Consider the following 43,253-nt stretch of genomic DNA (forward strand, 5'->3'; position numbering starts at 1 on the left):
GTGGTAAAGCGGGTTCTAACCCGCTTTACCACTCACGACCGGGTCAGGCCACGCCGAGGTGGCGCGAGATCAGCATCTTCTGGACCTCGCTCGTGCCCTCGCCGATCTCCAGGATCTTCGCGTCGCGGTAGAAGCGGCTCACCGGGAACTCGTTCATGAACCCGTACCCGCCGAAGATCTGGGTCGCTTCGCGGGCGTTGTCCATCGCCGCGTTGGAGGCCACCAGCTTGGCGATCGACGCCTCCTTCTTGAACGGCTCGCCGCGCAGCATCTTCGACGCCGCCTGGTAGTACGCCAGGCGGGCGGTGTGGGTGCGGACCTCCATGTCGGCGATCTTGAACTGGATCGCCTGGTACTCACCGATCCGCTTGCCGAACGCGACCCGGTCCTTCACGTACTTGAGGCACTCGTCCACGCAACCCTGCGCCAACCCCACCGACAACGCGGCGATCGCGACGCGACCCTCGTCCAAAATGGACAGGAACTGCGCGTATCCCCGACCGCGGACACCGACCAGGTTCTCCACCGGGACGCGGACGTCCGAAAAGGACAGTTCGTGGGTGTCCGAGCAGTTCCAGCCGACCTTGGAGTACTTCGGCGCCACCGCGAAACCCGGCGTGCCGGACGGGATGAGGATCGCCGAGATCTCCTTGCGGCCGTTCTCCATCACGTCGGTGACCGCGGTGGCGGTGACGAACCGGGTGATGTCCGTGCCCGAGTTCGTGATGAACGCCTTACTGCCGTTGACGACCCACTCGTCGCCGTCCTGACGCGCGCGCGTGCGCGTGGCGCCGGCGTCCGAGCCGCCGCCCGGTTCGGTCAGGCCGAAGCCGCCCAGCGCCGTGCCCGCGCACAGGTCCGGGAGCCACTTCTCCTTCTGCTCCTGCGTTCCGAAGCGGTAGATCGGCATCGCGCCGAGGGAGACGCCGGCCTCCAGGGTGATCGCGACCGACGAGTCGACCCGCGCCAGCTCCTCCAACGCCAGGCACAGCGCGAAGTAGTCGCCGCCCATGCCGCCGAACTCCTCGGGGAACGGCAGGCCGAACAGGCCCATCTCGCCCATCTTCGCGACGATCGCGTAGGGGAACTCTTCCTTCTCGTACAGCTCGCCGATCACCGGCGCGACCTCGCCGCGCGCGAAGTCCTCGACGGTCTTGCGGAGGGACTCGTACTCCTCGTCCAGGCGGAAGTCGATCACGGCTGCTCCTCGTGGGGCGTGACTACGGCAAGGGTTTCGTCCAGCGCGACCTGTTGGCCGGCCCGGACGGGGAGTTCGCTGACCACGCCGTCGATCGGCGCGGTGACCGTGTGCTCCATCTTCATCGCTTCGACGACCAGCAACGGCGTCCCGGCCTTGACGACGTCACCCGCGGCGACCTTCACCACGAGCACCGTGCCCGGCATCGGGCTGGTGACCGGGCCCGCCCCGGCCGCCTCGCCGCGCGACGCCAGCACGAACTCCTGCTCCCCGAAGGGGAAACTCAGGCCGTCGCGCGCCAGCCAGACCGTCCGATCCGGACCGCAGGCCTGGCGGTAGCGGTGAAACCCACCCGCGTGCCGGACCTCCAGGACGTCGCCGTCGCGCCGGGCCGACACGTGGACCGGCGCAGCGTCGTCGACGAACACCGTGGCGGCGGCCGGCGTGCCCTGCACCCGGACCACCGCGCGGGCGGTGCCGGACTTCAGCCGGAACGTCACCCCGCCGGAGCCGCCCATCCGCCAGCCGTCCGGCACGTCCCACGGGTCGACCACCGGCCCGGACGGCTGCAGCTCGAGGAACCGGTCGAGCGCGGCCGCGACGAAGAACTCCGCGGGCACCTCGGAGGAGACGAGTTCCGACAGCCGCCGGTCGACGAGTTCGGTGTCGAGCTTGCCCGCGCGGACGTCGGCGTCGGCCAGCAGCCCGCGCAGGAACGCGGTGTTCGTGCCGACGCCCAGCAACGCCGTGTCGGCCAGCGCCAGGTCGAGCCGGTGCAGCGCGGCCGCGCGGTCCGGGCCCCAGGCGATCACCTTGGCCAGCATCGGGTCGTAGTTCGAACCGACCACCGCGCCCGGCGTCATCCACGAGTCGACGCGGACGCCGTCGCCGGCCGGCTCGTGCACGGCCAGCACCGTCCCACCGGTCGGGATGAACCCGCGCGCCGGGTCTTCGGCGTACACCCGCGCTTCGACGGCGTGTCCCTCGAGGACGACGTCGTCCTGCTGCACGGTCAGGTGTTCCCCGGCCGCCACCCGGACCTGCCACTCGACGAGGTCGAGGCCGGTGACCAGCTCGGTGACCGGGTGCTCGACCTGCAGCCGGGTGTTCATCTCCATGAAGAAGAACTCGTCCGGGTCGTGCGCCGACATGATGAACTCGACGGTGCCGGCGCCGACGTACCCGACCGAGCGCGCGGCCTCGGCCGCCGCCGAGCCCATCTTCTCGCGGGTGACGTCGTCCAGCAGCACCGACGGCGCCTCTTCGATGATCTTCTGGTGCCGCCGCTGCAGGCTGCACTCGCGCTCGCCGAGGTGGATGACGTGGCCGTGCGTGTCGGCCAGCACTTGGATCTCGATGTGCCGCGGGGTCGTGACGAACCGCTCCATCAACAGCGTGTCGTCGCCGAAGGAACCCTTGGCCTCGCGCCGCGCCGACTCGATCGCGGCGTCCAGTTCTTCGGGAGCGTGCACCAGCCGCATCCCCTTGCCGCCACCACCGGCGGACGGCTTGAGCAGCAGCGGGTAGCCGACTTTCGCGGCCGCCGAAGCGAAGTCACCGTCCGGGATGTCCACATCGGACGCCCCGGGCACGACGGGCACGCCGGCCTTCGACACCGTCGCCTTGGCGCGAATCTTGTCGCCCATGGCGTCGATCGCCGCGACCGGCGGGCCGATGAACACCAGCCCGGCTTCTGCACAGGCCCGCGCGAACTCGGCGTTCTCGGCCAGGAAGCCGTAACCGGGGTGCACGGCCTGCGCGCCGGACGACACCGCGGCGTCCACAATGGCCGGAATGTTCAGATAACTGCGGGCGGCTTCCGCCGGGCCGATGCGCACCGCCGTGTGCGCCTCGCGGACGTGCCGCGCGTCGGCGTCCGCGTCGCTGTACACCGCGACCGCGCGGATCCCGAGGGCCCGCAGCGTGCGGATGACCCGGACCGCGATCTCGCCCCGGTTCGCGACCAACACTGAGTCGAACATGCCCCTCACATCCGGAAGACGCCGTAGTTGACCTCGGCCAGCGGTGCGTTGGCCGCGGCCGAGAGGGCGAGGCCGAGCACCGTGCGGGTGTCCGCCGGGTCGATGACGCCGTCGTCCCACAGCCGCGCGGTGGAGTAGTACGGGCTGCCCTGCGCCTCGTACTGCTCGCGGATCGGGTCCTTGAACGCCTCTTCGTCCTCTGTGGACCATTCGCCGCCACGGCCCTCGATGGCGTCGCGGCGGACCGTCGACAGCACCGACGCCGCCTGCTCGCCGCCCATCACCGAGATCCGCGCGTTCGGCCACATCCACAGGAACCGCGGCGAGTACGCCCGGCCGCACATCGAGTAGTTGCCGGCCCCGAACGAGCCACCGATCACGACGGTCAGCTTCGGCACCCGCGCGCACGCCACCGCCGTGACCATCTTGGCGCCGTGCTTCGCGATGCCGCCCGCCTCGTACGCGCGCCCGACCATGAAGCCGGTGATGTTCTGCAGGAACACCAGCGGGATCGAGCGCTTGTCGCACAGCTCGATGAAGTGCGCGCCCTTCATCGCCGACTCGGCGAACAGGACGCCGTTGTTCGCGATGATGCCGACCGGGTGGCCGTGGATCCGGGCGAACCCGGTGACCAGGGTGGCGCCGTACTCCTTCTTGAACTCGGCGAACCGGCTGCCGTCAACGATCCGGGCGATCACCTCGCGCACGTCGTAGGGCACGCGCGGGTCGGTCGGCACGACGCCGTACAGCTCAGCCGGGTCGACGGCGGGCGCTTCGGTCGGCAAGACGTCCCACGGACGCGGGGTGCGCGGCCCGAGCGTCGAGACGATCGACCGGACGATCCGCAGCGCGTGGGCGTCGTCGTCGGCCAGGTGGTCGGTGACGCCGGACTGCCGGGCGTGGACGTCGCCGCCGCCGAGTTCCTCGGCCGTGACGACCTCGCCGGTCGCCGCCTTCACCAGCGGCGGGCCGCCGAGGAAGATGGTGCCCTGGTTCCGGACGATCACGGCCTCGTCGCTCATCGCCGGGACGTACGCGCCGCCCGCGGTGCACGAGCCGAGCACGGCGGCGATCTGCGGGATCCCGCGCGCGGACATCGTCGCCTGGTTGTAGAAGATCCGGCCGAAGTGTTCACGATCCGGGAAGACCTCGTCCTGCCGGGGCAGGAACGCGCCGCCGGAGTCCACCAGGTAGACGCACGGCAGGTTGTTGTGGAGGGCGACCTCCTGGGCGCGCAGGTGCTTCTTCACCGTCATCGGGTAGTAGGTGCCACCCTTGACGGTGGCGTCGTTGGCGACGACCACGCACTCCCGGCCCGAGACCCGCCCGACGCCGGTGATGATGCCCGCCGACGGCGCTTCGTCGTCGTACAACCCATTGGCCGCCAGCGGGGACAGCTCGAGGAACGGCGAACCCGGATCGAGCAGCGTGTCGACGCGGTCGCGGGGCAGCAGCTTGCCGCGCTCGACGTGCCGCGTGCGGGCCTTCTCCGGCCCGCCCAGCCGGGCGGCCGCCAAGCGTTTGCGGAGGTCTTCGACCAGCTCCGCGTGTGAGGTGGCGTTGCGGGCGTAGGCCTCGCTGTCCGGGGCAGCCGTAGTCCCCAGTGCCGGCGTGTCCATGGGCTCCCTCGAAGTTAGCGGGCGTTAACCTCCGCTCCGATGTTAGCGACCGCTAACGTGGGTGTCCAGTCGCCGGACGTCACGAACGGCCACCCCGGCGGACCGGGGTGGCCGTCTCGGGCTCCGCTCAGCCGATCGCCGCCCGCAGCGGGGCGTAGTAGCCGCCCGACTGCCCGGCCGCGGTCGGGTGGTAGGACTCGATCACCGGCCAGGTCAGGCTGTGCAGGTAATCGTCGGCCGACGAGCAGATGTTGTGCCCGGCGAACGACGGCCGCACGTCGACGAAGGTCGCGCCCGCCGAGCCCGCCCGCGACTGGATCACCGACGCGAGCGCGTCGGCACCCGAATTGATCGCGGACCGCTTGGTGTCGCTCAACCCCACCCAGCAGGAGCCGGGCACGGTGTAGAAGCGCGGGTAGGACAGGACGACGAGCCGAGCGCCCGGCGCCTTGGCCTTGATCGCGTTGTAGGTGTTGGTCAGCAGGGCCGGCAGCGTGTTGTTGACGTACGTCTTGGCCGTGTTGACGCGGTTCACGCAGTCGGAGTCACTGCCCAGGGTGCAGGTGGTGATGACGTCGGTGAACCCGGCGTCGTTCCCGCCGACGGTCACCGTGACGAGCGTGGCCGACGAGGGGATCGAGTTCGCCTGGTTGATCACGTCCCCGGTTTTCGCGCCCGAGCAGGCGAGGAACGTGAACGAGGTGCCGCTGTGGGCGTTGGCCCACAGCTGGGAGTAGGCCTTGGAGCTGCGGTAACAGCTCCCGGAACTGCCGTAGCTGCCGGCCCCGACCCCGGAGGAGTAGGAGTCGCCGAGCGCGGCGTAGACGGTCCCGGCGGCCTGGGCGAGGCCCGTGACGCCGAGAGAGGCAAGGACGACGGCCCCCAGGGCCGTGCTCAACCGTAGAAGGGATCGCCTGAAATTACGGGTGGGAACAGCCATGGGTCACTCCTTTGTGACAGGGCCGACCCAAATAGGACAGCAGGTGAAGGGCTGGCGAGGAACCCCTAGTTACCGGTAGGTACCCACTTAGCCCACACCGGAAGTGTGAAACGTCAGCGATCCGTCAGCCGCGCAAGATCGGCAGGTCGCCCCGGGTGGGTTACCCCCGGCCGGACGACGAGCGGGGTTCGCGCTGTGCCCTTGACACCGGGACCGCGTTCGCTAACCTCGTCTGGGAGCGCTCCCAGGATGACGTATTGCTCAAAGGAGAGCAGATGACGCAGTGGAGAAAAGCGTTCGGCGTGCTGGCCGCGGCCGTGGTGGCCGCGAGCGGGCTGGTGGCCTTCGGCGCGACCGGCCAGGTCGCGGCGGCGGCCGGCGGTACGGGCGCCGGGTACCTGCACACCAGCGGCAACAAGATCCTGGACAGCACGGGCGCGACGGTTCGGCTGACCGGCATCAACTGGTTCGGGATGGAGACCGACAACAAGACCTTCCACGGCCTGTGGTCCAGCCGGACCTGGCGCCAGCAGCTCGACCAGATGGCCCAGCTGGGCTACAACACCCTGCGCGTGCCGTTCTCCGACGACGCGCTGAAGCCCGGTGCCACGGCCACCGGCATCAACGACTACACCAACCCCGACCTGATCGGGCTGTCCCCGCTGCAGATCCTCGACAAGGTGATCGGCTACGCGGGGACGAAGGGGATGCGCGTCATCCTCGACCGGCACCGGCCGACCAGCGCGGGGCAGACCGCGCTCTGGTACACCGCCGGTGTCCCGGAAAGCACCTGGATCAACGACTGGAAGACGCTCGCCCAGCACTACGCGGGCAACACCACGGTCATCGGCGCGGACCTGCACAACGAGCCGCACGCCGAGGGCACCAACCCGGCCGCGACCGGCGCGTGCTGGGGCTGCGGTGACACCGCCCGCGACTGGCGGCTGGCCGCCGAACGCGCCGGCAACGCGATCCTGGCCGTGCAGCCGAACTGGCTGATCTTCGTCGAGGGCGTGAGCTGCCCGAGCGGCGGGCTGTCGAACGTGTGGGACGGCGACCCGTCCAACGACGAGGACTGCGGCTGGTGGGGCGGGAACCTGTCGAAGGCGGGCGAGTTCCCGGTACGCCTGTCGGTGGCCAACCGGGTGGTGTACTCCCCGCACGAGTACGCCACGTCGGTCTACAACCAGCCGTGGTTCAGCGCTCCCGACTACCCGGCGAACCTGACGGCGATCTGGGACCACTACTGGGGCTACCTGTACAAGCAGAACATCGCGCCGCTGATGATGGGCGAGTTCGGCACCACGCTGGCGAACCCGGTCGACAAGGTGTGGCTGGAAAAGCTGATGGCCTACACCGGCACCGGCGTCAACGGCATCTCGTTCACCTACTGGTCGTGGAACCCCAACTCCGGGGACACCGGGGGCATCCTCAACGACGACTGGACCACGGTCAACCAGGCGAAGCAGAGCATCCTCCAGCCGTACCTGATCCCGCCCACCGGCGGCGGCCCGGACCCGACGACGACCACCCCGACCACCCCCACCACGACGACCGGCGGCGGCACCGGCGGGTGCAAGACGGCGTGGAAGCTGGACAACTCCTGGCAAGGCGGCTTCCAGGGCACGTTGACCGTCACCAACACCGCGACGAGCGCCGCCAACCCGTGGACGGTCGTGTTCACCCTGCCCGCCGGGGCGACCGTCGTCAGCGGCTGGAACGGCACCTTCACCCAGGCCGGCGCCACGGTCACGGTGAGCGCGCCGACCTACAGCCCGTCCCTGGGCGCGGGAGCGGCGGTGGCGCTCGGTTTCACCGCCAACGGCCCGTCGGGCACCCCTTCGGCCGTCAAGCTCGGCGCGGCGGCCTGCACCACCTGACCGGCCCCCGGCTGCGGTGCTCGCCGGGCACCGCAGCCGGGGTCTCCCCTCCACCCGAGCCGGGTGAGCAGGCTCACAAGCGATCGGGAAGGCGGCCTGGAACCGTGACGTTAGCGCTCGCTAACCTGCCGCTCTAAACTGACCGGATGCCGGCCAACCCCACCCCTCTCGTGAACGGCGAGAAGGCGAGCAGGCGCGAACAGATCCTGTCCGCGGCCGCCGAGCTGTTCGCCCACCACGGCTTCCACGGCGTCGGCATCGACGACATCGGTGCCGCCGTCGGGATCTCCGGCCCCGCGCTGTACCGGCACTTCCGCAGCAAGGACGCGATCCTCGGCGAGATGCTGAACTCGATCAGCCGCTACCTGCTCGACGGCGGTACGGCCCGAGCCGCCCACCCGGGTGAACCCGACGACACGCTGACCGGCCTCGTGCGGTTCCACGTCGATTTCGCGCTCGCGCACCCCGCCTTGATCACCGTTCAGGAGCGCAACCTCGCCAACCTCACCGACGCCGACCGCAAGCAGGTGCGCGCGCTCCAGCGCCAGTACGTCGAGGTGTGGGTGCGCGTCATCCGCGAAGCCGTCCCGGAGCTGGGGGAACGGCAGGCGCGATCGGCGGCACACGCCGTGTTCGGACTGATCAACTCGACGCCGTACAACCGCCATCTCGGTGACGATGAACTCGCCGAACTGCTCTGCCGGCTCGCGCTGGGTGCCCTTCGCGCGGCCTGAAGGTCATCGGCGGATCAAGGTGTGCCGCCGAGCGCCGTCGTGGTGTTTGATGGGGCACGTGGACCCGGATTGGAGCGAGCAGGAGCGCCGGCTCGTCGAGAAGGCTCAGCGCGCGTTGACCGCGCTGAGCCTCGGCGACGACGCCGAAGCGCTGGGCGAGGTCGCCCCGTCGGCCGCCGAGCCGCAGGCCCGCGCGGACGAGACGAAGGCCCTCATGCTGCTGCTCTTCGGCGAGTGCAGCGCAATGGTCTCCACCCTGGGCGACGGCGGCAGCGCCCCGGTGAAGGTCCAGGTGTTCGACGAGGACGGCGAAGAGGTCTCGATCGACCAGGCCGACCCACCGGTGCGGACCGCGGTCCGGACGCTGCTCGCCGAAGTCCACGGCAACACCGAAGCCGCGCAGGAGCAGGTCGAGATCGCCCTCGCCAACGCGGCCCCGGACGAGGTCGACAGCCTCGTCCTGCAAGCGCTGCGCTGGACCATCCGCCTTTCGGTCGAATGCCTGGACCGCGACCTGCCGGTGGCGCCCTGGATCTCCGAGGCCGTCTCCGACTGAAGCGCCCCAATGTGGCGTTCGGTGCATCCAACGCACCGAACGCCACATTGGGTGCGTTCAACGCACCCAACGCCACATTGGGGCGCTTGGGGCTCAGCCGAGCAGGTGCTTCACCAGGGCCGCGATCTGGCCGGTTTCGATGAGGAACGAGTCGTGCCCGTACGGCGACGACACCACCGACGGCTCCGGCGTACCCGGGATCCCGGCCGCGATCTCCGCCGACTGGTACAGCGGGTAGAGCCGGTCGCTGTCGACGCCGGCGATCACCGCCCGCGCCGTCACGCGGCCCAGTGCCGCCGCCACGCCGCCTCGGCCGCGGCCGACGTCGTGAGTGTTCATCGACTCCGTCAGCACCAGGTAGCTGTTGGCGTCGAAGCGGCGGGCCAGCTTGGCCGCGTGGTGGTCCAAATAGGACTCGACGGCGAACCGGCCGCCGCGCAGCGGATCTTCGCCGTCCTGCGGGAGCCGGCCGAACCGCTGGGCCAGCTCCGGCTCGCTGCGGTAGGTGACGTGCGCGATCCGCCGGGCGATGCCCAGACCGGCCACGGGTCCCGAAGCCGCCGAGTAGTAGTCGCCACCGCGGAAGAACGGGTCGCTGCGGATCGCGTGCAGCTGCGGGGCGGCCCAGGCGATCTGCTCGGCCGACGCCCGCGCGGTCGACGCCAGCACGAGCACCGAAGCCACCCGCGAGGGCAGCGAGACCGCCCACTCCAGCGCGCGCATCCCGCCCATCGAGCCGCCGATGACGGCGGCCCAGCGCGAAACGCCCAGCGCGTCCGCCAGTGCCGCTTCGGCCGCGACCTGGTCCCACACCGTCACCACCGGGAACCGGCTGCCCCACGGCGTCCCGTCCGGATCCGGCGACGACGGCCCGGTCGAGCCCTGGCAGCCGCCCAGCACGTTCGGGACGACGACGAAGAACTCGTTCGTGTCCAGCGCCTTGCCCGGCCCGATCAGCCCGTCCCACCAGCCCGCGCTCGGGTGCCCCGGTTCGGCGGGGCCGACCGCGTGGCTGTCGCCGGTCAGCGCGTGCTCGACGAGGACCGCGTTGGACGCGTCGGAGTTCAGCGTCCCCCACGTCTCGTACGCGAGCGTGAACGAAGGCAGCACGCCACCGGCCTCGAGCGCCAGCGCGCCCGGGCCGGTGACGAACTTCCGGCGGCCCGGCGGATCGCCGATCCGCCAGGCGCCGGACACGGTCACAGTTCCGCCTTGGCCGCCCGGAATCCGGCTTCGAGGTCGGCCTTGAGGTCCTCGATCCCCTCCAGCCCGACGGCGAGCCGGACCAGTCCGGGCGTCACACCGCTGGAGAGCTGTTCCTCGGGCGTCAGCTGGCTGTGCGTGGTCGACGCCGGGTGCACGATCAGGCTGCGGACGTCGCCGATGTTCACCAGCTGGCTGTGCAGCTCGGTGCCGTCGACGAACTTCCGGCCCGCCTCCACGCCGCCGCGCAGGTCGAACGACAGGACCGCGCCCGCGCCGCGCGGCAGGTACTTTTGCGCGTTGGCGAAGTGCGGGCTCGACGGCAGGCCGGCGTAGTAGACCTTCTCGACCTCGTCGCGCTGCTCCAGCCATTCGGCCAGCGCCTGCGCGTTCGAGACGTGCCGCTCGAGGCGCAGCGAAAGCGTCTCGATGCCCTGCAGGATCAGGAAGCTGTTCAACGGCGAGATCGCTGCGCCGGTGTCGCGCAGGATCTGGACGCGCGCCTTGGCCGCGTACGAGCCGGGGCCGAGCGCCTCCCAGTACTTCAGGCCGTGGTAGCTCGGGTCGGGCTCGTTGAAGCCGGGGAACTTCTCCGGGTTCTTGCCGAAGTCGAACGTGCCGCCGTCGACCAGCACGCCGGCCACCGTCGTCCCGTGGCCGCCGAGGTACTTCGTCGCGGAGTGCACGACGACGTCGGCGCCGTGCTCGATCGGGCGCAGCAGGTACGGCGTCGGCACGGTGTTGTCGACGACGAGCGGGACGCCGGCTTCGTGCGCGACGTCGGCGACGCCCCGGATGTCGAGGACGTTGCTGCCCGGGTTGGCCAGCGTCTCGGCGAAGAACAGCTTCGTGTTCGGCCGGACGGCGGCGCGCCACTGCTCGAGGTCGTCCTGGTCGTCGATGAACGTGACCTCGACGCCGAGCTTCGGCAGCGTGTAGTGGAAGAGGTTGTAGGTGCCGCCGTAGAGCGACGGGCTCGAGACGAAGTGGGCGCCCGCGCCGGCGAGGTTGAGGATCGCCGCCGTGGTCGCGGCCGAGCCGGACGCGAACGCCAGCGCCGCGACGCCGCCTTCGAGCGCGGCGAGCCGCTGCTCCAGGACGTCCTGGGTCGGGTTCATGATCCGCGTGTAGATGTTGCCGGGCTCGGCCAGGCTGAAGAGGTCGGCGCCGTGCTGGCTGTCGCGGAAGACGTACGACGTCGTCTGGTAGATCGGTGTCGCCCGGGCCCCGGTGGCCGGGTCCGGCGCGGCGCCCGCGTGGATCTGCTTGGTCTCGAAGGACCACGCCGAAGTCTCGGTCATCGGTTTTCTCCTTGCGGCTCAAGGGGTTCGCGGAGGGCTGCCGAATGCGAAGCTACTTGCGCCGAACGGCCTACCCAACCCTTCCCACCTCCTGGGAGCCGAGTTGCCTTGCCCGATGAATCTCTTTGCATCTAAGATATCTGCCAGGGAGATTCACAGATGGGGAGATACACATGACCGAGCGGGTACAGGTGCTGGTCGTCGGAGCGGGATTGGGCGGGCTGTCGGCCTCGCTCTTCCTCGCGCAGGCCGGAGTGGACGTGCTGGCCGTGGAGCGGCACGCGGGGACGTCGGTCCACTCGCGCGCCGCCGGGCAGAACTGGCGCACCATGGAGTTGTTCCACTGGGCGGGAATCGACCGCGAGGTGCTGGCGGCGAGCCCGCGGGCGTCGCAGGGGCTGCGGATCACCGTCGCGACCAGCCTGGCCGGCCGGGTGCTGCACCGGCTGGTCCAGGACGGCAGCGAGTTCGACGTCTCGGCGTCGACCACCCTGCCCGCCGGCCTGGCCGGCCAGGACGTCGTGGAGCCGATCCTGCTGGCGCACGCGGAAAAGGCGGGCGCGCGGGTGCGGTTCCGGACCGAGCTGACGGACCTGGCACCGGACGGCGACGGCGTCACGGCGACGCTGCGCGATCGCGAGTCCGGCGAAGAAACCGTGGTGCGCGCGGACTACGTCGTCGCCGCCGACGGCGGGCGCAGCGGGATCCGGCAGCGGCTCGGCATCGGGACCACCGGGATGGACGCGCTGAGCCACTGCCTCGGCGTGGTGTTCGACGCCGACCTCGGCGACCGCGTCCACCCGGGCCTGACCGACCTGTTCTACCTGCAGCACCCGGGCTTCACCGCCGGGTTCGTCACCACCGACGTGCCGGACCGGTACGTCTTCGCGCCGGACTACTTCCCCGGCCGCGGCGAACGCCCGGCCGACTTCACCCGCGACCGGCTGGTCGCGATGATCCGCGCCGCCACCGACCTGCCGGACCTGGAGCCGGAGATCGTCTGGACGGGCTCGTGGGAGGTCGCCGCGCGGCTCGCCGACCGGTTCCGCGCCGGCCGGGTCTTCCTGGTCGGCGACGCGGCGAAGGTGACGCCCCCGACCGGCGGGCTGGGCGGCAACACCGCGGTCGGCGACGCCGCGGACATCGCGTGGAAGCTGGCCGCGGTGCTGCGTGGCGAAGCGGGCCCGGCACTGCTCGACACCTACGAAGCCGAGCGGAAGCCGATCGCGCGGATGGTCATCGACACGTCCCTGCACAACATGAAGCAGCGCATGCACCCCGATCTCGACGTCACCGGGCTGACGAAGGCCGAGGACCAGCTGGCCGTCACGCTCGGGTTCCGCTACCGCTCGACGGCCGTGCTGCCGGAGGAGCCGGACGACGGCGAGCGCGTCGAGGACATCCAGGCCCCGACCGGGCGGCCCGGCTTCCGGGCGCCGGGACTGGCGTCCACTGTGGACCTGCTGGGACATTCGTGGGTGCTGCTGTGCGCGGGCGACGGCACGCGGTGGCAGCCGGCCGCGGCGGAGCAGGCCATCCGCCTCGACTGCCACACGATCGACGACGACGTCTTCGCCGCCCGGTACGGCCTTTCGCGGGGCGGCGCCTCGCTGGTGCGGCCCGACGGAATCGTCGCGTGGCGCTCCCCGGAACCGGCCGGGAACCCGGCCGGCGAGCTGCGGAGGGTCCTGACGGCGGTCCTTTCGCGCTAAGAAGTTCGGCGTCGGAAACCGGTCGGCGGTGGCGCCGGGGGCGGTCCTCGAGGTTCTCGCTGAGCACGAGGATCGTTCCGTCCGGAGCGGTCACCGCACCCTTTCCCGGCGAAACCTTCCGGTCGATCGCGCGAGGATGCCATACCCCGGAACCGGCGTTGCGGGATGAAATAGGGTCGGCGCCTTCCCGGACCCGGAATCGATCGGCGGGTCCGGTATTCGGAAAATCCCAGGAGCGCTATGAGCGAATCCCCCTGAACGCCTGCCGGGGTGGTGCGACCGCCCGCCACCGCCCCGGCAGGCCCCGCACACCCCGGCGACCCTACCGAGCCGTCGCCGGGTTTCTCGGCGAGAATGCTCCCGTGGTTTCGGTGCGCAGCGTGGTCGACCGGGTGGGGCCGACGCTGCTCCACGCGCTCCAGCTGCCCGACGACTCGCCCGCCGTCGCCGACGTCGTCATCGCCGAACCCGGCGGGGCCCTCACGCTGTCCGCCGGGGACCTCGTGCTCGGCGTCGCCACGACCGGCCCCGAAGACGCCGCGGAACTGGTCAAGCAGAGCGCCGGACAGGGCGCGGCCGCCGTGCTGCTCAAGCCGCCGCTGGCCGCGAAACCGGCGGTCAAGCGGGCCGCGAAGGCCAGCGGGATCGCGCTGATCCAGGTGCACGCCGCGACGTCGTGGGCGCAGCTCGTCTGGCTGCTGCGGACCGTCCTCGACGCCCTCGCCGACGAGTCGGAAGACCTCGACCCCGGCTCCGGCGACCTGTTCCGGCTGGCCGACGCCGTCGCGAGCGTCGTCGACGCGCCGGTGACCATCGAGGACACCAACTCGCGCGTGCTCGCCTACTCCGCCCGTCAGGACCTGACCGACCCCGCCCGCGTCGCCACGATCATGGGCCGCCGCATCCCCGACGACGTCCTCGCGCGGTTCCGGTCGCGCGGGGTGTTCCGCGAGCTGTCCCGCGGCCGGCAGACGATCTTCGTCCCGGCCCAGCGCGACGGCACGCTGCCGCGGCTGATCGTGCCGATCCGGATGGGTGGCGAGCTGCTCGGGTCGATGTGGGCGGTGGTCGCCGGGCCGGTGTCCGACGAGCGCGCGGCCGCCTTCGCCGACGCCGCCCCGGTCGTCGCGCTGCACCTGCTGCGGCGCCGCGCACATACCGACGCGCAGCGCCGCGCGTCGGCCGAACTGCTGCGTGCGGTGCTCGAAGGCCACGCGAACCCGCGCAAGGCGATGGCGGAGCTGGACCTGGCCGACGAGCCGCACCGCGTGGTCGTCATCGAGGTCACCGGCGGCGACGGGCGCGACGCCGAGGGTCTGCGGCTCGCGCTGCTCGAACGGATCTCCCAGGGCATCGGCAGCCGCCCGGTGGCGACCGAGCTCGGCGGGCTGCTCTACGCCGTGGTGCCGGACCGCGCGGGTCCGGGCGGCTGGGCCGAGCTGCGCCACGCCCTGGCCACGCAGCCGGCGTCCCGGCGCGGCGGCGCCCCGCGCGCGGCGGCGGGCTCCCCCGGCGGCCTCGCCGACCTCTCGGCGTCGCGCGCCCAGGCCGACGAAGCCCTCGGCCTGCTGCGCGCCGAAATCCTCACCGACCGCGTGATCGCCTTCGACGAAGCCTGGACGTCGCTGACCCTGCACCGCGGCGCGACCGCGGCGACCGCGGCCCGGGTCGCCGACCTCGGTCCGCTGAGCACCCTGCGCGCGCACGACGAATCGGGCAAAGCCGGCTACGTCGAGACGCTCTACGAGTGGCTGCGGCACCCGGGCGACCCGCGGGCGGCGGCGCGGGAGCTGCGGATCCACCCGAACACCCTGCGGTACCGGATGCGGAAGCTGCTCGAACTGGTGCCGCTGGACCTCGACGACCCCGACGTCCGGCTGGCGCTGCTGACCCAGCTCGTCGCGGTGCGCTGGAGCTGACTGGGCCGTTCGGCGGAGTATCCGAAGTATGCGCTAGTCCGCATGGATCGCGCCGATCGTACGGAGTGTCTTTTCCAGCCGAAAGATGGTGGATAACGAAGATCGCGTGCCGCATTTTCTCTTCACCACCCCGGGTAGCCGGGTCGTTGCAAGAGGAGTTCCTCCATGAGCAGTTCGGAGCGGTTCGGCAGGGCCATCAAACTGGGCGCGGTGTCCGCGCTCTCCCTGGTCGCCCTGGTCGTCCCGGCGGCAGGAGCCGGGGGCGCCGTCGCGGCGCCGAGCGGCGACTGCTTCACCCCCGCCCACGCCGCGGACCGCAGCAAGGACGGGCACGCCGACTCGGTGTCCCCGGCCGAGGCGGCCCGCATGGAAGCGGACCTGCAGAGCAAGCTCGCCGGCAAGCGCACGGCGTTCACGGCCCAGGCCGCGGCCGCGGTGTCGATCCCGGTGTACTTCCACGTGATCACCAGCGGCTCGACCGGCAACCTGCCGGCGGCCACGATCAGCAAGCAGATCTCGGTCCTGAACAGCGCGTACGCGTCGAGCGGCTTCAGCTTCTCGCTGGTCAGCACCGACTACACGAACAACTCCACCTGGTACAACGGCATCACCGACGGCACCTCGGCCGAGCGCAACATGAAGAACGCGCTGCGCAAGGGCGGCGCGAACGCGCTGAACATCTACACGGCCAAGCTCGGCGACGACCTGCTCGGCTGGGCGACGTTCCCGTCGAACTACAAGTCCCAGCCGAAGCTGGACGGCGTGGTCATCCTCGACGAGTCCCTCCCGGGCCGCTCGGCGACGAACTACAACGAGGGCGACACGGCGACCCACGAGGTCGGCCACTGGATGGGCCTGTACCACACGTTCCAGGGCGGCTGCTCCGGTTCGGGCGACTACGTGTCGGACACCCCGGCCGAAGCCACGGCGACCTCGGGCTGCCCGGCGAGCAAGGACACCTGCTCGTCGGCGGGCGTGGACCCGGTGCACAACTTCATGGACTACAGCTACGACAGCTGCATGTACGAGTTCACCGCGGGCCAAGCCTCGCGGATGAAGAGCTCGTGGTCGGCCTACCGCGGCTGAGTTTCCGTCTTCCCGCGGCGGAACCCGTGAAGGCCTTCCCGAGTCTCTCGGGGAGGCCTTCACGGCACTCGGTAGCTCAAGTCGTGCGCGACCAGCCGCGAAGGCCGCAGGTACACCCACACCGCCCCGACGTCCCCGTACAAGTACTCCCGGAACCGCGGATCCCACCCCGACTCCTCGGCTCCCAGGTACCGCACCAGCTTCCGCCGCCCCCGCGCCACGTCGAACGGCCGCACCTCCGCCTCACCGCGCGCCAGAACCTGCAGGACCACCCCGGTCTCGAGCTCGCAGACATCCACCGTCAACGCGATCCGCGACTTCGCCCGGACGAGCGCCGGCAGCCGGGACCACGGCCCGCTGAGGATCCAGAACGCGCCGTCCTCCCACAGGTACCACGTGGGCCGGACCGTCGGCCCGTCCGTCGCCACCCGCGCCGTCAGCGGCCGGGCCAGGAAGTCGTCGATCACAGGACCAGCAACGTCTTTCCCACCGTCACGCGGGACTCGATCGCCGCGTGGGCGTCCGCCGCCTTCTCCAAGGGGAAGCGCTGGCCGATCACCGGCACCAGGCTCCCCTCGGCCGCCGACGCCAACGCCGCTTCCGTGAACGCCCGCATCTCCGACGGCGAACCGATCGACCGCACCAGCGAAACTCCGCGCGCCGCAGCGTCCTCTTCGGACACTTCGGCCCACGAACCGCCCGCCAGCCCGTACACCGCCATCCGGCCACCCGGGCGCAGGAGCCCGAACGCCGCCGTGCCGATCGGCCCGCCCACTCCGTCGAACACGACGTCCACCGGGCCCACCTCGGACGTCCAGTCCGGCCGCAGGTAGTCGACGACCGAAGAAGCCCCGCGCACGTGGGCCACCTTGGCCGGCCCGCCCGCCGCGCCGATCACCGTCGCTCCCGCCGCCGTCGCCAGCTGGACCAGCAAGCCGCCGACGCCGCCCGCCGCCGCCTCGACCAGGACCCGGGCGCCCGGGCGCACGCCGGTCGCCCGGACCAAGCCGGTCGCCGTCCGGCCGTCCGCCAGGAGCGCCACCGCCGCGTCGAGGGACAGCGCGGGCGGCACCTCGAACACCGCCGCCGCGTCCACCGCGACGCGTTCGGCGTACCCGCCCGAACCGCCGGTCGCCGTGACCACCCGCTGTCCCGCCAGCCCCGGGTCCACCCCCGCGCCGACCGCGCTGATCACGCCGCCGACGCCGTTGCCCGGGATCACCGGCAGCGACGCTCGGAACGGCCCCGGCGCCCCCGCCCGGAACTGCGTGTCGACGAACGTCGTGTTCGCGAACACCACCTCCACCAGCACCTGGCCCGGCCCGGGCACCGGATCCGGCGCCTCCCCGGGGACGAGGACTTCCGGACCGCCGAACTCTCTCAACCACACCGCACGCATGCCGCAACGGTGCAACTTCAAGTGAAGTCGAAGTCAAGGAGCTTGTTCCGACAGAACCACGAATGCCGCCGAGAATTGTCCGGACAGCACGATGACACCGCCGTCCGGGTGGCTCACCGTGAGTGGCAACACCGCCCCGATCCCGGACGCTGACCGACCCAGGAGGCCGACCATGCGTATCGCCGTTCCCCGTGAAATCAAGAAGCACGAATACCGGGTCGCGCTGACCCCGGCCGGGGTGCACGAGCTGGTCGGGCGCGGGCACGACGTCTTCGTCGAGACCGCCGCCGGAGTGGGTTCGTCCATCACCGACGAGGAGTACGTCGCCGCCGGCGCGAAGATCCTCGCCACCGCCGACGAGACCTGGGCCGAGGGCGAGCTCGTCCTCAAGGTCAAGGAGCCCATCGCCGAGGAGTACGGCCGGCTCCGCCGCGACCAGGTCCTCTTCACCTACCTGCACATCGCCGCCGACCGGCCGCTGACCGACGCGCTGCTCGCCGCCGGCACCACCGCGATCGCCTACGAGACGGTGCAGACCGCCGGTGGCGCCCTCCCGCTGCTCGCCCCGATGTCCGAGGTCGCCGGCCGGCTCGCCCCGCAGGTCGGCGCGTTCTCCCTGATGAAGCCCAGCGGCGGCCGCGGTGTGCTGCCCGGCGGCATCCCCGGCGTCCACCCGGCGCGCGTCGTCGTCATCGGCGGCGGTGTCGCGGGCCTGAACGCCGCCCGCGTCGCGCTCGGCCTCGGCTCCGACGTCGAGATCCTCGACACCAACGTCGACCGCCTCCGCCAGATCGACAACGACTTCGGCGGCCGCATCCGCACGGTGACGTCGAACCGGCTCTCGGTCGAGGAGTCCGTGCTGCAGGCCGACCTGGTCATCGGCGCGGTGCTCGTCCCCGGCGCGAAGGCGCCGAAGCTGGTCTCGAACGAGCTCGTCGCCCGGATGAAGCCCGGCAGCGTGCTCGTCGACATCGCGATCGACCAGGGCGGCTGCTTCGCCGACTCGCGCCCGACCACGCACGACGACCCGACCTACACCGTGCACGAGTCGGTCTTCTACTGCGTCGCGAACATGCCGGGCGCGGTGCCCCGGACGTCGACCTACGGCCTCACCAACGTCACGCTGCCGTACGCGGTGCAGCTGGCCGAGCACGGCTGGAAGGCCGCGCTGCAGGCCGACGCCGCGCTGGCCAAGGGCCTCAACACGCACGACGGCGCCCTGACCAACGGCCCGGTCGCGGTGGCCCACGACCTCCCGCACACGCCGCTGGACACCGTCCTCGCCTGAGCTATTCCGCCCGAGCGGGCTCCTGTCGCACCGCGGCAGGGGCCCGCTCCCCTTTCCGCAGCGGCCGCCGCCCGAACGCGATCGACGGCAGCTCGACCCACCGCCGCAGCCCGCAGGCGAAGAGCAGCGCGACGGCGGCCGTCGCGACGGCCTTGCCGAGCCCGGTCGGCAACACCAGGCCGGTCACGCCCGCGGCGCCGGTCTGGGCGAGGTAGAGCGCGTACGACCGGTCCCCGATGAACGTCAGCGGCCGGCTCGAAAGCACCCGCCGGACCGGGCCCGGCCCGAGGACCGCCACGAGCAGCAGCGCCGAACCCGCCGCGTACACCGGGACGACGAACTGCCAGTGCCCGCCGAACTGCTGTCCCAGCGGCTTGACCGACAGCTGCAGCACGCAGAACCCCAGCGCGACCAGCACCGCCGCGGCCGGGCTGGTCAGCGGCCGGAACACGGCGAACCCGCGCGGGTGGTGCAGCGCCAGCGCGAGCAGGCAGCCGATGACCAGCGAGCAGTAGTGCACGCTGAGCTCGGCCCACCGCTGCGTCGGCGCGAGCGGCAACGCTCCGAAGAGGACACCGGTCACCACCGCTCCGGCGACCAGCAGGCGCAGCGCGGTCCGGCCACTGCGGGCGAACGACGTCAGCACGAGCAGTGCGGGCCAGACGAGGTAGAACTTCTCCTCCACGCCCAGCGACCACGACGTCGGGTACGGCGTGTTGTAGTCGACCAGCTCGTTGCCGAAGACCAGGTAGAACGGCATCGCGTCGCCGAGCCGGCTGCTCTGGTACGTCCCGGCGAGGGTGACGGCCAGCGCCGTTAGGCCGAGCAGCAGGAAGTACACCGGCATGATCCGGAAGACCCGGCGGACGTAGAAGCCGCGCAGCGAGACGCGGCCGGCGGCGTCCTCTTCGCGCAGCGCCAGCGTGGTGATCAGGAAGCCGGACAGCACGAAGAACAGCTGGACGGCGATCCAGCCCTGCAACGGGTCGGCGACCGGGCCGCCGTAATGGAAGAACACGACGGCCAGCGCGGCGAGCGCACGCAGGCCGGTCAGGCCGGGGAACCACGAGGAAGCGCGGTATTCGGCGTGGTCGAGCGGCCGCCAGGAAAGGATCATGCCCGCAGCGTCGATCCCGGCCGCTGAACCGGGCCTGAAGCCGGCTTAAGACGTCTTCAGCTCCGGCAGCCGGACGACGAACCGGCTGCCCTCCTCGACCGCCGCCGTGCCGCCGTGGGCGCGGGCGATGTCGGCGACGATCGCCAGGCCCAGGCCGGAACCGCCCTCGTCGCGGTCGCGGGCGTCGTCCAGCCGGACGAAGCGGTCGAAGACGCGCTCGCGGTCCGCTTCCGGGATGCCCGGCCCGTCGTCGTCGACGGTGAGCACCGCCTGTCCGTCCACGGTGGACACCGTGACGGCGACGCGGGCGACGGCGTGCCGCTGTGCGTTGTCGACGAGGTTGCGGACCAGCCGTTCCAGCCGCGACCGGTGGCCGCGCACCGACGGCGTCCCGCTGACCTCGACGTCGACCCCGCTCCGGCCGGCCACGACCGCACCGACCACTTCGGACAGCGCGACCGGTTCCCGCCGGTCCGGTCCGGCGTGGTCGAGCTTGCCGAGCAGCACCAGGTCGGCGACGAGGTCCTGCAGCCGGGTGACGTCGAGCAGCGCGTTCTCGCAGGACTGCCGCCAGTCGAGCCGGTCGGGGTGGGCCAGGAGCACTTCGAGCTGGGTCCGCAGCGACGCCAGGGGCGTGCGCAGTTCGTGCGACGCGTCGGAGGTGAACCGGCTCTGCCGGGTGACGGCCTCGTCGAGCCGGCCGAGCATCGTGTTCATCGTCCAAGCCAGCCGCGCGATCTCGTCGCCGGTGCGCGGGTCCGGGACGCGCCGGCCGAGGTCGTGCGCGCCGATTTCGGCGACCTCGCCGCGGATGGCCTCGACCGGGCGCAGCGACCGCCGCACGGCGAGCCACGCGATGACGCCGATGAGCAGCGCGACCGCGGGCACGCCGGCCGTCAGCACGGTCCGGGCGGAGTCGACCGCCGCCAGCCCCTCGGGGTCGAGCTGGGCGCCGGCGAACACGTCGTACCGGCTGTCGCCGCTGTCGGCGTGCACGACGTGCAGGGTGAGGTCGTCGTCGAGCCCGCGCAGCTCGGGCGCGCAGCCGACGGACGCCGGGGCGGACCGGTCGTACTGGTAGGGCCGCACGGTGACCTGGGTGTCGTAGGCGGCCAGGGTCGTGTCGCGCAGGGCCGGGCAGGAGGCGACCGACGTGCCCTGCCGGTCTTTGACCTCGTAGATCGAGTCGCGGACGAGCAGGGCGAGGTCGGCGGGCCGGGCGCCGGTGTTCAGGAGCTGGACGATGGCGTCGGCGTGGGCGTCGGCGAGCTGGGTCGCGGTGTTCTCGAGCCGGCTGCGTGCCTGGAGGACGAACCACACGGAGACCGCTCCGAGTGCCACGGCGGACGCGGCGAAGGCCGTGACGGCGACGCGGAACCGGGTGGAGCGCCAGAAGTCAGGCACCCGCGGTCACCACGTGGTAACCGGCGCCGCGGACGGTCCGGATGGTTTCCGCGCCGAAGGGGACGTCGATCTTGCGCCGCAGCGCGCTGACGTGCACTTCCACCAGGTTGGCGGTGGCGGAGGCGGCGAAGTCCCAGAGGTTGTCGAGCAGTTCGGCTTTGGTGACGACCTGCCCGGGCCGTTGCATGAAGTAGGCGAGGAGGGCGAACTCCTTGCTGGTGAGCGTGATGTCGGCGGTGCCGCGCCGGCAGGTCCGCCCGGCCTGGTCGAGCTCGAGGTCCCCGAGTTTGAGGACCCCGGGCCGGGTGGCGCCGCCACGCCGGATGAGCGCGCGCAGCCGGGACAGCAGGACGCCGTAGGAGAAGGGTTTGGGCAGGAAGTCATCGGCGCCGGTGTCGAGGGCTTCGATCTCGTCGTCTTCGCCGTCCTTGGCGGTGAGCATCAGGATCGGGGTGCTGTTCCCTTGGTCCCGAAGCCGCCGGCAGACGCGGTACCCGTTGAGCCCGGGCAGCATGATGTCGAGGACGATGGCGGCATAGGGGTGTTCACCGGCGTGCCAGAGGGCATCCCGCCCGTTGTGGGCGACATCGACGGCGTACCCCTCGGCACTGAGCCCGGCCCGCAGAGCCTCGGCAAGCCGCCGTTCGTCTTCAACGAGCAAGATCCGCATCGCGCAACGATGCCACAGCTCAGCCCCACCCCAACAACCCAAAGCCCCAGCCAGGCGCACCCGCCTCCACACCCAACCCAGCCAGCCTCGCCCGCGGGGTCCCGCCCAACCCAGCCAGCCCAGCCCACCTCGACGCCAAGCCAGCCAGCCCAACCCGCCTTCACACCCAAGCCAGCCACGCGGGCCCGCCTTCACGCCGAAGCCGCCAGCACCGGGCTGGCTTCACACCCAACCCAGCCAGCACCGGGCTGGCTTCACGCCAAAGCCAGCCAAGGTCCGGCAGGGCTGGGAGTCTGGCGAAGGCACCGTGGGGGTCCGGGGGGCTCGGCCCCCCGGGTAATACGACGAAGTCGACCATGAGCGGCGAAGCCGCGATAAAGGAAGACGAGGGCGACCCGCTCAACCAGCCTGGGGGTCACTGGGAGCGGGCCGCCGGTACCTAGCTTAGAGGGGTTTGGCGGAGTTGGCTGCACCGGGTCGGCAAGTCGCACGAATTCTTTACCAAGTTGATCGTCGGGGGGTCGTGAATCCTCTGGTCAGTGCCTCGGAGGCGGTTCCGGCCGGTAGCGGAAAGTGACGAAGGTCGCTCTCGGGCGTTCCGTGCGCGCGAGCGTCGCCGGTAGGGCAGGATGACGCCGCATCAGCGGGGAACGTTAGGGGACGGTATGCACGACGGCAGTGGCCGGATTGTGGTGCAGAACCTGAGCAAGCGGTTCGGCGCAGTGAACGCCGTGCAGAACCTGAGCTTCACGGTCGAACCCGGTTCGGTGACGGGGTTCTTGGGTCCGAACGGCGCCGGTAAGACGACGACGTTGCGCATGTTGCTCGGTTTGGTGACACCCACTTCGGGGATGGCGACGATCAACGGGCGGCCGCATTCGCAGCTGGGGAATCCGGCGCGGGTGGTGGGCTCGGTCCTGGAGAACGAGGGGTTCCACCCGGGCCGGACGGCGCGTAACCACCTTCGGGTGTATGCCGCGGCCATCGGGGTGCCGGATCGGCGTGCGGACGAGGTGCTCGGCTTGGTGGGGCTGGGCAGCGCCGCGGATCGGAAGGCGGGCGGGTTCTCGCTCGGTATGCGGCAGCGGCTGGCGCTGGCGACGGCGTTGCTGGGTGATCCGCAGGTACTGGTGCTGGACGAGCCGACGAACGGTCTGGATCCCGAGGGCATCCTGTGGTTGCGCAACTTCCTGCGTTCGTACGCGCGGGAGCAGCGGCGGACGGTTCTGGTTTCGAGTCATTTGCTGAACGAGGTCGAGCAGCTGATCGACCAGGTCGTCATCATCAGCCAGGGGGTCACGCGGTACTACGGTCCGCTGGAGCAGTTGCGCAAGAGCCAGCAGTCGCGGGTGCTGGTGCAGCCGGCGGATCCGTCGGGGTTGGTGAAGGCGTTGCAGGACAACGGCGTCGTCGGGGTTTCGCCGACGCCGGACGGCCGGGTGGCGGTCGCCGGGTCGAGTGTGCAGCAGATCGGTGACATCGCCGCGAAGGCGGGGATCGCCGTCTACGGGATGCAGGAGGAGCACGCCGATCTGGAGCGGATGTTCTTCCAGTTGACGCAGGGTCAGTACACCGGCGCGCCGGGTCAGCCGCCGCCGGGTTACCCGCCGCAGCCGCAGTACCAGGGCCCGCCGCCGGGTTATCCGCCGCAGCAGCACTACCAGCAGGGTCCGCCGTCGGGCCCGCAGCAGCAGCAGTACTGGGGAGGACCGCAGCAGTGATGGGCAACCTGATCAAGGCGGAGTTCCGCAAGACGCTATCGCTGAACACGTGGTGGGTGCTGCTGATCCCGCTGGTGCTGGTCGCGTTCTGGATGACCTTCGCGTGGGGCAGCCTCACGAACGACTTCGCGGACTTCCTGGGCAGCAAGGACGCCCGGCAGGTCAGCGAGATGATCGGCCTCGATCCGGGCAAGATCCCGGTGGGGTTGCTGGCGCTGGCGCACGGGGTGAACATCGCGCAGCTCGTCCCGGCGTTGTTCGGCGTGTTCGCGCTGGCCGGCGAGTACCGCAACAAGACGATCACGACGACCTTCCTCACCGCGCCGAACCGGGTTTCGGCGTTGACCGCGAAGATGCTCACCTACCTGGTGTGGGGTGCTCTCTACGGCCTGATCAGCTTCGGCGTTTCGGCGCTCGCGGTGATGGCGTCGGTGGACTCGGGCCGGTGGCCGTCGGCGGGTCAGTGGCTGGCCGCGCTCGGCGGGTCGGTGCTGGCCGGGGCGCTGGTGACGTTGTTCGGCATCGGGTTCGGCGCGGTGCTGCGCAGCGTGCCGCTGGCCGTCGTGCTGCTGATGGTGTGGTTCCTGATCCTGGAAAACGTCGTGGTGATCGTGTTCTGGGCCTGGCTGGACATCGACATCCTGGGCGGGATCCTGCCGAACGGCACCGCGAACGGGATCGTCGGCGGCATCGCGGCGGACGCCTTCGGGTTCAACTCGCTCGACCTGCCGGCCAGCGTGGACTCCGGTTCGCAGCTGGTGCTCCAGCTGACGGCGGGTGCGCCCGGGGTGCTCTCGTGGTGGGCGTCGGCGCTGATCTTCCTCGCGTGGACGATGCTCTTCTTCGGCCTCGGCTGGGCGGGCAACCAGAAGCGCGACATCACGTAGTCCGGCTGTCCGCGAAGGCCACCTCGAGCAGCTCGAGGTGGCCTTCGCGGCATTCGGGGAAATATTTTGTCGGTGGTGGCGCTTACTGTCACAACGTGACCGTTGCTCCGCCTCGCTCCCGTCAAGAGCTCCCACCCGTCGAGACGGCCGGCTGGATCCGCCGGCTGTCCGCCGCGGCGTGGGAGCACCGCGTTCTCGTCGTGCTGTCGCTGCTGGCCGCCGCCTTCGGGGTCGGCGTGCAGGCCGTGAGCCCGTTGCTGGTGCGCGCAGCGGTGGACGACGCGGTGGCGGGGCAGACCGGCGGGCTGCCCGGGATCGCCGGGTTCCTGGTGGCGCTGCAGCTGGTCGCCTTCGGCACCGCGTTCGCGCGCCGCTACCTCGGCGGGAAGCTCGCCCTCGACGTGCAGCACGATCTGCGCCAGCGCGTCTTCAACGCCGTTTCGCGGCTGGACGGCGGCAAGCAGGACGCGCTGCGCACCGGCCAGGTCGCCTCGCGCGCGATCTCCGACCTGCAGCTGGTCACCGGGATCCTGATGCAGGTGCCGCTGTCGTTCGGCTCAGTGGTCTTCGCGCTGCTGTCGTTCGTCGCGATGCTGTATCTGTCCCCGGTGCTGACGCTGATCGCGCTGGTCGTCACGCCGGCGGTCGGCATCATCGTGACGCGCAGCCGCAAGCGGCTCTTCCCGGCCACCTGGTCGGCGCAGCAGCGCGCGGCGGATGTCGCGCAGCAGGTCGAAGAGACCGTCACCGGCGTCCGGGTGGTCAAGGGGTTCGGCCAGGAGACGCGGGAGGTATCGAAGCTGGAAGCGACCGCGCGGAAGCTGTTCGGGGAGCGGCTGCGCGCGGCGAAGCTCTCGGCGGTCCCGACGGCGACCACCGCCGCGCTGCCGGCTGCCGGCCAGGTCGCCGTGCTCGGCATCGGCGGTGTCCTCGCGCTGAACGGGTCGATCACGCTCGGCACGTTCCTGGCCTTCGCCACCTACCTCGCGACGCTGATCGGGCCGGCCCGGATGCTGTCCGGCCTGGTCGTGCAGGCGCAGCTGACCCGGGCCGGCGCCGAGCGGGTGTACGAGCTGATCGATGCGCAGCCGGAGGTCGTCGACGCGCCGGACGCGCGGCCGCTGCCGGAGGGGCCGCTGGGCGTGCAGCTCGAGGGCGTCCGCTTCGGCTACACGCGCACCGAACCGGTGCTGGACGGCCTGTCGGTCACCGCGAACCCGGGCGAGACCCTGGCGCTGGTCGGCACCGCGGGGTCCGGGAAGTCGACGATTTCGCTGCTGCTGCCCCGGTTCTACGACGTGCATGAGGGCTTGGTGCGGGTCGGCGGCCTCGACGTCCGGGACGTCCCGCTGCGGCAGCTGCGGCAGGCGATCGGCGTGGTGTTCGAGGAGGCGTTCCTGTTCTCCTCGTCGATCCGGGACAACATCGCCTACGGCCGTCCGGACGCCACCGACGAGGAGGTCGTCGCGGCGGCCAGGGCCGCGGAGGCGGACGGCTTCATCCGCGCGTTGCCGGACGGCTACGAGACGCTGGTCGGCGAGCGCGGGCTGACGCTCTCGGGCGGGCAGCGGCAGCGGCTGGGGCTGGCCAGGGCGCTGATCACCGACCCGCGGATCCTCGTCCTCGACGACGCGACCTCGGCCATCGACACGGTCACCGAGGCGGCCATCTACGACACCTTGCGGTCGGTCACCGCGGCCCGCACCACCCTGCTGATCGCGCACCGGCGGTCCACCCTGGCGCTGGCGGACCGGATCGCGGTGCTCGACGAGGGCCGCGTCGTCGACGTCGGCACCGAGGCCGAGCTGATGGCGCGCTGCCCGCTGTTCCGCGAGCTGGTGGCGGGCCCGGGCGACGACGTCGAGGAGAAGCACCGCTGCGAAGGCCTGGACTTCGGCCGGGACGGCGTCACGCCGTCGCTGTGGCCGCGTGACGAGAGCCGCGACGAGGTCGACGAGCTGGCCGAAGCCGCGCGGATGCGCAGCGGCGACCCGAACAGCAGCGGGTTCGTCGGCGGGGGCGGCGGCCTCGACGTCCCGCCGACGCCGGAGCTGATCGAGGGCGTGCGCAAGCTGCCGCCGGCCGTCGACGAGCCGCGCCTGCCCGGCGTGGACGTCACCGCGCCCGACCCGAAGTTCCGGCTGGCCGGGCTGCTGCGGCCGGTCCGCTGGCCCCTGGCCGTGGTGATCGCGCTGGTGGCGGCGGACGCGCTGGCGTCGATCGCGCTGCCGGGGCTGTACCAGTTCGGCGTCGACCACGGCGTGCGCACCGGCGTCGAGTGGCTGATCTGGCTCGCCGCCGGGATCGGCGCCGTGGTGATCGCGGCCGACTGGCTGGTGGTCTTCGCGCAGACGCGGCTGACGTCCCGGGTGGGCGAGACGGTGCTGTACGCGCTGCGCGTCCGCAGTTACGCGCACTTGCAGCGGCTCGGGCTCGACTACTACGAGCGGGAGCTGTCCGGAAAGATCATGACCCGGATGACGACGGACGTCGACGCGCTCTCGACGTTCCTGCAGACCGGCCTGGCCACCGCGGTGGTGAGCGCGCTGACGCTGGCCGGGATCACGGCCGCGCTGCTGGTCACCGACGCCGGGCTGGCGCTGTACGCGCTGGCGATGGTGCCGGTGCTGGCGGTGGCCACGGTGATCTTCCGGCGGTCGGCGTCGAAGGCGTACAACGAGGCCCGCGAGCGGGTCAGCGTCGTGAACGCGGACATGCAGGAGAACGTCAGCGGGCTGCGGGTGGCGCAGGCGTACACGCGGGAAGACCGCTCCGCGGAGGCGTTCGCTTCGCGCAGTGACGACTACCGCCGCTCGCGGCTGCGGGCCCAGCGGTACGTGGCGACGTACTTCCCGCTGGTGGCGCTGCTGTCGGACCTGGCGACCACGACGGTGCTGGTGGTGGGCGCGAACCGCGTGTCGGCGGGCACGCTGTCGGCCGGTGTGCTGCTCGCGTTCCTGCTGTACCTGCAGCAGTTCTTCTCGCCGATCCAGCAGCTGTCGGCGGTGTTCGACGGCTACCAGCAGGCGAGCGTCGGCCTGAACCGCATCGGCGACCTGCTGCGGACGCCGACGTCGGTGCCGGCGGCGGAGCACCCGGTCACGGTGCCGGAGCGGCTGCGCGGCGAAGTCTCGTTCAAGGAGGTCGGGTTCTCCTACGCCGGCGCGGAGTCCCCGGCGCTGGCGGAGTTCTCGCTGGACGTCGCGGCGGGCGAGACGATCGCGCTGGTCGGCGCCACCGGCGCGGGCAAGTCGACGGCGGTGAAGCTGGTGGCCCGCTACTACGACGTCACCGGCGGCGAGGTCCGGATCGACGGCACGGACGTCCGCGAGTACGAGCTGGCCGGCCTCCGCCGCCGGATGGGCGTGGTGCCCCAGGAGGCCCACCTGTTCTCGGGCACGGTGGCGGACAACGTCCGCTACGGCCGCCCGTCGGCCACGGACGCGGAGGTCGAGGCGGCGGTCCGCGCGGTGGGAGCCCTGGACGGCGTCGCGGCCCTGCCGGCGGGCTTCCTGCAGCCGGTGGGCGAGCGCGGCCGCTCCCTGTCGGCGGGCCAGCGCCAGCTGGTGGCCCTGGCCCGGGCGGAGCTGGTGGACCCGGACGTCCTGCTCCTCGACGAAGCCACCGCGGCCCTCGACCCCTCAACCGAGGCGGCGGTCCTCCGAGCGACGGAGACGGTCGCCCGCCGCCGCACCACCTTCGTGGTCGCCCACCGCCTCGCCACGGCGGCCCGAGCAGACCGCATCGTCGTCCTCGACCACGGCCGGATCGTCGAAACCGGAACCCACACCGAGCTCCTGGCCGCCAACGGCCCCTACGCCCGCCTCTGGTCCCTCGGCTGACCCGTAACTCGCGTGATCCAAGCCGGAACTCGCGTGATTGAAGCCGGAACTCGCGAGTTACGGCTTCAATCACGCGAGATACGTCCCCCATCACGCGAGTTCCGGCTCCGATCACGGGTGGTGCTCTCTTGCGCACGAAAGTTCGTGGCCGGGTGGGGCGGGCGCTGGGAGCATGGCGGGCATGTTCGAAGAGAAGCGGGTTCCCGACCGGCAGGTCCGGGCCATGCAGACCGACGGGACCGTGCGGGTCTACCTGGGCTGCTCGCCGGCCGTCGCTGATGCCGCGCTCGAGAAGCAGGGCTTCGAACGCGGCGGGGCGGTGCCGGTGACGCCGTCGTTCCGGCTCGCGGCCCACGACAGCGACAACGGGCGCAAGCCCGGCCACGAGCGCATCCTGGCCGTCGACCTCACCCGTGAAGGCTTCGAGCGGGCCCTCCAGGGGCACGTCGAGTGGGTGCCGGAGCGAGATCTCGACCACACCGCGCTGAACTTCCAGGCGATCCGGCTCGACAGCGAGCTCGCCGACGAGTGGATCACCGCCATCACCGACGTCACACCTGTGATGCGCGACATCGCCGGGTTGCTGGCCACCGACCAGCTCCACCTGGCCGTCAAGCTCGTCCCCCACGAACCGCCCTACGAACGGGGTTAAGGCAGCGCCCGCCACTTCAGCGAGCCCAGCCCCGCCGCCTCCACCTCGGGGCGGGACGCCCAGCGGACCGTCCCCGGACGGACGTGGATCCCGGCCGCGACCAGCCAATCCGGCTCGTCGGGCTCGACCCACTCCATCTCCTCGAAGTCGGCGAGCGTGGGCCAGACGGCCGAGCAGGAATCACACCGGAGCACGACCGTGCCGGACTCGGTGACCAGCGGCCGCACCAAGCCCTGGTCCCAGAACGACGGACATTCGACCAGCCACATCGCCCCAGCAGAACCCACGCCGGTGAACGCCCGACGGCCGCGGGGCGACGGCGGCCGGAAGAGCCCGGGAACCCTGTACCCGGTCCAGCGCTTAAGGTTCCCTTAGCACATCTTGATCGAGTCAGTGACCGATACCCTAGTGCGCCACGCCTCACACAGGCCGGTTCCATCACATCGCGGTCACCGAGGGGGTTAGCCTGGTAGGCGCATCAGCGGATTCAAGATCGAGATCGAGACGGATAGAGGCGAGCCCCAGCCGTGTCCAGCAGCAGCCCTGCGTCACAGTTCGGCCCCAACGAGTGGCTGGTCGAAGAGATGTACGACCAGTTCCTCGCCGACCCTTCCTCAGTCGATGCCGCATGGCACGACTTCTTCGCGGACTTCAAGCCGACGCAGAGCGCGCAGGCCAAGGCGGACACCGCCCGGCAGCAGGCCGACGCCAAGCCCGCCACCAACGGCCAGGCCGCCCAGCCGTCGCCCAAGGCCGTGCAGAACGCGGAGTCGGCGGCCAAGCAAGCCGCGCCGACCAAGCCGGCCCCGAAGGCCGAGCCGAAGGCGGCGCCGAAGGCGGCGCCGAAGCCGGCGGCCGCGAAGGCCGAGCCCAAGGCCGAGGCGAAGAAGGAAGAGCCGGAGTCGAAGCAGCTGCGCGGCGCCGCGGCGGCCATCGCCAAGAACATGGACGCCTCGCTGAGCGTCCCCACCGCGACCAGCGTGCGCGCGGTCCCGGCCAAGCTGATGGCGGACAACCGCATCGTCATCAACAACCACCTCAAGCGCACGCGCGGCGGCAAGATCTCCTTCACGCACCTCATCGGCTACGCCATGGTGCGGGCGCTGAAGGCCTACCCGAACATGAACCGGCACTACCAGCTGATCGACGGCAAGCCGTTCGCGATCACGCCGGAGCACGTCAACTTCGGGCTCGCCATCGACATGAAGGGCAAGGACGGCTCCCGCACGCTCGTCGTGGCCTCGATCAAGGGCTGCGAGGACATGACGTTCCTGCAGTTCTGGCAGGCGTACGAAGAGATCGTCAAGAAGGCCCGCAACAACAAGCTGACGGCCGACGACTTCTCCGGCACCACCATCTCGCTGACCAACCCGGGCGGCATCGGCACCAACCACTCGGTGCCGCGCCTGCAGGCCGGCCAGGGCGCCATCATCGGCGTCGGCGCCATGCAGTACCCGGCCGCCTTCGAGGGCACCAGCGAGAAGACCCTGGTCGACCTCGGCATCAGCAAGATCATGACGCTGACCTCGACCTACGACCACCGCATCATCCAGGGCGCGGAGTCGGGCGAGTTCCTCAAGCGCATCCACCAGCTGCTGCTCGGCGAAGACGGCTTCTACGACGACGTCTTCACCAGCCTGCGCCTGCCGTACGAGCCGATCCGCTGGGTCGCCGACATCCCGGACGGCCCGGTCGACAAGACCGCCCGCGTGATCGAGCTGATCGACGCGTTCCGGATGCGCGGCCACCTGATGGCCGACACCGACCCGCTGAACTACCGCCAGCGCAGCCACGCCGACCTGGACGTCCTCTCCCACAACCTGACCCTGTGGGACCTCGACCGCGAGTTCCCGGTCGGCGGCTTCGCCGGCCAGGAGCGGATGAAGCTGCGCGACATCCTGGGCGTGCTGCGCAACTCGTACTGCCGCACGGTCGGCATCGAGTACACCCACATCCTCGACCCCGAGGAGCGCCGCTGGATCCAGGAGCGCGTCGAGATCCCGCACGAGAAGCCGGACCCCGCGGTCCAGAAGTACGTGCTCTCGAAGCTGAACGCCGCCGAGGCGTTCGAGACGTTCCTGCAGACCAAGTACGTCGGCCAGAAGCGGTTCTCCCTCGAAGGCGGCGAGACGGCGATCCCACTGCTGGACACGCTGCTGGACAAGGCCGCCGAGCACGAGCTCGACGAGGTCGTCATCGGCATGCCGCACCGCGGCCGGCTGAACGTGCTGGCCAACATCGTCGGCAAGCCGATCAGCCAGATCTTCCAGGAATTCGAGGGCAACCTCGACCCGGGCCAGGCGCACGGCTCCGGTGACGTGAAGTACCACCTCGGCGCCGAGGGCAAGTACTTCCGGATGTTCGGCGACGGCGAGACGAAGGTGTCGCTGACCGCGAACCCGTCCCACCTGGAGACGGTCGACCCGGTCCTCGAGGGCATCGTCCGCGCGAAGCAGGACATCCTCGACAAGGGCGGCGAGGGCTACACCGTCCTGCCGGTCCTGATGCACGGCGACGCGGCCTTCGCGGGCCAGGGCGTGGTGGCCGAGACGCTGAACCTGGCGCTGCTGCGCGGGTACCGCACCGGCGGCACCGTGCACGTCATCGTCAACAACCAGGTCGGCTTCACGACCGCGCCGGAGCACTCCCGATCGAGCCAGTACGCCACCGACGTCGCGAAGATGATCGGCTCGCCGATCTTCCACGTGAACGGCGACGACCCCGAAGCCGCGCACTGGGTGGCCAAGCTGGCCGTCGAGTACCGGCAGGCGTTCCACAAGGACGTCGTCATCGACCTCATCTGCTACCGCCGCCGCGGGCACAACGAGGGCGACGACCCGTCGATGACGCAGCCGGCGATGTACGACATCATCGACACCAAGCGCTCGGTCCGGAAGACCTACACCGAGTCGCTGATCGGCCGCGGCGACATCTCCGTCGAGGAGGCCGAGGCCGCGCTGCGCGACTTCTCGAGCCAGCTGGAGCACGTCTTCAACGAGGTCCGCGAGCTGGAGAAGCACCCCGCGAAGGCCAGCCCCTCCGTCGAGGAGGAGCAGCAGGTGCCGGCCAAGGTCAAGACGTCGGTCGCGAACGAGGTCATCGAGCGCATCGGCGACGCGTTCGTCCAGGTGCCCGAGGGCTTCACGCCGCACCCGCGCGTCAAGCCGGTGATGGAGCGCCGCCACAAGATGTCCCGCGAGGGCGACATCGACTGGGCGTTCGGCGAGCTGCTGGCGTTCGGGTCGCTGGCGATGGAGGGCCGGCTGGTCCGGCTGTCCGGCCAGGACTCCCGCCGCGGCACGTTCACCCAGCGACACTCGGTCTTCATCGACCGCAAGACCGGCCAGGAGTACGCGCCGCTGCAGAACCTGGCCGACGGCCAGGGTCGCGTGATGATCTACGACTCGGCGCTGTCGGAGTACGCGGCCGTCGGCTTCGAGTACGGCTACTCGGTGGCGAACTCCGAGGCGCTGGTGATGTGGGAAGCGCAGTTCGGTGACTTCGTCAACGGCGCGCAGACCGTCATCGACGAGTACATCTCCTCGGGCGAGGCCAAGTGGGGCCAGCGCTCGGACGTCGTGCTGCTGCTGCCGCACGGCCACGAGGGCCAGGGCCCGGACCACACGTCCGGCCGCATCGAGCGCTTCCTCTCGCTGTGCGCGGAGGGCTCGATGACAGTGGCGGTCCCGTCCACCCCGGCGAACTACTTCCACCTGCTGCGCCGCCACGCCCTCGACGGCATCCAGCGCCCGCTGGTCGTCTTCACGCCGAAGTCGATGCTGCGCAACAAGGCCGCGACGTCGGCGGTCGGGGACTTCACCGGCGAAAGCCGCTTCATGTCCGTCATCGACGACGTCACGCCGGACCCGTCGAAGATCCGCAAGGTGCTGCTGACCTCCGGGAAGCTGTACTGGGAGCTGGTGGCGGAGCGGGCGAAGCGCGAGGCCGACGACGTCGCGATCGTGCGGATCGAGCAGTACTACCCGCTGCCGAAGAAGAAGCTGCTGGCGGCGCTGGAGCGGTACACGAACGCGACGCAGGTCGCGTGGGTCCAGGAGGAGCCGGAGAACCAGGGTGCGTGGCCGTTCTTCGGCCTGAACCTGCCCCGGAAGTTCCCGGAGGTCCTCTCGGGCCTGCAGGTCGTGTCGCGCCGTCCGATGGCGGCGCCGTCGGCGGGTTCGTCGAAGGTGCACGAGGTCGAGCAGAAGGCGCTGATCGCGAAGGCGTTCGACTGAGGTTTCCGAGAACGGGCCTCCTCACGGTTCGCCGTGAGGAGGCCCGTTTTTCTATTCGAGGGACTCGGAAGCGGCCTTGGCCAGGTTGTGCGCGTTGCGGCGGCACCGTTCGACGTTCCGGTCGCTGGTGTCGGCGGCGGTGACGACCACGGTCACGTCGACGTTGCCCTGGTAGAACCGCACGCCGCACTGCAGGGGCCCGCTTTGGTCGTAGTCGACGTCGGCCGCTTTGGTCGCCTTCCCGATCTTCTCGGTGATCGGCTTGGCGCCGCGGTCCACTTCGATCTCGTAGCCCGCCTTCGCGTACCCGGGGCCTTCCCCGGAGCCGGGCTGGGTCGACTTGGCCAGGAACATCGAGAGTGTGCCGGACGACGACCCGGACTTCGTCCACGAGCAGCTGAGCTGCGAGAGCTGGATCTTGTCGTCCGAGGTACTGGCGGGCTCGGCCGGGCTGTCACTGCTCAACGGCGGCAGGTTGTCCATCCGGCTCCCGACCTCGCTGCACCGGGGCAGCGAGCGGTACTTGTCGGGTTCGCCGGCCGGAGCGGTCGAGGCCGGCGCGGCCGCGGACGGCTTCTGGTCGGCGGTGAGCAGGAAGAAGGCCCCGATCCCCGCCCCGGCCAGCACGAGCACGCCGACGACCACCAGCGCGACGATCAGCGCGGTCTTCCCCCCGGACTTGGGCGGCGGGTAGCCGGGCGGCTGTGACTGGTAGGGCTGGTACTGCGGATACGGGTATTGAGGTCCTTGCTGCACGAATCGGACACTAGGCCATCCGCGCGGGGCGAGCAGGCCGTTCACCCGAAATCGTCAGTGCCCGGCCGGCCCTCAGCCGCGTACGGCTGCCGCCACCCGGGCCGCGTCCTCGATGGCATGCTCCGGGGACTCCTCGGGCAGCGGCAGCAGCACCACCGAGCCGCTGCCCGCGTCGTGCAGGGCCCGGACCGAGGCCGCGCAGGTGTCCAGGTCGCCGCAGATCGCCAAGCGGTCGATCCACTCCGGGCGCAGGCCCGCGGCCAGTTCGTCCACTGTGGACGTGGAGTCCAGCAGCGCCAGCAGCTCGGCCGCGAACGGCAAGCCCTCGACCTGCACCCGCGAGCCCGGCGTCAGGGACTCCGCGACCGTCTTGCGGGCCCGCTCGCGGTCGCCCAGGGCCAGCCAGTTGTACGTCACCAGGGCGTGCGGGCCCATCGCCGCGATGCCCGCCAGCGCCGTCCGGACGTACTCCGGCGGGGCCGGCTCGGCCAGGATCGTGCCGTCCGCCGCCGTGCCCGCGATCGCCAGGGACTTCGGGCGGCGCACGCCCGCCACCAGCGGGGGCGGCGAGGCCGGCGGGAACACCAGCTCGACTTCGTCGAGGTGGACGTGCCGGCCGTCCATCGAGACGCGCTCGCCCGCCAGCAGCCGCCGGACCGCCACCAGCGTCTCCTCCAGCGCCGCCAGGGGCGACTCCGGGTACGCGCCGATCTGCCGCATCCACGACGCGACGCCGTGGCCGAACCCGGCGATCAGGCGGTCCGGGTGCAGCTCGGCCAGCGCCGCGATCTCCATCGCCGCGATCGCCGGGTTGCGCGCCACCGCCGGCAGCACGCCGATGCCCACCTTGATCGTCGACGTCACCGCCAGCGCCGTCGCGACCGTGGCGACGCCGGCCGCCCAGAAGCAGTCCTCGACCAGCCAAAGCTCGTCGAGACCGGCGTCCTCGGCCTGACGCGCGAGGTCGCGCAGCTTGGCCGGCGGCTGCTCGCGGTTGATCCGGACGCCGACCGACCTCGTGGGTGCGTACACGCGTGGCTCCTGTTCAGATCCGGGAGAACGCGGGCGCGTACTCGAAGGCGCCCGCCTGGGTGGGTTCGTACGCGGCCAGCGTCCGCGCCTGGAAGTGCTCGCCCCACTGCGGATCCGGGGCGGTGATCGACAGGTCCGACGCCGTGACGAAGCCGAACCGCGAGTAGTAGGCCGGGTTGCCGAGCAGGACGACCAGGCCGTGGCCGAGGGCGTCCGCCGCGCCGACGACGGCGTGCATCAGCGCGGAGCCGACACCGGCGGCTTGGTGCGCGGGCAGCACGCCGAGCGGCCCGAGCCCGACGGCGGCTTCGGCGTCTTCGCCGAGGCGAGCCCGGCTGCAGCAGACGTGCCCGACGACGGTGTTGCCGCGGACGGCCACCAGCGAGAGGGCGTCGATCAGGTCGCCGTCGGCGCGGAGTTCGTCGACGAGGGGCGCCTCGATCGGGGTGACGCCGGGTTCGCGCCGGAACGCTTCGCTGTGGACGGCGTGGATCGCCGCCTGATCGGCGAGCGTCTCGCGGCGGATCAGCATGGTCGCCACCTTGCCCGCGCCGGCCGCGGACGGCAATCGGGTTTCGGCTCCCGGCCGGGCGCGGAAAGCAGTTCGCGCACCACGGCCGGCGTGTCAGGATCGAGGCATGCCGGTCGACCCGCACCTCCTGCTGGCCTTTCTCGTCACCACCGCGATCGCCATGGTGACGCCCGGCCCGGACATGCTCTTCATCCTCGGCTGCGGCATGCGCGGCGGCCCGAAAGCCGGGCTGCTCGCCACCGCGGGGGTCGCCACCAGCGAGGCCATCCACGTCGCCGTCGCCGCGGCCGGGCTGGCCGCGCTCTTCGCCGCCGTTCCCGTGGCCTTCACCGTCGTCCGGATCGCCGGGGCCGCGTACCTCATCTACCTGGGCGTCCAGGCCATCCGGAACCGCAAGCCGCTCGTGGAGCGGAAGAGCGACCGCGCCTACCTTTCCGGCCTGCTCACCAACCTGCTCAACCCCAAGATGGTCACCTTCACCATCGCCTTCCTGCCGCAGTTCATCGACCCCGCCCGCGGCCACCTCTGGCTGCAGTTCGCCGTCCTCGGGGCGATCATGATCGCGTTCGAGTTCCTCGTCGACGGCACCGTCGGCGTGCTCGCCGGCCGGCTCGGCGGGTGGGTCCGCAAGAAGAAGAACCAGCGGCGGATCGAGGTCGCCACCGGCGGGATCTTCATCGGCCTCGGCCTCAAACTGGCCGCCGACGCCTAAGCGCGCAGGCCGTCGACGATCACCGCGACGATCCGGGGCGCGCGCGCATCCCACTCCGCTTCCGGGATCCGGGACAACGCCCCGAGCAGCAGGATGACGTCGGCGGCGTCGACACCGGCGCGGATCTCCCCCGCGGCCTGCCCCCGGTCCAGCAGCGTTTCGAGCGCCTGGTCGAGCCGGTGGTGCTGACCGTCGTAGAGGTCCTGCCACGCCGGCACCTCGATCGCCGCCATGACGCCGCGTTTGACGCGCGCGTACTCGACCAGCCGGTCCAGCCAGCGGGCCAGCGCGTCCAGCGGGGAGTGCTCGGCCAACAGCGGGGCCACCGTGCCGACGAGCTGCGTCAACTCGGCCCGGTAGACCTCCGCCAGCAGGTGCTCGCGCGTCGGGAAGTGCCGGTAGAGCGTGCCCTGCCCGACGCCCGCGGCCTTGGCGACCCGGTGCAGCTTCAGCTCCTCGGCCGCGCCGTTGGACTCGCTCAGCTCGTCCCGGGCGGCCTCGACGATCCGGTCGCGGTTGGCGACGGCGTCCGAACGCGGCAAGACGGCTCCTCGAATAAGTGGACAACTGTCCGGTAAGCTTAAGCGGACAGTTGTCAGTTTAGCGGGAGGTGCCATGACGAACGGACTGGACAAGGTCGTCGCCATCACGGGCGCGAGCAGCGGAATCGGTGAGGCGACGGCCGTCGGGCTGGCGAGCCGTGGCGCGGCTGTCGTGCTGGGCGCCCGGCGCACCGAAAGGCTGGAAGTGCTCGCGCAGAAGATCCGCGCCGACGGCGGCCGCGCGGAACTGCTGGACGTCGACGTGACCCGCCGGGCCGATCTCGAGCGGCTCGTCGCCCTCGCCGTCGAGCGCTTCGGCCGCCTCGACGTGCTGGTGGCCAACGCCGGCGTCGCCCGGATCGCACCGATGAGCGCCGTCGACGTCGAAGACTGGGACGCGATGATCGACGTCAACCTCCGCGGCGTGCTGCACGGCATCGCCGCCGCGCTGCCGGTGTTCCGCGCGCAGGGCCGCGGGCACTTCGTCACGACCGTCTCGACGTCGGGGCTGAAGATCGTCCCGACGCAGGCCGTCTACGCGGGCACCAAGAACGCCGTCCGCACGCTGCTGGAGGCGCTGCGCCAGGAGTCGACCGACGGCGTCCTGCGCACGACGTCGATCTCGCCCGGGTACGTGCGCACCGAGCTGGTCGACCACGTCGAGGATCCCGCGCAGCGCGAGCAGGCGCAGCAGGCGATGGCCGCGCTCGGCATCGCTCCCGAGGCGGTGGCGCGGGCGATCGCGTTCGCCATCGAGCAGCCGGACGACGTCGAGATCGGCGACCTCACCATCCGCCCCACCCGGCAGGGCTGAGCGGTGAGCGAGCGTGACTGGCGGGTGCTGCTGCTGGGCGGCGCGTCCGGCACCGGCAAGAGCCGGCTCAGCTACCCGCTGGCCCGGCGGTACGAGGTGCCGATCGTCGAGGTGGACGACCTCGTTCTCGCCGTGCAGCGGATGACCACCCCGGCGCAGCAGCCGCTGGTGCACTACTGGGACACCCATCCGGACGCCGGCAGCCTGCCGGTGCCGCGGGTGCTGGAGCTGCAGATCGCGGTGGCCGAGGCGCTGCAGCCGGCGCTGGAGGCGGTGATCGGCAACCACCTGGAGACCGGCACCCCGGTCGTCATCGAGGGCGACTACCTGCTGCCCGCGCTGGCCGCGCAGGACTCGTTCGCCGGCCAAGCGGCCGGCGGCCGGGTCCGCGCGGTGTTCCTGCACGAACCCGACCCCGGCCGGCTGGTGGCCAACTACCTGGAGCGGGAACCGGACGAGGGCGAGCAGCGCAGCCGGGCACAGGTCAGCGCCCGCTACGGCGACTGGCTGGCCGCGCGGGCCGGCGAACACGGGATCCCGGTCCTCACCGCGCGACCGTGGGCCACCGCGCTGGACCGGCTGTGCGCCTTGCTGGACGCTCCGCGCGGAGGCGCGGGCTAAGCCCGCGCGAGGAAGTCCTCCGCGATGTCCAGGGGATTCCGCTTCTCCTCGGTGAACTCGACGTTCAGCCGCGTCAGCTGTTCGGTGGTCAGCGCCGCCGAGACGCGGTTCAGCGCCGCCACCTCGGCGGGCGACAGCGTTCCCTTCGCCACCAGGGGCACGATGTTCTGCGCCGGGAACATGTTCTTGTCGTCGACCAGCGGCACGAACCCGTTGGCCGCGATCGTCGACGACGTGCTGAAGAGATCCGCCACCTGGACGTCACCGGACTTCAGCGCCGCCACCGTCACCGGGCCGCCCGTGTCCGTCGTGCGGATTTCCTTGAACTCGCAGCCGTACAGCGACTTGATCTTGTCCTTCCAGCGGCTGCTCCACTGGCCCGGCCCGCCGAACACCAGCTCGCCGCAGCGCTTCCCCAGGTCGGAGAACGTTTTGACGCCCGACGCCGCCAGCTGCGGCCCGACGACGAGTAGGTCCTTGTCTTCGGCCGGAGCCTGGTCCAGGACCTCGAAGCCGGCCGGGATCTTCTGCTTCAGCTGGGCGTAGACGTCCTGGGACGTCGTCGCCGTGGTGTCCTTGTCGAAGTACCGCAACAGGTTCCCGCTGTAGTCCGGGACCACCGACAGCGACTTGTCCTGCAGTGCCTTGACGACGACCTCGCGGCTGCCCACCGGCGGCCGCACGGTCACGTTCGAAGCACCCGCCTGCCGCAGCGCCCCGGCGTAGATCTGGGCCAGCAACAGGCTTTCACCGACGTCGGACGCCCCGATGATGATGTCGCCGGACGTGCCGCCCTCGCCGCCACCGGCCAGCGGGTTGCCGCAACCGGCGGCCAGGACCAAGACCGCCACGAGGGAAACCAGCCGCTTCACGCCGTCACCTTCTTCGCGGCCGCCGCGAGCCGGACGCCCCGCGGCACCAAAGCGCGGTTCAGCAAGGAAAAGAGCAGGTCGAGGACGATGGCCAGCAGCGTCGTCAGCAGGGCGCCCGCGATGACCTCGGAGTAGTCCAAAATGGCCAGTCCGTCGAGCAGGAACCGGCCCAGGCCACCGAGTCCGACGTACGCGGCCACCGCGGCGGTCGCCACGAGCTGGAGCACGGCGTTGCGGATGCCGCCGAGCACGAGCGGCAGCGAGATCGGCACCTCGACCTTCCACAGCCGCTGCCAGCCGGTCATCCCGACGCCTTCGGCGGCGTCGACCACGCCGTGGTCGGTCGCCTGCAGCCCCGCGTACGTGCCGGCCAGGATCGGCGGCACGGCCAGCACGACGAGCCCGATGATCGTCGAGGTGACGCTCTCGGTGAAGAGCAGGAACAGGAACGTCACCAGGCCCAGCGTCGGCAGGGCGCGGATGGCGTTGCCGACGCTCACCAGCGCGACGCCGCCGCGGCCGGTGTGGCCGACGAACAACCCCAGCGGCACCGCGATGACCAGCGCGATCACCAGCGACAGCCCGGTGTAGCCGAGGTGTTCCAGCAGCCGCAGCGGGACGCCGTCGGGCCCGGACCAGTGCGCCGGGTCGCCGAACCAGCGGAAGAGGTCGGTGATCATGCGGCTCCCACCCGGGTCCACGGCGTCAGCAGGTTTCGCGCGCCCACCAGCACGAGGTCGACGACCAGTGCCAGCAGCAGCGTCAGCACGATGCCGACCACGATCGGCGAGAAGTACTCGCGCTGGAAGCCGTCGGTGAACAGCACGCCGAGGCCGCCGGTGCCGATCAGCGCGCCGACGCTGACCAGGCTGATGTTGCTGACCGACGCGACCCGCACGCCGGCCGCCAGCACCGGCACCGACAGCGGCAGTTCGACGGCGAAGAAGCACCGCACCGGCTTGTAGCCGACCGCGGTCGCGGCGGCGACCACCGGCGGCGGCACCGCGTCGAGGGCGTCGAGCACCGGCCGGACCAGCAGCGCCGTGGTGTAGATGGTCAGCGCGACGACGACGTTGACGCTGTCCAGGATCTTCGACCCGATCAGGCCGGGGATGACGACGAACAGCGCGAGCGAGGGGATCGTGTAGAGCAGGTTCGCCACGACCATCAGCACCTGCCGCGCGGGCCGCCAGCGGTGGCCGAGCCAGCCCGCCGCGATCGCCAGCACGATGCCGAGCACCAGCGGGAGCAGCGCCAGGTAGACGTGGTCGCCCAGGTCGCCGAGGATCTGGCCGCGGTTGTTCGCGCTGCTCAGGTACCGCCCGAGCTCGTCGAAGAAGCTCATGACGCCTGGGGCGTGCCCTCGATGACGTCCAGGACCTGCCGCGCGACCACGGCGCCGAGCACGCGGTGTTCTTCGTCGACGACCACACCGAGGCTGGCCGGCGACGACAACGCCGCGTCGAGCGCGCCGCGGATCGGCGTGCCCCGCACCCACAGCGAGCCGCCGGCCACGAGGTCGTCTTCGGACAGTGCGCCGTCCACAGTGGAGTTCGGCGGCAGCCAGCCGCGGGGCTGCTTCTCGGTGTTGACTGCCAGCCGCCAGCCGTCGCTCGCCGCGACGGTGGCGCCGACCTCGATCAGCTCCAGTTCCTTGACCTCGACCCCTTCGGCGGAGAGGAACGACAGGCCACGGTAGCCGCGGTCGCGGCCGACGAAGGACGCGACGAAGTCGTCCACCGGGTGCCGCAGCACGTCGGCGGGCGTGCCGTATTGGGCCAGCTTGCCGCCGACCCGCATCACCGCGACCTTGTCGCCGAGCCGGACGGCCTCGTCGATGTCGTGCGTGACGAACACGATCGTCTTGCCCAGCTGCGACTGCAGCCGCAGCAGCTCGTTCTGGAGGTCCTCGCGCACGATGGGGTCGACCGCGGAGAACGGCTCGTCCATCAGCAGCACCGGCGAGTCCGCGGCGAGCGCGCGGGCGACGCCGACGCGCTGCTGCTGGCCGCCGGAGAGCTGGGCCGGGTACCGCTTGCCGAGCTCGACCGGCAGGCCGATGATCTCCAGCAGCTCGGCGGCCCGCTTGCGCGCCTTCGCCTTGTCCCAGCCCGAAAGCAGCGGCACGGTGGCGATGTTGTCCAGGACCGTCCGATGTGGAAAGAGGCCGGCGTGCTGGATGACGTAGCCGATGCCGCGGCGCAGCAGGGCCGGGTCGCCCTCGGCGACGTCCTTGCCGTCCAGCAGCACCTGGCCGCCGGTCGGCTCGACCATCCGGTTGATCATCCGCAGCGACGTCGTCTTGCCGCAGCCGGACGGGCCGACGAACACGGTGATCGTGCCGTCTTCGACCGTGAGGTTCAGCTTGTCGACGGCGACCGTCCCATCCGGATACTGCTTGGTCACGTCGCGGAATTCGATGGTCACTGCCACTCCCCATGTCCCGGTGGATTCGACCGTAGCCGAGTCCGCGGTGGTTGGCACGCTGTTCCGCAGGGTGGCTACTAGGCTCAGAGTCCGTGAAGGCCCTCGACGACGTCCTCGCCGCGCACGGCGTCGGCGTCCGCCCGCTGTACCGCGTCCTCGACCTGCTGCGCACCGGCGACCACGACCTCGGCGAGCTGGTCCGGCTGAGCACCGCCCCGCGGCGCAGCGTGGAAGCCGTCCTCGCCGCGCTCGGCGACGACCTGGACCGCAGCGGCGACCGCCTGCGGATCGCCCCCGGCGTCGCGGCGTCGTACCTGCAGTACCGCGCGCCGCGCTACGCCGACCCGCTCGACGAAGCCGTCGCGGCGCACGAGCTGCTGCCGAAGGTCGCCGAGTGGGTGGCCGAGGTGCCGGCGCCGCTGGCCGCGCTCGACCACGTGCAGGCCACACCGGAGACCGTGCTGCGCCGCGCGCTCTGGCTGGACGCGCAGTACGACCTCACCGCCACCCGCCTGCTGTTCCTCGGCGACCACGACCTGACGTCGCTGGCCGTGCGGGCGATCTGCCCGTCGGCGGCCCTGACCGTCGCCGACCTCGACGAGCGCGTGCTCGCCTACCTCGACGACCGCGGCGGCCGCGAGATCCGGACCGTGCACGCGGACCTGCGCGTCGGGCTGCCACCCGCGTTGAGCAGCGGCTTCGACCTCGTGTTCAGCGACCCGCCGTACACGCCCGAAGGCATGGGGCTGTTCGCGGCGCGCGGGGTGCAGGCGCTGCGCGAGCCGAGCGAGGGACGGCTGCTCCTGGCGTACGGCTACAGCCCGCGGCACCCGGCGCTGGGTGCGCAGGTGCAGCGCTCGCTGGCGACGCTCGGGCTGACGTTCGAGGCGATCCTGCCGGGCTTCAACCGCTACTTCGGCGCTCAGGCGATCGGCAGCGCGGCGGACCTGTACGTCTGCCAGCCGACGGCGAAGGCCAAGAAGATGCGCAGCGGCAAGGCGATCTACACGCACGGGCCGCAGTCGGTGGAGGCGGCCGGGACGAAACCGGCGCTGCTGGAGAAGCTGAGGGAGATCGCCGGCGCGGGCGGCCTCGCGCTGGAGTCGCGGCCGGTGGACTGGTCGATCTCCGGCCCCGAGGGCGACGCGGTCGCGATGGACCTCTCGGCCGACCCGGGCCCGTGGCTGCTGCGGACACTGCTGGGCACCAACGCCCGGCGCCTGGCGCTGCTGCTGCCGAACGCCCACCCGGACCTGACCGACCAGGCGTCCCAGGAAGCCCTGGCGTCGCTCGTGCGGGGGAAGTACGCGCTGCGGTACCTGCGGAGCACGCCGGACAACCGCCACGCGGTGGTGGTCGCGGAGGCGGTGGCGCACCAGGACGAGGTCCTCACCCGCGCCCACGCCCGGCTGGCGAACGTCTCCCTCGACGTCCCGGCCGACCTCACCGACCTGCGCCTGGTCGACGTCCCCCGCCACCGCCTGGCCGAACTCCTCGGCTGAAAGCGCCCCAATGTGGCGTTCGGTGCGTCCAACGCACCCAATGTGGCGTTGGGGGGGGGGGACGCCCCCCAAACCCCCAAAGGGGGCGGGAGGGAGTG

The 43,253-nt window shown here is 71.3% G+C and carries 36 protein-coding genes; 16 read left to right on the forward strand and 20 right to left on the reverse strand.

From position 1 onward, the window contains the following. Positions 1 to 43 precede the first annotated feature (43 nt). The 4 genes from ACWEF6_RS33005 to ACWEF6_RS33020 all read right to left on the reverse strand — a co-directional run bounded on the left by ACWEF6_RS33005 (position 44) and on the right by ACWEF6_RS33020 (position 5,697). On the reverse strand, positions 44 to 1,198 hold the full coding sequence (locus ACWEF6_RS33005) for an acyl-CoA dehydrogenase family protein (protein ID WP_449686516.1): 1,155 nt from the start codon (positions 1,196 to 1,198) through the stop codon (positions 44 to 46). Then, on the reverse strand, positions 1,195 to 3,180 hold the full coding sequence (locus ACWEF6_RS33010) for an ATP-binding protein (protein WP_449686517.1): 1,986 nt from the start codon (positions 3,178 to 3,180) through the stop codon (positions 1,195 to 1,197). Before ACWEF6_RS33010 ends, ACWEF6_RS33005 begins: the two co-directional genes overlap by 4 nt. 5 nt (positions 3,181 to 3,185) lie before the next feature. Continuing rightward, complete coding sequence (locus ACWEF6_RS33015; RefSeq protein WP_449686518.1) at positions 3,186 to 4,799, reverse strand: carboxyl transferase domain-containing protein; 1,614 nt, start codon at positions 4,797 to 4,799, stop codon at positions 3,186 to 3,188. Positions 4,800 to 4,926: 127 nt separating this feature from the next. Further along, entirely contained in the window at positions 4,927 to 5,697 is a 771-nt protein-coding gene (locus ACWEF6_RS33020) for an SGNH/GDSL hydrolase family protein (protein ID WP_449686519.1), read from the reverse strand. A 317-nt stretch (positions 5,698 to 6,014) separates the two neighbouring features. Here ACWEF6_RS33020 and ACWEF6_RS33025 point away from each other — a divergent pair, with 317 nt between their 5' ends. The 3 genes from ACWEF6_RS33025 (at position 6,015) to ACWEF6_RS33035 (ending at position 8,909) form a co-directional block, all read left to right on the forward strand. Continuing rightward, entirely contained in the window at positions 6,015 to 7,619 is a 1,605-nt protein-coding gene (locus ACWEF6_RS33025) for a cellulase family glycosylhydrolase (protein ID WP_449686520.1), read from the forward strand. Positions 7,620 to 7,765: 146 nt separating this feature from the next. Further along, on the forward strand, positions 7,766 to 8,353 hold the full coding sequence (locus ACWEF6_RS33030) for an SACE_7040 family transcriptional regulator (protein ID WP_310973353.1): 588 nt from the start codon (positions 7,766 to 7,768) through the stop codon (positions 8,351 to 8,353). Between the two features lie 49 nt (positions 8,354 to 8,402). Next, positions 8,403 to 8,909: a hypothetical protein gene (locus ACWEF6_RS33035; RefSeq protein WP_013229665.1), complete on the forward strand. Its 507-nt coding sequence runs from the start codon at positions 8,403 to 8,405 to the stop codon at positions 8,907 to 8,909. 93 nt (positions 8,910 to 9,002) lie between these two features. Here ACWEF6_RS33035 and metX read toward each other — a convergent pair whose 3' ends face one another. Then, positions 9,003 to 10,112, reverse strand: a complete 1,110-nt coding sequence (gene metX / locus ACWEF6_RS33040) for a homoserine O-acetyltransferase MetX (RefSeq protein ID WP_449686521.1) — start codon at positions 10,110 to 10,112, stop codon at positions 9,003 to 9,005. Next, complete coding sequence (locus ACWEF6_RS33045; RefSeq protein ID WP_449686522.1) at positions 10,109 to 11,413, reverse strand: bifunctional o-acetylhomoserine/o-acetylserine sulfhydrylase; 1,305 nt, start codon at positions 11,411 to 11,413, stop codon at positions 10,109 to 10,111. The genes metX and ACWEF6_RS33045 overlap by 4 nt, the downstream gene beginning before the upstream one ends. A 173-nt stretch (positions 11,414 to 11,586) precedes the next feature. Here ACWEF6_RS33045 and rdmE point away from each other — a divergent pair, with 173 nt between their 5' ends. From rdmE to ACWEF6_RS33060, 3 genes are all read left to right on the forward strand, one after another. After that, positions 11,587 to 13,125, forward strand: coding sequence for an aklavinone 12-hydroxylase RdmE (gene rdmE, locus ACWEF6_RS33050; protein ID WP_449686523.1), 1,539 nt, complete (start codon positions 11,587 to 11,589; stop codon positions 13,123 to 13,125). A 362-nt stretch (positions 13,126 to 13,487) separates the two neighbouring features. Beyond that, positions 13,488 to 15,044: a PucR family transcriptional regulator gene (locus ACWEF6_RS33055; RefSeq protein WP_449686524.1), complete on the forward strand. Its 1,557-nt coding sequence runs from the start codon at positions 13,488 to 13,490 to the stop codon at positions 15,042 to 15,044. Positions 15,045 to 15,209: 165 nt separating this feature from the next. Beyond that, positions 15,210 to 16,130, forward strand: a complete 921-nt coding sequence (locus ACWEF6_RS33060) for a zinc metalloprotease (RefSeq protein WP_449686525.1) — start codon at positions 15,210 to 15,212, stop codon at positions 16,128 to 16,130. 59 nt (positions 16,131 to 16,189) lie between these two features. Here ACWEF6_RS33060 and ACWEF6_RS33065 read toward each other — a convergent pair whose 3' ends face one another. Both ACWEF6_RS33065 and ACWEF6_RS33070 read right to left on the reverse strand, forming a co-directional pair. Then, positions 16,190 to 16,597: a pyridoxamine 5'-phosphate oxidase family protein gene (locus tag ACWEF6_RS33065; RefSeq protein WP_449686526.1), complete on the reverse strand. Its 408-nt coding sequence runs from the start codon at positions 16,595 to 16,597 to the stop codon at positions 16,190 to 16,192. Further along, positions 16,594 to 17,529 (reverse strand): zinc-binding dehydrogenase, encoded by a 936-nt coding sequence (locus ACWEF6_RS33070; protein ID WP_449686527.1) that lies wholly within the window; start codon positions 17,527 to 17,529, stop codon positions 16,594 to 16,596. Before ACWEF6_RS33070 ends, ACWEF6_RS33065 begins: the two co-directional genes overlap by 4 nt. 172 nt (positions 17,530 to 17,701) lie before the next feature. Here ACWEF6_RS33070 and ald point away from each other — a divergent pair, with 172 nt between their 5' ends. Then, positions 17,702 to 18,817: an alanine dehydrogenase gene (ald, locus tag ACWEF6_RS33075; RefSeq protein ID WP_449686528.1), complete on the forward strand. Its 1,116-nt coding sequence runs from the start codon at positions 17,702 to 17,704 to the stop codon at positions 18,815 to 18,817. A 1-nt stretch (position 18,818) separates the two neighbouring features. On the opposite strand, the gene ACWEF6_RS33080 is transcribed toward ald, so the two are convergent. Genes ACWEF6_RS33080 through ACWEF6_RS33090 form a run of 3 tightly spaced genes read right to left on the reverse strand, consistent with a single transcriptional unit; the run spans position 18,819 to position 22,008 of the window. Then, positions 18,819 to 19,934, reverse strand: coding sequence for an acyltransferase family protein (locus tag ACWEF6_RS33080; RefSeq protein ID WP_449686529.1), 1,116 nt, complete (start codon positions 19,932 to 19,934; stop codon positions 18,819 to 18,821). Between the two features lie 45 nt (positions 19,935 to 19,979). Continuing rightward, positions 19,980 to 21,338: an ATP-binding protein gene (locus tag ACWEF6_RS33085; RefSeq protein WP_449686530.1), complete on the reverse strand. Its 1,359-nt coding sequence runs from the start codon at positions 21,336 to 21,338 to the stop codon at positions 19,980 to 19,982. Then, positions 21,331 to 22,008 carry a response regulator transcription factor gene (locus ACWEF6_RS33090; protein WP_449686531.1) on the reverse strand — a complete coding sequence of 226 codons (678 nt, stop codon included), beginning with the start codon at positions 22,006 to 22,008 and terminating at the stop codon, positions 21,331 to 21,333. The genes ACWEF6_RS33085 and ACWEF6_RS33090 overlap by 8 nt, the downstream gene beginning before the upstream one ends. 665 nt (positions 22,009 to 22,673) lie before the next feature. Here ACWEF6_RS33090 and ACWEF6_RS33095 point away from each other — a divergent pair. The 4 genes from ACWEF6_RS33095 (at position 22,674) to ACWEF6_RS33110 (ending at position 29,110) form a co-directional block, all read left to right on the forward strand. Next, positions 22,674 to 23,729, forward strand: a complete 1,056-nt coding sequence (locus ACWEF6_RS33095; protein ID WP_449686532.1) for an ABC transporter ATP-binding protein — start codon at positions 22,674 to 22,676, stop codon at positions 23,727 to 23,729. After that, positions 23,729 to 24,616, forward strand: coding sequence for an ABC transporter permease subunit (locus ACWEF6_RS33100; protein WP_449686533.1), 888 nt, complete (start codon positions 23,729 to 23,731; stop codon positions 24,614 to 24,616). Before ACWEF6_RS33095 ends, ACWEF6_RS33100 begins: the two co-directional genes overlap by 1 nt. Positions 24,617 to 24,711: 95 nt before the next feature. Next, on the forward strand, positions 24,712 to 28,458 hold the full coding sequence (locus tag ACWEF6_RS33105; protein ID WP_449686534.1) for an ABC transporter ATP-binding protein: 3,747 nt from the start codon (positions 24,712 to 24,714) through the stop codon (positions 28,456 to 28,458). Between the two features lie 181 nt (positions 28,459 to 28,639). Next, positions 28,640 to 29,110, forward strand: a complete 471-nt coding sequence (locus tag ACWEF6_RS33110; RefSeq protein ID WP_449686535.1) for a DUF4291 family protein — start codon at positions 28,640 to 28,642, stop codon at positions 29,108 to 29,110. Here the strand turns inward: ACWEF6_RS33110 and ACWEF6_RS33115 are convergent. Then, positions 29,107 to 29,379 (reverse strand): hypothetical protein, encoded by a 273-nt coding sequence (locus ACWEF6_RS33115; RefSeq protein ID WP_449686536.1) that lies wholly within the window; start codon positions 29,377 to 29,379, stop codon positions 29,107 to 29,109. The two genes, ACWEF6_RS33110 and ACWEF6_RS33115, sit on opposite strands and share 4 nt — an antisense overlap. Before the next feature lie 258 nt (positions 29,380 to 29,637). On the opposite strand from ACWEF6_RS33115, the gene ACWEF6_RS33120 reads away from it, so the two are divergent. Further along, positions 29,638 to 33,345, forward strand: coding sequence for a multifunctional oxoglutarate decarboxylase/oxoglutarate dehydrogenase thiamine pyrophosphate-binding subunit/dihydrolipoyllysine-residue succinyltransferase subunit (locus ACWEF6_RS33120; RefSeq protein WP_449686537.1), 3,708 nt, complete (start codon positions 29,638 to 29,640; stop codon positions 33,343 to 33,345). Between the two features lie 51 nt (positions 33,346 to 33,396). Here ACWEF6_RS33120 and ACWEF6_RS33125 read toward each other — a convergent pair whose 3' ends face one another. From ACWEF6_RS33125 to ACWEF6_RS33135, 3 genes are all read right to left on the reverse strand, one after another. Then, positions 33,397 to 34,101 (reverse strand): hypothetical protein, encoded by a 705-nt coding sequence (locus ACWEF6_RS33125; protein WP_449686538.1) that lies wholly within the window; start codon positions 34,099 to 34,101, stop codon positions 33,397 to 33,399. A gap of 72 nt (positions 34,102 to 34,173) precedes the next feature. Beyond that, on the reverse strand, positions 34,174 to 35,133 hold the full coding sequence (locus ACWEF6_RS33130) for an LLM class flavin-dependent oxidoreductase (RefSeq protein ID WP_449686539.1): 960 nt from the start codon (positions 35,131 to 35,133) through the stop codon (positions 34,174 to 34,176). Between the two features lie 13 nt (positions 35,134 to 35,146). Further along, the gene (locus tag ACWEF6_RS33135) at positions 35,147 to 35,665 is read right to left on the reverse strand and encodes a GNAT family N-acetyltransferase (protein WP_449686540.1); all 519 of its coding nucleotides are present in this window, start codon (positions 35,663 to 35,665) and stop codon (positions 35,147 to 35,149) included. A gap of 106 nt (positions 35,666 to 35,771) precedes the next feature. On the opposite strand from ACWEF6_RS33135, the gene ACWEF6_RS33140 reads away from it, so the two are divergent. Continuing rightward, a complete protein-coding gene (locus ACWEF6_RS33140) occupies positions 35,772 to 36,377 on the forward strand; it encodes a LysE family translocator (RefSeq protein WP_449686541.1) in 606 nt (201 codons plus the stop codon). Here ACWEF6_RS33140 and ACWEF6_RS33145 read toward each other — a convergent pair. Then, positions 36,374 to 36,919: a TetR/AcrR family transcriptional regulator gene (locus ACWEF6_RS33145; RefSeq protein WP_449686542.1), complete on the reverse strand. Its 546-nt coding sequence runs from the start codon at positions 36,917 to 36,919 to the stop codon at positions 36,374 to 36,376. The genes ACWEF6_RS33140 and ACWEF6_RS33145 overlap by 4 nt on opposite strands. 73 nt (positions 36,920 to 36,992) lie before the next feature. Between ACWEF6_RS33145 and ACWEF6_RS33150 the strand changes: the two genes are divergently transcribed. Together ACWEF6_RS33150 and ACWEF6_RS33155 are read left to right on the forward strand one after the other, a co-directional pair. Beyond that, positions 36,993 to 37,733, forward strand: a complete 741-nt coding sequence (locus ACWEF6_RS33150; protein WP_449686543.1) for an SDR family oxidoreductase — start codon at positions 36,993 to 36,995, stop codon at positions 37,731 to 37,733. Between the two features lie 3 nt (positions 37,734 to 37,736). Next, a complete protein-coding gene (locus ACWEF6_RS33155) occupies positions 37,737 to 38,354 on the forward strand; it encodes a hypothetical protein (protein ID WP_449686544.1) in 618 nt (205 codons plus the stop codon). On the opposite strand, the gene ACWEF6_RS33160 is transcribed toward ACWEF6_RS33155, so the two are convergent. Genes ACWEF6_RS33160 through ACWEF6_RS33175 form a run of 4 tightly spaced genes read right to left on the reverse strand, consistent with a single transcriptional unit; the run spans position 38,351 to position 41,653 of the window. Beyond that, positions 38,351 to 39,226, reverse strand: coding sequence for an ABC transporter substrate-binding protein (locus ACWEF6_RS33160; protein WP_449686545.1), 876 nt, complete (start codon positions 39,224 to 39,226; stop codon positions 38,351 to 38,353). The two genes, ACWEF6_RS33155 and ACWEF6_RS33160, sit on opposite strands and share 4 nt — an antisense overlap. Next, positions 39,223 to 39,906 carry an ABC transporter permease gene (locus ACWEF6_RS33165; protein WP_449686546.1) on the reverse strand — a complete coding sequence of 228 codons (684 nt, stop codon included), beginning with the start codon at positions 39,904 to 39,906 and terminating at the stop codon, positions 39,223 to 39,225. The genes ACWEF6_RS33160 and ACWEF6_RS33165 overlap by 4 nt, the downstream gene beginning before the upstream one ends. Next, positions 39,903 to 40,571, reverse strand: a complete 669-nt coding sequence (locus ACWEF6_RS33170) for an ABC transporter permease (protein WP_449686547.1) — start codon at positions 40,569 to 40,571, stop codon at positions 39,903 to 39,905. The genes ACWEF6_RS33165 and ACWEF6_RS33170 overlap by 4 nt, the downstream gene beginning before the upstream one ends. Beyond that, on the reverse strand, positions 40,568 to 41,653 hold the full coding sequence (locus ACWEF6_RS33175; RefSeq protein ID WP_449686548.1) for an ABC transporter ATP-binding protein: 1,086 nt from the start codon (positions 41,651 to 41,653) through the stop codon (positions 40,568 to 40,570). The genes ACWEF6_RS33170 and ACWEF6_RS33175 overlap by 4 nt, the downstream gene beginning before the upstream one ends. A gap of 92 nt (positions 41,654 to 41,745) precedes the next feature. Here ACWEF6_RS33175 and ACWEF6_RS33180 point away from each other — a divergent pair, with 92 nt between their 5' ends. Continuing rightward, a complete protein-coding gene (locus ACWEF6_RS33180) occupies positions 41,746 to 43,155 on the forward strand; it encodes a bis-aminopropyl spermidine synthase family protein (protein WP_449686549.1) in 1,410 nt (469 codons plus the stop codon). Positions 43,156 to 43,253: the final 98 nt, after the last annotated feature.

The organism is Amycolatopsis sp. NPDC004772 (assembly GCF_053601215.1).

Coding starts and splice junctions, on each gene's coding strand:
- ACWEF6_RS33030 (WP_310973353.1), top strand. CDS start 7,766: ATGCCGGCCAACCCCACCCCTCTCGTGAACGGCGAGAAGGCGAGCAGG.
- ald (WP_449686528.1), top strand. CDS start 17,702: ATGCGTATCGCCGTTCCCCGTGAAATCAAGAAGCACGAATACCGGGTC.
- ACWEF6_RS33025 (WP_449686520.1), top strand. CDS start 6,015: ATGACGCAGTGGAGAAAAGCGTTCGGCGTGCTGGCCGCGGCCGTGGTG.
- ACWEF6_RS33170 (WP_449686547.1), bottom strand. CDS start 40,571: ATGAGCTTCTTCGACGAGCTCGGGCGGTACCTGAGCAGCGCGAACAAC.
- ACWEF6_RS33135 (WP_449686540.1), bottom strand. CDS start 35,665: ATGCTGATCCGCCGCGAGACGCTCGCCGATCAGGCGGCGATCCACGCC.
- ACWEF6_RS33165 (WP_449686546.1), bottom strand. CDS start 39,906: ATGATCACCGACCTCTTCCGCTGGTTCGGCGACCCGGCGCACTGGTCC.
- ACWEF6_RS33035 (WP_013229665.1), top strand. CDS start 8,403: ATGGGGCACGTGGACCCGGATTGGAGCGAGCAGGAGCGCCGGCTCGTC.
- ACWEF6_RS33100 (WP_449686533.1), top strand. CDS start 23,729: ATGGGCAACCTGATCAAGGCGGAGTTCCGCAAGACGCTATCGCTGAAC.
- ACWEF6_RS33095 (WP_449686532.1), top strand. CDS start 22,674: ATGCACGACGGCAGTGGCCGGATTGTGGTGCAGAACCTGAGCAAGCGG.
- ACWEF6_RS33090 (WP_449686531.1), bottom strand. CDS start 22,008: ATGCGGATCTTGCTCGTTGAAGACGAACGGCGGCTTGCCGAGGCTCTG.
- ACWEF6_RS33070 (WP_449686527.1), bottom strand. CDS start 17,529: ATGCGTGCGGTGTGGTTGAGAGAGTTCGGCGGTCCGGAAGTCCTCGTC.
- ACWEF6_RS33115 (WP_449686536.1), bottom strand. CDS start 29,379: ATGTGGCTGGTCGAATGTCCGTCGTTCTGGGACCAGGGCTTGGTGCGG.
- ACWEF6_RS33080 (WP_449686529.1), bottom strand. CDS start 19,934: ATGATCCTTTCCTGGCGGCCGCTCGACCACGCCGAATACCGCGCTTCC.
- ACWEF6_RS33015 (WP_449686518.1), bottom strand. CDS start 4,799: ATGGACACGCCGGCACTGGGGACTACGGCTGCCCCGGACAGCGAGGCC.
- ACWEF6_RS33110 (WP_449686535.1), top strand. CDS start 28,640: ATGTTCGAAGAGAAGCGGGTTCCCGACCGGCAGGTCCGGGCCATGCAG.
- ACWEF6_RS33045 (WP_449686522.1), bottom strand. CDS start 11,413: ATGACCGAGACTTCGGCGTGGTCCTTCGAGACCAAGCAGATCCACGCG.
- ACWEF6_RS33150 (WP_449686543.1), top strand. CDS start 36,993: ATGACGAACGGACTGGACAAGGTCGTCGCCATCACGGGCGCGAGCAGC.
- rdmE (WP_449686523.1), top strand. CDS start 11,587: ATGACCGAGCGGGTACAGGTGCTGGTCGTCGGAGCGGGATTGGGCGGG.
- ACWEF6_RS33060 (WP_449686525.1), top strand. CDS start 15,210: ATGAGCAGTTCGGAGCGGTTCGGCAGGGCCATCAAACTGGGCGCGGTG.
- ACWEF6_RS33140 (WP_449686541.1), top strand. CDS start 35,772: ATGCCGGTCGACCCGCACCTCCTGCTGGCCTTTCTCGTCACCACCGCG.
- ACWEF6_RS33010 (WP_449686517.1), bottom strand. CDS start 3,180: ATGTTCGACTCAGTGTTGGTCGCGAACCGGGGCGAGATCGCGGTCCGG.